The organism is Streptomyces malaysiense, assembly GCF_000980885.2.
In the GTDB taxonomy this organism is placed as follows: domain Bacteria; phylum Actinomycetota; class Actinomycetes; order Streptomycetales; family Streptomycetaceae; genus Streptomyces; species Streptomyces malaysiense.
The window spans coordinates 1-56,181 of the sequence record NZ_LBDA02000009.1 but is presented as its reverse complement, the minus strand read 5'-3'; the positions used below and the strand labels follow the sequence as shown (position 1 = coordinate 56,181).

The window sequence follows — 56,181 nt, the reverse complement described above, 5'->3', positions numbered from 1 at the left end:
TGGCCGAGGCGCGGTCCACGGCGGAGGTGCTGCGGGTCGCGGCGGGCCTGTCGATGCCGGGGTTCTCGCCGAACGGCCTGGTGGTGTTCGGGGTGGAGGGCGACCGGCTGACGATGATCGGCCACCACGGGCACCAGTCCGACGAGATGCACCCCTTCACCAGCATGCCGCTGGGGCTGGAGTATCCGGCGGCCGAGGTGGTGCGCACCGGGCGGGCGGTGTACCTCTCCTCGCCGGAGGAGTACCGGGACCGCTATCCGGTGACCTGGCCGCTGGCCCGGCCCTTCGGGCGCAGTTCGTGGGCGTTCCTGCCGCTGACCGTGGGCGGGCGCACGATGGGTGCCTGGATGGCGGGCTTCGCCTATCCGGTGGGCTTCTCCCCGGACGAGCGGGCGGTGCTGACGACGGTGGCCCGGATGCTGGCGCAGGCCCTGTCCCGGGCGGAGACCGCCGAGTCGGAGCGGGAGCTGACGGAGGGGCTCCAGCGCTCCATGCTGCCCTCGCTGGGCCCGGAGGTCCCGGGGGTGCGGATCGCCGCCCGGTACATCCCGACCGGCGGCGGACTCCAGGTGGGCGGCGACTGGTACGACATGATCCCGCTGCCCGCCGGCCGGTTCGCGCTGGTCATCGGCGATGTGCAGGGACACGATGTGCGGGCGGCCGGGCTGATGGGACAGCTGCGGATCGCGCTGCGCGCCTACGCCGCCGAGGGGCACCGCCCGGACGCCGTGCTCTCGCGCGCCTCCCGCTTCCTGCACGGGGTCACCCACGACGAGGAGATCTCCGACCCCCGGTTCGCGACCTGCCTGTACGTGGCGGTCGATCCGGTGGGCGGGCGGCTGGAGATCGCCCGCGCGGGCCATCCGGACCCGGTGATCCGGATGGCCGACGGCACGGTGATGCTGCGGCCGACGGCGGGTGGGCTGCCGCTGGGCATCGACCCGGACGCGGACTATCCGACGACCCGGTTCGCGCTCCAGCCCGGCGAGACGCTGATGCTGTGCACCGACGGGCTGATCGAGACCGGCGGGCACGACCTGGACAGCGGCTGGCTGCGGCTGCGCACGATCCTGGAGGGCCACGAGGGCGACCTGGAGGCGCTGGCCGACGCGCTGGTGCAGGGCGTGCACGGGCCGTCCTCGCACCACACGACGGGACCGCTGGCCGACCGGCGCGAGGACGACATCGCGCTGTTGCTGCTGTGCCGCCCCGGGCCGGGCGGACGCGACACCACGACGACGGCACGGCCCTGGGTGCGGCGCATGCTGCTGTCGGTGGGCCAGGACGAGCCCGAGCGGATCGCCGTGGCCCGCCGGAACGTGCGCGACCTGCTGCACGACTGGGCCTCCCGCGACCAGGTCGACTCGGCGGAGCTGCTGGTCTCCGAGATGGTCACCAACGTCCTGGTGCACACCGACGCGGACGCGCTGCTGCTGGTCGAGGTCGTCGAGGAGACCGGGCGGCGCCGGCTGCGGGTCGAGGTCTTCGACAGCGGCGACGACCTGCCGCACAAGCGCCGGCCCGGCGAACTGGCGTCCTCCGGGCGCGGACTGCTGCTGATCGGGATACTGGCGCAGGCATGGGGGGTGGATCCGCGGGGCGAGGGCAAGAGCATCTGGTTCGAGCTCTACGAGCGGTCGGGGGAGCCGGGTGACGGTGGGCCCGGCGGGGCCGTGCCCGACGGCGCGGGGGGCGCGTAGCGGGCGCGCAATTCCTGCACGACGCCGGAGGCGGCCGCGGTCAGCGGGACGGCCAGGAGCATGCCGAGGATGCCCGCCACGGAGGCGCCGGCCGTGATGGTGACCATGACCACCGCGGGGTGCATCTGCACGGTACGGCTCTGGATCACGGGCTGGAGCACATGCCCCTCCAGCACCTGCACGGCGAGCACCACCCCGAGCGCCCACAGCGCGATCACGAAGCCCCGGTCGGCGAGGGCGACGAGCACCGCGACCGCGCCGGAGATGAACGCGCCGAGATAGGGGATGTAGGCGCCGACGAAGACCAGCGCGCCGAGCCCGAGGGCGCCGGGCACCCGGAGGACGAGCAGGCCGACGGTGATGCACACGGCGTCGATCAGGGCGATCAGGGTGGTGCCGCGCATGAAGCCCTCGACGGCCCGGTAGGCGCGCCGGGCGACGGCTTCGAGGGTGTCGCCGGTGCCCCGGGGCGCGAGGGACCGCAGGGTGCCCGCCACGAGGTGGGAGTCGCGCAGGAAGAAGAAGACCAGGACGAGGGCGAGGACGGCCAGCGCGATGCTCTCGCCGACGACGCTCACCCCGCTGATGACGTTCGACGCGGCCGTGCCCCCGAAACGGCGCAGCAGTTCCCCGGAGTTGGTGGTGAGGTCCGCCAGGCCGGTTCCGGCGGCCCCGAAGTGCCGGGAGACGCTCTTGGCGGCGTTGCGCAGGGAGGCCATGATCTCGTCGCCGCTGTCGACGAGGGCGGCGACGACGATGTAGACGGCACCCCCGACGACGGCCACGACGGCGACGCAGGTCAGCCCGGCCGACAACGAGCGCTGCACGCCGGCCCGCACCAGGCGCCGGTGCAGCGGGGCGAGCAGGGCGGTGCCGAGGAGCGCGAGCAGGACCGCGGTGACGGCCGTACGCAGTTCCCCGCACAGCCGCACCGCGACCCACCCGACCCCGGCGACCAGCAGCAGCACGGCGCACCACGCGGCAAGCCGCCGAACGGGCTCGGGCAACAGATGCACGTCCCCCAGCGGATCACGCCGGCCACCGGGTGTCTCGCCCCGCGGGTCCGGGCGGGTGAGCCGCGCCCGGACCCGGCGGGCGCGCCGCCCGCCCCGGTGCCCGGCCGGCCGGAAGACCGCCCCTACGGGCTTGTTCCGCCGACGGGGCGCCCCTCCGGGCCTCGTCGGCCGGCGGAGCACCCCGTCCCCCGGAGGGCGTCGGACCGTCAGGCCCCCGGGCCCTCGTCCGTCATTCCGTGCACGGCCGGGACGGTGCCGAGGCGGCCCTTCTGGAAGTCCTCGAAGGCCTGCATCAGTTCGTCCTTGGTGTTCATCACGAAGGGGCCGTAGTGGGCCATCGGCTCCCGGATCGGCCGGCCGCCGAGGAGCACGACCTCCAGGTCCGGCGTGTTGCCGTCCTGCCGCTCGTCCGCGCGCACGGTCAGCGAGGACCCGGTGCCGAAGACGGCCGTCTGGCCCGTGTGCACGGGACGGCGCTCGGCGCCGACGCTGCCGCGGCCCGCCAGCACGTACGCCAGGCCGTTGAAGTCCTCCCGCCAGGGCAGCGTGATCTCCGCGCCGGGCGCGAGCGTCGCGTGGACCATGGTGATCGGGGTGTGCGTGATACCGGGACCCGTGTGGCCGTCCAGCTCACCGGCGATCACCCGGAGCAGCGCGCCGCCGTCCGGCGAGGTGAGCAGCTGGACGCTGCCGGCCCGGATGTCCTGGTAGCGCGGGGCCATCATCTTGTCCTCGGCGGGGAGGTTCACCCACAGCTGGAGCCCGTGGAAGAGCCCGCCCGAGACGACGAGGTGCTCCGGCGGCGCCTCGATGTGCAGCAGCCCGGCGCCCGCCGTCATCCACTGGGTGTCGCCGTCGGTGATGGTGCCGCCACCGCCCTGGCTGTCCTGGTGGTCAAAGATCCCGTCGATGATGTAGGTGACGGTCTCGAAGCCGCGGTGCGGGTGCCAGGGGGTGCCCTTGGGCTCGCCCGGCGCGTACTCCACCTCGCCCATCTGATCCATCATGATGAACGGGTCGAGATGGCGGTAATTGATCCCCGCGAACGCCCGGCGCACGGGGAAGCCCTCGCCCTCGTACCCGCTCGGCGCGGTGGTGACGGTGAGCACCTTGCGCGCCACGGCATCGGCGGGAGCGGTCACACGGGGCAGCGTCAACGGGTTCTCGACGGTCACTGCAGGCATGGTGGCTACCTCCTTCGTACGCTCACTTTAGTTGAGCGTTGAACTTCTTGCCACCCACAACAGAGCGGGCCCGGAGGGAATTCCCTCCGGGCCCGCGCGTCGACGAGTCCCGGCCGATCGGCCGGACGTCCGCTCAGCCGTACATCCGGCGCATCGCGAAATCGACCATCTGCTCGACGGCCTTCGCGTCGAACACCATCCGGTGCTCGCCCTCCATGTCCAGGACGAAGCCGTAGCCGGTCGGCAGCAGGTCGATCACCTCGGCACCGGTGATCACGAAGTACTTCGACTCCTTGCCCGCGTACCGCCGCAGCTCCTTGAGCGAGGTGAACATCGGGATCACCGGCTGCTGGGTGTTGTGCAGGGCGAGGAAGCCGGGGGTGTCACCGCGCGGGCAGTACACCTTCGACGTCGCGAAGGTCTGCTGGAAGTCCTCGGGGGACATCTGTCCGGTGGTGAACGCGCGCACCGCGTCCGCGAGCGAGGGCGGGGACGGCTCCGGATAGAGCGGCGGCTGCTGGCCGTACCCGCCGGCCCCGCCCGCCATCTGCTGCTGCCCCGACGTGTACTGCTGCTGCGCGGCGCCGCCGTCCATGGGCTGGCCGTATCCGTACATGGGCGCAAGCGTACCGAGATCCGGTCCGCCGCAGGGATGGACCCGGAAGGCCCACAGGAGTAGACCCTTCTCACACTTGGCCGGACTGGGGTTGCGTCTTATTACCGGCGGGTAGCATCATCGTAGCTACTTATTGGTACGTGAAACAGATGCGAGGAGTCAGTGCCTCGCCGATCCCTCAACGGAGCCGTCGCCATGGGGCACTACAAGTCGAATCTCCGCGACATCGAGTTCAACCTCTTCGAAGTACTCGGGCGCGACAAGGTGTACGGCACCGGCCCGTTCGAGGAGATGGACGTCGAGACCGCCAAGAGCATCCTGGAGGAGATGACCCGCCTCTCGGAGAACGAGCTGGCCGAGTCCTTCGCCGACGCCGACCGCAACCCGCCGGTCTTCGACCCGGAGACCAACACGGCGCCGGTCCCGGCCTCCTTCAAGAAGAGCTACCAGGCCTTCATGGACTCCGAGTACTGGCGTCTCGGCCTGCCCGAGGAGATCGGCGGCACCACCTCGCCGCGCTCCCTGATCTGGGCCTACGCCGAGCTGATCCTGGGCGCCAACCCGGCCGTGTGGATGTACTCCTCCGGCCCGGCGTTCGCCGGCATCCTCTTCGAGGAGGGCAACGAGGTCCAGAAGCACATCGCCTCGATCGCCGTGGAGAAGCAGTGGGGCTCCACGATGGTGCTCACCGAGCCCGACGCGGGTTCCGACGTGGGCGCCGGCCGCACCAAGGCGGTCCAGCAGGAGGACGGCTCCTGGCACATCGAGGGCGTGAAGCGCTTCATCACCTCGGGTGAGCACGACATGTCGGAGAACATCCTCCACTACGTGCTCGCGCGTCCCGAGGGCGCCGGCCCCGGCACCAAGGGTCTGTCCCTCTTCCTCGTGCCGAAGTACGAGTTCGACTTCGAGACCGGCGAGCTGGGCGAGCGCAACGGCGTCTACGCCACCAACGTCGAGCACAAGATGGGCCTGAAGGCCTCCAACACGTGCGAGATGACCTTCGGCGACCGCCACCCCGCCAAGGGCTGGCTGATCGGCGACAAGCACGACGGCATCCGCCAGATGTTCCGCATCATCGAGTTCGCCCGCATGATGGTCGGCACGAAGGCGATCTCCACGCTGTCCACCGGCTACCTGAACGCCCTGGAGTACGCCAAGGAGCGTGTCCAGGGTCCGGACCTGGCCAACTTCATGGACAAGGCCGCACCCAAGGTCACCGTCACCCACCACCCCGACGTGCGCCGCTCGCTGATGACGCAGAAGGCGTACGCCGAGGGCATGCGCGCCCTGGTGATGTACACCGCCTCGGTCCAGGACGCGATCCAGGTCAAGGAGGCGAACGGCGAGGACGCCTCCGCCGACCACGCCCTCAACGACCTGCTGCTGCCGGTCGTCAAGGGCTACGGCTCCGAGAAGGCCTACGAGCAGCTGGCCCAGTCGCTGCAGACCTTCGGCGGCTCCGGCTTCCTCCAGGAGTACCCGATCGAGCAGTACATCCGGGACTCCAAGATCGACACCCTCTACGAGGGCACCACCGCGATCCAGGGCCAGGACTTCTTCTTCCGCAAGATCGTCCGCAACCAGGGCGCCGCGCTGAACTCGCTCGCCGAGGACATCAAGAAGTTCCTGGCGCTCGGCACCGGCGGCGAGGAGCTGTCCGGCGCCCGCGAGCACCTGGCCAAGGCCGCCGTGGAGCTGGAGGCCATCGTCGGCCTGATGCTGACCGACCTCGCCGCCACCCAGGACGACGCCAAGAACATCTACAAGGTCGGCCTGAACTCCACCCGCCTGCTGCTCGCCTCCGGCGACGTCATCGTCGGCTACCTGCTGCTCAAGGGTGCCGCCGTCGCCGCCGAGAAGCTCGCCACGGCCTCCGCCAAGGACAAGGCGTTCTACACCGGCAAGATCGCCGCGGCGAAGTTCTTCGCCGCGAACGTCCTGCCGGGCGTCACCCTGGCCCGCAAGCTCTCCACGGGCATCGAGCTGGACCTGATGGAGCTGGACGAGGCCGCGTTCTAGCACACGGAACGGCGTCCGTCCGCGACGCCGGTTCCGGACGTTCCGGACGACCCCGTCGTTTCCGCGCACGGGCCCGCTCCCCTTACCGGGAGCGGGCCCGTGCCCGTCGTTAAGGTGAATCCCATGAGCGCACCATCCCGCCCGTCGCCCGCCGTCACCCCACCAGCGAGCGCTGCGCGCGCACCTCTCACCTTCGACCGCGGTCACACCGACGACCTGATGTCCTTCCTGGCGGCCAGCCCGTCGCCGTACCACGCGGTGGCGAACGTCGCCGAGCGACTGGAGAAGGCCGGCTTCAGGCAGGTCGCCGAGACGGACGCCTGGGACGGCACGAGCGGCGGCCGGTACGTGCTGCGCGGCGGCGCGATCATCGCCTGGTACGTCCCCGAGGGCGCCGAGCCGCACACGCCGTTCCACATCATCGGCGCGCACACCGACTCCCCCAACCTGCGGATCAAGCCACGCCCGGACAGCGGCGCGCACGGCTGGCGGCAGGTCGCCGTGGAGATCTACGGCGGCCCGCTGATGAACTCCTGGCTGGACCGCGACCTGGGCCTGGCCGGCCGGCTGACCCTGCGCGACGGCTCCACCGTCCTGGTCGACGTGGACCGGCCGCTGCTGCGGGTGCCGCAGCTCGCCATCCACCTGGACCGCTCGGTCAGCAGCGAGGGCCTCAAGCTGGACAAGCAGCGCCACCTCCAGCCGGTGTGGGGCCTCGGCGACGAGGTGCTCGACGGCGACCTGATCTCCTTCCTGGAGCAGGAGGCCGGCCTGGACGCGCACTCGGTGGCCGGCTGGGACCTGATGACGTACCCGGTGGAGGCACCGGCCTACCTCGGCCGGGACCGCGAACTGGTCGCCGGGCCGCGGATGGACAACCTGCTGTCCGTGCACGCGGGCGCCGCCGCGCTGGCCGCGGCCGCGACCTCGGGCGCCCCGCTCACCCGCATCCCGGTACTGGCCGCCTTCGACCACGAGGAGAACGGCTCGCAGTCCGACACCGGCGCGGACGGCCCGCTGCTCGGCTCCGTCCTGGAGCGCTCGGTGTTCGCCCGCGGCGGCACCTACGAGGACCGCGCCCGCGCCTTCGCCGGCACCGTGTGCCTCTCCTCCGACACCGGTCACGCCGTGCACCCCAACTACGCGGAGCGGCACGACCCGACGCACCACCCGCGCGTCAACGGCGGCCCGATCCTCAAGGTGAACGTCAACAACCGCTACGCCACGGACGGTTCCGGCCGCGCGGTGTTCGCCGCCGCCTGCGAGCGGGCCGGTGTCCCCTTCCAGTCGTTCGTCTCCAACAACTCCATGCCCTGCGGCACCACCATCGGCCCGATCACCGCGGCCCGGCACGGCATCCGCACGGTCGACATCGGCGTGGCGATCCTCTCCATGCACAGCGCCCGCGAACTGTGCGGCGCCGACGACCCGTTCCTCCTCGCCAACGCCCTGACGGCCTTCCTGGAGGGCTAGTCGGCGGCGGGTTCCTCCGAAGGGCCGCTCGCGAACGGCCCTTCGGAGGAAAGGTTTTCGGAAGACCGCCGCGCGCAGGGCTACCCGGGGCCGCGCCGGGTACCCGGACGGCACCGGAGATTCCGGAACCGAAAGGGGAGGCGAAGCCTCATGGGGCTCGGCGGATGCATCATCCTCATCGCCGTGGGGGCCATCCTCACGTTCGCGACCGACTGGCACATGCACGGCGTCAATCTCACGGTCGTCGGCCTGATCCTGATGGCCGTCGGGCTGATCGGCGTCGCCACGTTCAGCGGTATCGCCCGGCGCCGGCGGGTCGTCGTACCGCCGACGACGCCGATCGTGGAGGAGGAACCCCACCACCGTCACCACCACACCGGCGAGGGTTACACCGACGGCTACGGCGTCTGAGACCCGCTCTCCTGCTCGTCCGCGCCCGCGAGGACGAGCGGCAGACGGTCCGTCGCGCCCTCGGTGAGGCGGACCGGGACACCCCAGTCCCGCCGGTGGACGCGGCAGGCCGGATGCTGTTCCCCGGTCTTCGGCCGGGAGGTGTCCCCGGCCGGGTCCTCGTCGCAGGACGCGGCCATCGCGGATATGTGCAGCACCCCTTCCCGGACGGCCGCGTCGAGCTCCAGCTCGCGGCTCAGTCCGGTGCCCTCCCCCGCGCCGTCGAGCAGCAGCCCGGCCGGGGTCGAGGAGACCAGGAGGCGGGTGGAGGGGCCGTACCGGGTGTCCGGCTTCTGCCCCCGCGGAGCCTGGAAGACGACGTCCAGCCGCAGCCGGCCGGGGGCGACCTCGGTGGCCGCGCGCCGGACGCGGGAGGCCGACGACCCCACGCGCAGCACGTCATCCGGCAACCGCAGCCGGGTCAGCCGGTGCCGGGCCGACTCCACCACCAGGAGGTCCCCGCCGACGAGCACCGCGTCGCTGGGCTCACGCAGATCCGTGGCGAGCGTGGTCACCTCGCCGGTCGCCGGGTCGTAACGGCGCAGCGCGTGGTTGTAGGTGTCGGCGACCGCGATCGAGCCGTCCGGCAGCGCGGCGACGCCCAACGGGTGCTGGAAGAGCGCCTGCCCGGCCGGGCCGTCCCGGTGCCCGAAGTCGAAGAGGCCCGTGCCGGCCGCGGTGTGCACCACCCCCGCGGGGTCCACCCAGCGCAGGGCGCTGGTCTCGGAGTCGGCGAGCCACAGCCGGTCGGCGGTGGCCGCGAGCCCGGAGGGCTGGGCGAACCACGCCTCGGCGGCGGGACCGTCGACCAGGCCCTCGTCGGTGGTGCCGGCCGCGACGGCGACCGTGCCGACCTCGGGGTCGTACGTCCACAGCTGGTGGACACCCGTCATGGCGATCCACACCCTGCCCCGCCACCAGGCGACGTCCCAGGGCGAGGAGAGGTCGACCTCGCGGGCCGGACCCGAGGTGGCGGCCCCCCGCCTCCACTGGCGCCCGGTGCCCGCGAGGGTCGTGGTGCGGCCCGTCACGGGGTCGAAACGGCGCAGGGCGTGATTGACGGTGTCCGCCACCACCACGCCGCCGTCGGGCAGCAGGGCCACCCCCTGCGGTTCCTGGAACCGGGCGCGGCCCGCCGGGCCGTCGGTCATCCCCCGGCCGCCCTGGCCGATCCGCCGCACGACCGTCTCCCCGTCCGCCGCCAGCTCCACCAGCTGATGCCGGGTGGTGTCGCTGACCAGCAGGTTCCCGGACGGCAGTGGCAGGGCCTTGCCCGGGAAGCGCAGTGCCGTCGGCTCCGGCTCCGGTGGTACGTACGGACCGTCGCCGCGGCGGAGCGTGCCCGTCGCCCCGTGTTCGGCCTCCAGCTCCGTCACCAGCCGGTCGATGGCGTGCACATGCCCCTCGCCCGCGTGCTGGGCCACGACATACCCCTCCGGGTCGATCACCACGAGCGTCGGCCAGGCACGCACCGCGTACTGCTTCCAGGTGGCCAGCTCGGGGTCGTCCAGCACCGGGTGGGCCACGCCGTACCGCTCCACCGCGTCCACGACCGCGCCGTGCTCCGCCTCGTGCGCGAACTTGGGGGAGTGCACGCCGATCACCACCACCGTGTCAGGGTGCCGGTGCTCCAGCTCCCGCAGCTCGTCAAGGACGTGCAGGCAGTTGATGCAGCAGAAGGTCCAGAAGTCCAGGACGACGATGCGGCCGCGCAGGTCGGACAGGGTGTACTCGCGGCCGCCCGTGTTCAGCCAGCCGCCCTTGCCGACCAGCTTCGGGGCGCGGACGCGGAGGCGCCGGGGTGGTGCGGAATCGGTCATGGCTCCAGCGTGCCACCGGCCCCCGGCATCCCGCTCGGCCTGTGGACAACCCGGGCAACTCGCCCGCGCCGCCTGTGGAAGAGCGGTCCGCGCACGGCGAATCGCCCGGTCCCCGCCGTGATGAATCCGCCGAACCTGGGAATGGCTCAGGACATGAGATTCCTGGTACGCGACCGGCTCCTCGGCATCGGCGAAGACTATTGGATCGAGGACGAGCACGGCAGCAAGGTCTTCCTCGTCGACGGCAAGGCCATGCGGCTGCGGGACACCTTCGAGCTGAAGGACGCCCAGGGCCGGGTCCTGATCGACATCCACCAGAAGATGTTCGCGCTGCGCGACACGATGGTGATCGAACGGGACGGCGAGGGCCTGGCCACCATCAAGCGCAAACGGCTGTCGCTGCTGCGCAACCACTACCGCGTCGCGCTGGCCGACGGCTCCGAACTGGACGTCAGCGGCAAGATCCTCGACCGCGAGTTCGTGGTCGAGTACGACGGCGAGGTACTGGCCGTGATCTCCCGGCGCTGGCTGCGCCTGCGGGAGACCTACGGCGTGGACGTCGTACGCGAGGACGCGGAGCCGGCGCTGATCATCGCCGTCGCGGTGTGCGTGATCCACCTCGCGGAGAAGGAGCGGGACGACGACTGACAAGCCGTCGGCGGGGCCCCCGGTGCGCGGGCGGCCCCCGCTACCGCCGGGGCGGCGCCAGACCCAGGACACGGTCCTTCAGCGCGGGGAACTGCTCGCGCGTCGTGGCCACCTTCGCCGGGTCGAGGTCGACCGTGAGGATCTCCTCGCCGGCGCCGGCCTCGGCCAGCACCTCGCCCCAGGGGTCCACCACGATCGAGTGACCCGCCTGCGGAACTCCCGCGTGCGTCCCGGCCGTTCCACAGGCGAGCACGAACGCCTGGTTCTCCACCGCCCGCGCGCGGGCCAGCAGCGTCCAGTGCGCGCGTCGCCGCTCGGGCCAGCCCGCCGGGAGCACCAGCACCTCGGCGCCGGCGTCGACGAGCGCGCGGAAGAGTTCGGGGAAGCGCAGGTCGTAGCAGGTGCCGAGGCCGAGCGTGGTGCCGGGCAGCGGGACCGTCACCGGCTCCCGCCCCGCGCCCATCAGCACGGCCTCGCCCTGGTCGAAGCCGAAGCGGTGGATCTTGCGGTAGGCGGCGGCCAGTTCCCCGGAGGGGGAGAAGACGAGGGAGGTGTTGTAGAGGGTCCCGTCGTCCGGCCCGGAGCCGTCCGCGGACGCCGCGCGCTCGGGGATCGACCCGGCGTGCAGCCACACGCCCGCGTCGGCCGCGGCCCCGGCCATGGTCTCGTACGTCGGTCCGTGCAGCGGCTCGGCCTCGCGGCCGAAGTCCTCGTAGGCGAAGGCGCCGGTCGTCCACAGCTCGGGCAGCACCACCAGATCGGCCCCGGCCTGGTCCCGGACCAGGGCGGCCACGCGCTGTCTGCGCGAGGCGGGCGATTCGCCCTCGTCGACGGCGATCTGGATCAGAGAGGCGCGCACACTACCACCGTCCTGGCATTCGAGTACTCCATACGGGCCTACGATCGTCACGCGAAAGCACTGCCGGGGTGCCTGCCAGCAGCGTAACTTAGCTTCCCAGACACCCGCCGACGTGCAGCCGCCGCCCGCTGGCACCGCCGCCGCAACCTGCCCGTGTACCGACCGCCGAGGGGTCCCGTTCCGTGAGTCTGCATCCCACCCTCCAGTCCTACGCCGACGCCTGGACGCACTCCGTCGACGCGATATCAGAGATGGTGCAGCCACTGGCCGAGACCGAGTGGAACCGGCGGACACCGTGCCCGGGATGGTCGGTGCGCGATGTCGTCTCGCACGTCATCGGCCTGGACTGCGAACTGCTCGGCGACCCGCGGCCCATCCACTCCCTGCCGCGCGACCTCTTCCACGTCGGCAACGAGCACCAGCGCTACATGGAGATGCAGGTCGACGTCCGCCGCCACCACACGGCGCCGGAGATGACGTCCGAGCTGGAGTACACGGTCATCCGCCGCAATCGCCAGATGCGCAACGAGAACCGTGAGCCCGGCGCCACGGTGCGCGGCCCGCTGGGCACGGAGATCACCCTCGAACACGCCTACCGGATGCGCGCCTTCGACGTCTGGGTGCACGAACAGGATCTGCGCACGGCCCTCGGCCGTCCCGGCAACCTCGACTCGCCCGGCGCGCACGTCACCCGTGACTTCCTGCTGGACGCGCTGCCGAAGGTGGTGGCGAAGGGCGCGGACGCGCCGCGCAGTTCGGCCGTCGTCTTCGATGTGCACGGCCCCGTGGAGTTCCTGCGCACCGTACGCGTCGACATCCAGGGCCGCGGCACCCTGGAGACCGCCCCGGCGCTCGGCCCGGTGGCCTCTCTCACCCTCGACTGGGAGACCTATGTCCGGCTGGCCTGCGGCCGGGTGACGCCCGAGGCGGTGGCGGACCGCGTCAAGACGGACGGCGACCAGGAACTGGCGGAGGCCATCCTGCGGAACTTCGCCGTGACCCCGTGACGTCATGACCCCGCGACGCCGTGCCCCCGCGACGCCGTGCCCCCGCGACGCCGTGCCCCCGTGATGCGGTGACCCCGTGATGCGGTGACCGCCCCTTCCCCGCAGGGGAATTCAGGGCGCCTGCAATTCGGTGGCGGCGATCGGGGCGACCTCCTAGCGTCACCCGGTATGACCGTCGACCTGCCCCGGCTCGCCCGGCTCACCTTCCACGGCCCCCTCTCGGAGGCCCGCGCGACCGCCATGGTCCAGCGGCTCGCGGTCAACCACCCCCGCACCGTGCTGGACATCGGCTGCGGCTGGGCCGAGTTGCTGCTCCGGGTGCTGGACGCCGTACCGGAGGCCACCGGGACCGGCGTCGACCTGAACGCCGAGGATCTCGCCCGCGCCCGCAAGAACGCCGAGGAACGCGGGCTCGGCCACCGGGTGGAGCTCGCCGAGGAGTCCGCCGTGGGCACCGGGCGGGGCCCGGCCGACCTGGTGCTCTGTCTCGGCGCGACCCAGGCCCTCAGCGAGGCCGAGCCGCCGACCGCCGAGGCCCTGCGCGCGCTGCGGCGCCTGGTGACCGACCGGGGCCGGGTGCTGGTGGGCGAGGGTTTCTGGCAGCGGCCGCCCACCGGGGCCGAACTGGCCGGGATGTGGCCGGGCGCCACCGCGGAGGACCACTACGACCTCGGCGGACTGCTCGACCTCGCGGTCGAGGCCGGTTTCCGCCCGGAGTGGACCGAGACGGCGAGCCCCCAGGAGTGGGAGGAGTTCGAGTCGGGTTACCAGGCGGGCCTGGAGGTATGGCTCGCCCAGCACCCGGACCACCCGCTGGCGCCCGAGACCCGTGCCCGCCTGGACCGGCACCGCGGTCAGTGGATGAGCTACCGGGGCGTCCTCGGTATCGCGTACCTCACCCTCGTCCCCGACCTGCGCTGACCCGGGAGCCGGGTGGCCGGCTCACGCCGGGACGTGCACCGTCTCCACCCGGCTGGCCACCAGCCGCTCGCGCTCACGGCGGGCCGCACGGGCCCGCAGCCGCAGGATCTGGCTGAGGCCGACGGCCTGGAGGACGAACACCGCGCTGAACGCCACCTGGTAGTCGTCCCCCGTCGCGTCCAGCAGCACGCCGATGGCGAGCAGTGTGGTCATCGAGGCGATGAAACCGCCCATGTTGGTGATGCCGGACGCGGTGCCCTGGCGCTCGGGCGGGTTGGCCGGACGGGCGAAGTCGAACCCGATCATCGAGGCCGGACCGCAGGCGCCGAGCACCGTGCACAGGACGATCAGCAGCCACGTCGGCGCGTGCGGCGCGGGGTAGGCCAGCGTCGCCGCCCACAGCAGCGCGGTCGCGGCCACCGTGCACAGCGCGATCGGCAGCCGGGCGCTGTGGTGCCGGGCGATGACCTGGCCGTAGACCAGCCCCACCACCATGTTGGACAGCACGACGAGGGTCAGCAGCTCCCCCGCCGCGGGCCGGCTGAGCCCCTCCGCCTCGACCAGGAACGGCAGGCCCCACAGCAGCAGGAAGACCATCGCCGGGAACTGGGTGGTGAAGTGCACCCACATCCCGAGCCGGGTGCCCGGTTCCCGCCAGGCCTCGGCGATCTGCCGGCGGACGTAGGCGGAGCCCTGGTGCGGGGACGGCGCGGGCTCGTGCCCCTCGGGGTGGTCCCGGAGGAACAGCAGGGTCAGTACGAGGACGACCACGCCGGCCAGCGCGCTGCCGGCGAACGCCTGCGTCCAGCCGAGGCTGTGCAGCAGCCGGGCCAGGACCAGGGTGGAGATGAGGTTGCCCGCCATGCCGACCAGGGCCGCGAGCTGCGCGACGAGGGGACCGCGGCGGGCCGGGAACCAGCGGGTGCCCAGGCGCAGCACGCTGATGAACGTCATCGCGTCGCCGCAGCCCAGCAGCGCCCGGGAGGCGAGCGCGGTGCCGTACGACGGCGAGAAGGCGAAGCCCAGCTGCCCGATCGTGAACAGGACCGTGCCGAGCGCCAGGACCTTCTTGGTGCCGAGCCGGTCGACCATCAGGCCGACGGGTATCTGCATGCCGGCGTAGACCAGCAGCTGGAGTATGGAGAAGGTGGACAGCGCCGAGGCGTTCACATGGAAGCGGTCGGCCGCGTCGAGGCCCGCCACGCCCAGCGAGGTGCGGAAGATGACGGCGACGAAGTAGACCGCGACGCCGATGGACCACACACCGACGGCCCGCACGCCGCCCGGTGGGTCACCCGGACGCGTGAGCTTGTTCATCGGACCTCTCCCCGCGCGAGCAGCGACACCCGGCTCACGTGCCGGTGCACGACCCCGACGGCCGCCTCCGCGTCCCCGGCACGCAGCGCCTCCAGGATCTCCTCGTGCTCGGCGAGCGTCGTGGCCACCCGGTCGGGGTGGGAGTACATGACGGCGACGCCCATCCGCAGCTGGCGGTCGCGCAGCTGGTCGTAGAGGCGCGCCAGGATCTCGTTGCCCCCGCTGCGGACGATCTCGGCGTGGAAGCAGCGGTCGGTCACCGCGGCCTCGGCCAGCTCCCCGGCGGAGACCTGCGCCTTCTGCCGCTCCAGCAGCTCGGCCAGCCGCTCCACCAGGCCCGGCGGGGCGGGTACGGCCTTGCGCGCGGCGTGCTCCTCCACCAGCAGCCGGGTCTCCACCACGTCGGAGATCTCCTGCGCGGAGACGGGCAGCACCAGGGCGCCCTTCTTCGGGTAGAGCCGGATCAGGCCCTCGACCTCCAGCCGCAGCAGCGCCTCCCGCACGGGCGTGCGCGACACACCCACGGCCTCGGCCAGCTCGCCCTCGGTGAGGAGGGTTCCGCCTTCGTAGCTCCGGTCGAGGACGCCCTGTTTGACGTGCGCGTAGACACGGTCGGCGGCGGGTGGCTGCTTGGCGGGCGGGGCGGAGTGCGGGACGGCCGTCTTCATGCCCACATGATAGATACAACAGGTACGCAACACGCGCCGCCGTCCACGATGCGGACGCGAGCCCCCTCTCCCCCCGATTGCCGCACAACCTTCTGTGCTACCCACGTGTCAGACAGATGCGGCCCTTCTCTCTGAGCACCTCAACTCGGCCGCATCCAGGGGCATTCCAGACAATCGGGGTATTCACTTTGATTACCGGCATCAAGGGCATCCGCCTCCGCCGAGCGACCGCCGTCGCGATCACCTCCGGTGCGCTGATCGCCACCGGCGCCCTGACCGCGGCACCCGCACAGGCCGCCACCGCTCCCTCCATCGGGGCCAAGGGCGGCTATGTGATGAACAACGCGAGCGGTTCGACGCTCTACACCAAGGCCGCGGACACCAAGCGGTCCACCGGGTCCACGACCAAGATCATGACGGCCAAGGTCGTACTGGCGCAGAAGAACCTGAACCTCGGCGCCACGGTGACGATCCAGAAGGCGTACAGCGACTACGTCGTCAAGAACAACGCCTCCCAGGCCCACCTGATCGTCGGCGACAAGGTGACCGTCCGCCAGCTGCTGTACGGGCTGATGCTGCCGTCCGGCTGCGACGCCGCCTACGCCCTCGCGGACAAGTACGGCTCCGGCTCCACCCGCGCCGCCCGCGTGTCGAACTTCATCGGCAAGATGAACAGCGCCGCCAAGAGCCTCGGCCTGAAGAACACGCACTTCGATTCCTTCGACGGCATCGGCAACGGCAAGAACTACTCGACGCCGCGCGACCTGACGAAGATCGCCAGCAGCGCGATGAAGAGCTCCACGTTCCGCACCATCGTCAAGACCAAGTCGTACACGGCCAGGACGAAGACCAAGTCCGGCGGCACCCGCACGATGGGCACCTGGGTCAACACCAACGGTCTGCTCAAGAGCTACAGCGGCACCATCGGCGTGAAGACCGGCTCCGGCCCCGAGGCCGGCTACTGCCTGGTCTTCGCCGCCACCCGCCACGGCAAGACCGTCATCGGCACCGTCCTGTCCTCCACCTCCATCTCCAAGCGCGAGTCGGACGCCACGAAGCTCCTCAACTACGGCTTCGCCAGGCTCGGCTGACGACCGACGCCGGAACGCCGGCTCATCCGCTGCACCACCCGGGCCCGCCGCACCCAGCGGCGGGCCCGTCCTGCTGTCCGGGGCCGGGCGGCCACCGGAGCCGGGGGACCGGGCGGGGTGCCGCGATGAAGCGAATGGTGCTAGCTTTATTAGCACCATGCTGTTGCGTCTGGACACCACCGACACCCGCCCCCTGCACGAGCAGGTCGCGGCGGCGATCCGGCGGGCCATCGCCGAGGGCGAATGCCGGGCGGGCGAACGCCTGCCCTCCGCCCGCGACCTCTCCACGGCCCTGGACCTCAACGTCAACACCGTCCTGCGCGGTCTGCGCGAACTGCGCGACGAGGGCCTGCTGGAGTTCCGCCGGGGCCGGGGCATCACCGTCGCCGAGGGTGCCGCGGCCCCCCGCTCAGGGCTCCGGATCAAGGTGCGGGAGCTGGTGGCCGAGGCATCCCGGCTGGGGTACAGCCGGACCGATCTCATCGACATGATCCGGGAGTTGTCATGACGGACGGGCACGACGGGGGACACGGCCGGCGCCGGGCCGCGCGCTGCGCGCTGGCGGGCGGCACGGCGGCCGTCGCCGCGCTGGTCGCCGGGCTCCCCTGGCTCCAGCGGGACCGGCTGCCCCACCGGCTGGCCACCCACTGGAGCGGCGGCCCGGCGCCCGACGGCTCGATGCCCCTGTGGTCGGCCTCCCTGGTACCGGCCGCGGTCTGGCTGGTGCTCGCCCTCGCCCTGAGCGTGAGATGGCGCCGTTCCTGGGCCGGACCCCGCTCCTGGCTGCCGATCGCGCTGGTCCCCACCGGTGTCGTCCTCGTCGGCGCCCAGGTCTGCGTCGTACGGGCGAACCTCGACCGCGCCGACTGGCACCAGGCCCGCCAGCCGGTCTGGTCGATCGTCGTCACCCTGGCCCTCGCGGCGGCGGCCGGAGTGCTCGCCTGGCGGCTGACCGTCCGCGCCACCGCCACCGCGCCCCGGGCCGGGGCCCCGGAGCTGGACCTGGCCCGGGACGAGCGGCTGGTCTGGTTCTCCCGCACGGCCAACCCCTGGCTCCAGTCGCTGTCGGCGTCGGCCGGCCTGGTCGCCGTCGGCGCGGCCCTGGGTCTGATGGTGGGCCTGGCGCCAGCCGCGACGCTCTGGCCGGTGTGCGCCGCCTGCGGTGTCCTCGCCCTCGCGGGCGGTGTCTCCTCCTCGGTCCGGGCGAAGATCTCGGAGGCGGGCCTGGAGATCTCCTTCGGCCCCCTCGGCTGGCCCGTCCGGCGCTGGACCCCGGACGCCCTCGAATCCGCCCGCGCCGAGCGGCGCCTGCCCTCCCAGGTCGGCGGCTGGGGCTACCGGCTCAGCGGCCTCGGCACCACGGTCATGCTGCGCGCCGGCGACTGCCTGGTGGTACGCCCGCGAGGCCGGCGTTCCGACTTCGCGGTCAGCGTGGACGACGCGGAACGGGGAGCGGCCCTGCTGAACGCCCTCCGCGCGCGCCGGTCCGAACCCGGCCGGTGAGTCGTGTGCCGGCGCCCTGCCCCTTCTACCGCGCCGGTATTCGGGGGAGCCGGTCGTAGGTCCTGAAGGTGTACGACGCGTCGTACGTCATCAGGTTGCCCCCGTCCGCCGGCAGGCCGAGGCGGCGGTCGAGGTGCCGGGTGAGCGGTCCGCAGTGCTCGGCCGCCGGGGCGGTGAAGGTGTCGTCGTAGGCCGAGAACTCGATCAGCGGCGGGTCCTGGGAGATCCAGGTGGAGGGACCCGAGCGCTTCAGCCGGAAGTCGACCGGGGCGGTGGCGCCGATGGTGCAGCCCGGCGCCGGCAGGCGGCCCAGGAGCCGGAAGCGGAGGCTGAAGGTCCCGGTGTAGAAGTCGGACCGGCCCCCGTACTCGGGCTGTATCGCGAGCCCCCGGACGCCCGGCACGGCCGTCGGCGTGCTGTGCATCGCGCCCCACACCTGCCCGTCACCCCCGTCCGGCAGGGGACCTTCCGCGTGGGTCATGGTGATCGGGGCGAGCCGCACCGTCACCTTTCCGAATGCCAGCACCGGCGCGGCGGTGTGCACTTCGCATCTCCAGCGGGCCGGGTCGACCCCGTCGGGCAGGGGCGGGCAGTCACGGAAAACGGTCGCGGGGACGGCGGACGCGGCGGCCCGGTCCACGGCGACCGCGACGCCGGGCGCGCACACCGCCGCCGTACCGGCGAGAACGGCCGCACCCGCGAGGGCGGCGGCGCGGCGGGCGGACACGCGGCGCACGAAGGCGGAACGGCCGACAGGGCCCGAACCGGCCTCGGCGGCAGTGGATTTCGTCATGCCCCCAGCGTGCCGCCCTCCGCCGCGCCCTCACCATCCGTGACACCCCTGGCGAGACCCCGACTCGCCCCTGATGCCCCGTCAGGGAATCGGCCAGGAAATGAGCCAGGGGTCGGCTCCGTCTCTCTACGGCAGCCTCCGACCGAATCGCGGCAAGTACACCCTTTCCCATCCGGTCCACCGACGGACTCCCCGCCATATCCCGGACCGGTGTCGGGCGATGGTCATATCCGGTTCAAAAAAAGTCGGCGAACCGTACAACCGTTCGTTGGTGTCACGTGTCTTTCTTGCGAGCCAACAGGCTCACTACATCGTTCAGAGCCCGCATACCCCCCATGCATCGTGCGCGAGGCTCTCTCCACGTGGGGAACACAGATGCGTATTCGTGCCAGCCTGGCCGCCGCGACGGTGTCCGGCGCCGTGGCGCTCACCGCGCTGCTCGCTCCTGCCGCACAGGCGGCGGACAGCCCGAACATCCCGCAGGCTTTCACCTCGAAGCCGTCCGTCGGCCGCAACGCACCGGCCGACGAGACCCAGGGTGACATCCAGATCACCAAGGTCACCGACAACGCCAACAGGGATGTCGTCGTCGGCATCACCAAGAAGACCTTCAACATCTACGTCACGGCCACCGATCCGTCCGGGATCGCCACCGCCGACGCCGTCCTGTGGCACGGCAACGACCTCGCCAGCGGCGACATCGACGGCCTGCTCTACACGGACAACGCCGCCACTTGCGACAAGTGGAGCGCCACGTCAGCCACCTGCAAGATCACCATCACGGCCACGGCCGACACCGACCTCTACAGCAGTGCCCTGAACGGCAAGTGGAACGTCGCCGTCTACGCTGAGGCCAACAACGGCGACCACGTCGAGAAGGACATCTACAAGAACCGCTGGGTCAAGCGGGCGGCCAGCTTCAGCGGCTTCAACGCCGCTCCGGAGCCCGTCGCCAAGGGCCAGACCATCTCGGTCACCGGCACCCTGAAGCTCGCCAGCTGGTCTTACCTGAAGTACTACGGCTACAGCAACCAGTCCGTCGAGCTTCAGTTCAAGCCCTCGAACGGCAGCACCTACAGCACCGTGAAGACGATCAAGAGCTCGTCCACCGGCTACCTGAAGACCACCGTCACCGCTTCGGTGCCCGGCACCTGGCGCTTCCACTACGCCGGTAACGGCATCGCCTCCGTCGCGGACGCCTACGACTACGTCGACGTGCGCTGACCCTTCGCCGGAGACGGTGAGACGACCGAGGCCCTGTGGATCGATCCACAGGGCCTTCGGGTTGTGCGGAAGGGTCGGTCACGCCCAGGTGATCAGCCGCTTCGGCTGCTCCAGGATCGCGGCCAGGTCGGCCAGGACCTTGGAGCCGAGCTCGCCGTCGACCAGGCGGTGGTCGAAGCTCAGGGCGAGGGTGGTCACCTGGCGCGGCTTGACCTTGCCCTTGTGGACCCACGGCTGGAGCTTGATCGCGCCGACGGCGAGGATCGCCGACTCGCCCGGGTTGAGGATCGGCGTGCCGGTGTCGACGCCGAAGACGCCGACATTGGTGATCGTCACCGTGCCACCCTGCATGGCGGAGGGGGAGGTCTTGCCCTCGCGCGCCGTGGACACCAGCTCGCCGAGGGAGTCGGCCAGCTGGGGCAGCGTCTTGGCGTGCGCGTCCTTGATGTTCGGGACGATCAGGCCGCGCGGAGTGGCCGCCGCGATGCCCAGGTTGACGTAGTGCTTGACCACGATCTCCTGGTTGGCCTCGTCCCAGGCCGCGTTGACGTCCGGGTTGCGCTTGATGGCGACCAGCAGGGCCTTGGCGACCAGCAGCAGCGGGTTGACCCGCCTGCCCTGCATCTCCTTGTCCTGCTTCAGCTCCTCGACCAGCTTCATCGTGCGGGTCACGTCCACCGTCACGAACTCCGTGACATGCGGGGCCGTGAACGCCGAGCCGACCATCGCCGCAGCGGTCGCCTTGCGCACGCCCTTGACGGGGACGCGGGTCTCCCGGGCACCGTCGTACGAGGCCGCGGTGGCGGGTGCGGCCGGGGCGGCCGCCGGCACCGGCGCGGGCGCGGCCGCCGGCGCGGCCGCCGCGTGCACGTCCTCGCGCGTGATGATCCCGTCCGGGCCGGACGGGACGACCGCGCTCAGGTCGACGCCCAGGTCCTTGGCCAGCTTGCGCACCGGGGGCTTGGCCAGCGGGCGGGGGCTGTCCGCCGCCGGGGCGTGGCCGTTCAGCTCGGGCTGGGCGGCCGGCGCCGGGACGGTGGCCTCGGGGCCCTTGCGCGGGCGGCGCCTGGTCGCGGAGGTCGACACGCCGTAGCCCACCAGCACCGGCTGGCGAGCCGCGGGCTTGGCCTCCTCGGCCGGGGCCGGAGCAGCCGGGGCCGGGGCCGCGGGCGCCGCCGCCTCAGGCTGTGCGGGCACCGGAGCCGGGGCCCCGCCCGCCACCTGCACCGTGATGATCGCCGTACCCACGTCGACCGTGGTCCCCTCGGGGAAACGCAGCTCGCTGACCACGCCGTCGTAGGGGATGGGCAGTTCGACGGCAGCCTTGGCGGTCTCGACCTCGCACACCACCTGGCCGTCGGTGACCGTGTCGCCCGGCTGGACGTACCACTTGAGGATCTCGGCCTCGGTCAGGCCCTCGCCCACGTCGGGCATCTTGAACTCGCGTACGGACGCGTCCGTCATCGTCGTCACGACCCTCTCCTCAGTACGCCAGCGAGCGGTCGACGGCGTCGAGCACGCGGTCCAGGTCCGGCAGGTACTCCTCCTCCAGGCGGGCCGGCGGGTACGGGGCGTGGTAGCCGCCGACCCGGAGCACCGGGGCCTCCAGATGGTAGAAGCAGCGCTCGGTGATCCGGGCGGCGATCTCGCCACCGGAGCCGAAGAACACCGGCGCCTCGTGGACCACGACCAGGCGGCGGGTCTTCTCCACGGAGGCCTGGATGGCGTCGAAGTCGAGGGGGGAGACCGAGCGCAGGTCCAGGACCTCCAGGCTCTTGCCCTCCTCGGCGGCCGCGGCGGCGACCTCCTGGCACAGCTTCACCATCGGGCCGTAGGCCGCGAGGGTCAGGTCGGTGCCCTCGCGGATTACCTGGGCCTTGTGCAGCGGGGCGGGGATCGCCTCGACGTCCACCTCGGCCTTGTCCCAGTAGCGGCGCTTGGGCTCGAAGTAGATCACCGGGTCGTCGCTCTGGATGGCCTGCTGCATCATCCAGTAGGCGTCCGACGCGTTCGACGGGCTGACGACCTTCAGGCCGGCGACGTGCGCGAACAGCGCCTCGGGGGACTCGGAGTGGTGCTCGACCGCGCCGATGCCGCCGCCGTAGGGGATGCGCACGACGACGGGCATCTTGACCTTGCCGAGCGAACGCGCGTGCATCTTGGCGAGCTGGGTGACGATCTGGTCGTAGGCCGGGAAGACGAAGCCGTCGAACTGGATCTCCACCACCGGGCGGTAGCCGCGCAGGGCCAGGCCGATCGCGGTGCCGACGATGCCGGACTCGGCGAGCGGGGTGTCGATGACCCGGCTGTCGCCGAAGTCCTTCTGGAGGCCGTCCGTGACACGGAAGACGCCACCGAGCTTGCCGACGTCCTCGCCCATGACCAGGACCTTGGGGTCGGCCTCCAGGGCGCGGCGCAGCGACTCGTTGATGGCCTTGGCCATCGCCATCTTCTCGGCCATCTCAGTGACCCCCTTCTGCGTCCGCGAACGACGCCTGGTAGGCGGCGAACTGGGCCCGTTCCTCGTCGACGAGCGCGTGCCCGTCCGCGTACACGTTCTCGAAGATGGCGAAGTGGTCCGGGTCGGGCATGGCGCGGACCGCTTCGCGCACTCGCTTGCCCAACGCCTCGGACTCGGCTTCGAGTTCCTCGAAGAATCCCTCGTCCGCGTGGTTCGACGCCTCCAGATAGCGGCGCAGGCGCAGGATCGGGTCCTTGGCCTCCCATGCCTGCCGCTCCTCGTCGCCCCGGTAGCGGCTGGGGTCGTCGGAGGTGGTGTGGGCGCCCATGCGGTAGGTGAACGCCTCGACCAGGGTCGGGCCCTCGCCGTTGCGGGCGCGCTCCAGGGCCCACCTGGTGACCGCGAGACAGGCCAGCACGTCGTTGCCGTCCACACGCACGCCCGGGAAGCCGTAGCCCTGGGCGCGCTGGTAGAGCGGCACCCGGGTCTGCTTCTCGGTCGGCTCGGAGATCGCCCACTGGTTGTTCTGGCAGAAGAACACCACGGGCGCGTTGTAGACCGCGGAGAAGGTGAACGACTCGGCCACGTCGCCCTGGCTGGAGGCGCCGTCGCCGAAGTAGGCGATGACCGCCGAGTCCGCGCCGTCCTTGGCCACGCCCATCGCGTAGCCGGTGGCGTGCAGCGTCTGGGAGCCGATGACGATCGTGTACAGGTGGAAGTTGTTGCTGTTGGGGTCCCAGCCGCCGTTGTTCACACCGCGGAACATGCCGAGCAGGTTGGTCGGGTCCACATCGCGGCACCAGGCGACGCCGTGCTCGCGGTAGGTCGGGAAGACGTAGTCGTCCTCGCGGGTGGCCCGGCCGGAGCCGATCTGGGCGGCCTCCTGGCCCAGCAGGGAGGCCCACAGGCCCAGCTCGCCCTGGCGCTGGAGGGCGGTGGCCTCGGCGTCGAAGCGACGGGTGAGCACCATGTCGCGGTAGAGGCCGCGCAGGTCTTCGGGGGTGATGCCGGCGACGTAGGAGTCGTACTCGGCGTTCTTGACCCGCTTGCCCTCCGGCGTCAGAAGCTGCACGAGCTGGGGCTCGGTGCTCTTCTTCGCGCCGGCTCGCGGGGCCCGGGTCGTGCTGGTGGTGCGCTTGGCGCCGGCGGCTCCGGACTTGGTACCGGCCGAGCCGGTCTTGCTGCCGGTGGTGCCGGCTTTGCCTGCGGCGCTGCGCTTACGCGCGGCACTGCTGTCCACGGTCACGTGTGCTCCTCCGTCGTTCCGGCCCCCGGGGTTGCCGGTAGGCCAGTGCGGCTCACCTGTTTCGACCACCGGGCACGGGGTGGGTGCCACTCGGCCGGGAACAGGCGTGACAGGTGCCCCGGCGAGCGCCCTGCGACCATTACGTTACCCAGTGCTTCACATTTCTGTGAAACCCCGCTTGACCTGCGATTTTGCTTGGATTTCCAAGTAAATCGAGGAGATGCGGAAGCGTGCTGGTCACAGCCTTGCGGCAAGGCCGGAGCAAGCGAACGTTATCCCGGTCACCCAGGTGACGGGAAGAGTTCTCCGGCGAAGACCGGCCCCGCGCTTTGCGGGAGGAAAACTCCGAAACCTTGAAAAGGCTTCAAGACCTGCGCGAACACGGCGGGCATTCACCGTTCGACCGGGTCCACCCTGTGACCAATTGCGACCACCGACGACTGACTGTGAAAGGCCCAGCTCAAAGGGCCTTTTTCGTGCCTTAGCATCTGCGGCGTGCCGCGCCCTTGTGTACCACCCCCCATGCCTCACGCGCCCCCTCTGGGCGCCCTGCTCCGCCTGTACGACGCCGCCGGGACGCCCCTGGCCTGCGAACCGGTCGACCAGGGGCTGCTCAACCGCGGCTACCGGCTGTGCACCACCCGTGGCCGGTACTTCCTCAAGCACCACTTCGACCCCGACACCGCCGACCCGGCCGCCATCGAACGCCGGCACCGGGCCACGCAGCGCCTGGCCGCCCTCGGCGTGCCGCTCGCCGTGCCGCTCGCGCACCGTGAGGGACGTACCGTCGCCGTCGTCGGCGGCCACGCCTACGCCCTGCACCCCTGGATCGACGGCGGGCACCGCCACGGCGGCCAGCTCACCCGCTCGGAGAGCGCGCGCCTGGGAGCGCTGCTGGGCGCCGTGCACGCCTGCCTGGAGCGCGTGATGCCGCCCAAGGGACGCACCCGCCCGGCCACCAGCCCGCACCCCGTGGAGAGCGCCGACCCGGCCGACACGTTCACGCTCATCGACCAGCTGCTCGCCCGGGTGCGCCGGCACCGCCCGGCCGACGCCTTCGACGCGCTGGCCCGGCACCGCCTGCGGGAGCGGCGGGAGCTGCTGGAGCGGCACGCGGACCGGCGCCCGCCGCCCGGCGGCCCGGTGGGCTGGGTGCACGGCGACTTCCACCCGTTCAACCTGCTCTACCGGGACGGGGCCCCGGCGGCCATCGTCGACTGGGACCGGCTCGGCGTGCAGCCCCGCGCCGAGGAGGCCGTACGTGCCGCCGCGATCTTCTTCGTGCGCCCCGCGGGCGCCCTGGACCTGCCGAAAGTGCGGGCGTACGCCCGCGCGTACCGGCGCGCGGCCGATGCCACGCCCGCTGAGCTGGGGGCGGCCGTACGCCGGGTGTGGTGGGAACGCCTGAACGACTTCTGGATGCTGCGCTGGCACTACGAACGCGGCGACACCCGCGCCGACTGCCAGTTCCCGGCCGCCTCGGCGCTCGTGGTGTGGTGGACCCGGGAGTACGACGCGGTGATCGACGCGTTCACCGGGTGAGCGGGGGTCAGGCCCTTCTCGTCGGCCCGGGAGCGGTCCCGTGCCGCCGGTGAACGAACGAACCGGGGCCCGGTCTCCCGGGCCCCGTAAACGCGCTCCCGGCGGGCATGCCCGCCGATGTCCCTCCGGCGGGCGGCCCCGCCGGTGTTCAGCCGGTGGGCACTCCCGCCGCCCCGCCTGCCGCCGCGTTGCCGTCGGTGGTACTGCCGCCGCCGCCCGTGGTGCCCGTGTCCGTGCCGCCGGTGGCACCGCCGGTGTCGGTACCACCGGTGTCGGTACCACCGCCCGCGTTGCCCCCGGTCGTCGGGTCCGTGGGCTGCGTCGACGGGGACTGGGACTTCGTCGGCTGGTCGGTGGGACCGGTGGTCTCCGGGTCGGTCGGGGTGTACGACGGCGTGTACGAAGGCGACCAGCCCGACCCGGAACCGATGCCCGACCCGTCGTCGGTAGCGGTGTCCGTGGGCTGCCCGGTGTTGTCGTCGGTCGGGCTGGAGGTGGCCGAATCGTCCTGGGTGCTCTTGGTGTGCGTCGCCGGCGGCTTGGTGTCCGTGCCGGCACCACCGCCGCCACCCGCACCCTGCAACGCCAGCGCCACGCCGGCCGCGATGGCGATGACCGCGAGCACGGCGAGGATCCACAGCTTGCCGCGGCCGCTGCCCTTGTTGCCCTGTCCCTCGAAGCCGCCGTCGTCGCCGTGGCCGTAGCCCTGTGGCAGCAGCGGCTGCGGGATCTGCGTGGTGCCGGCGCCGGCCATCGGGTGCAACATGGCGGTGGTGCTCGCGAAGCCGCCCGCCGGGGTGTGCCGGCCGTCCTGCACCGCCACCGGGCCGGTGTTCCAGGTGCCGGTGTGGCCGCCCTGGTCGTAGAGCATCTGGAGGCCGTACTGGACCAGGCCGCGCATCTCCTCCGCCGTCTGGAACCGGTCGTCCGGCTCCTTGGCGAGCGAGCGCATGACCAGGCCGTCCAGCTCCGGCGGGCAGGCCTGGAGGACCTGCGACGGCGCGATGGGCGTGTCCTGGACGTGCTGATAGACCACGGACAGCGGGGTCTCACCGGTGAACGGGGGCCGCAGCGCGAGCAGTTCGTACAGCAGGCAGCCGGTCGCGTACAGGTCGGAGCGGTGGTCGACGGCCTTGCCGAGCGCCTGCTCCGGGGAGAGGTACTGGGGGGTGCCCATGACCATGCCGGTCTGGGTCATCGTGGACTGCGCGCCGTGCAGGGCGCGGGCGATGCCGAAGTCCATCACCTTGACGGCGCCACTGTCGGTGATGATCACGTTCGCCGGCTTGATGTCGCGGTGCACGATTCCGTGCTGGTGCGAGTAGGCGAGCGCCTCCAAGACACCGGAGACGATGATCAGCGCCTGCTCGGGGCCGGGAGCCTCCGCGTTGATCAGCAGATCGCGGATGGTGCGGCCCTCGACCAGCTCCATCACGATGTACGGCACCGACTGACCGCCCACGACGTCCTCGCCGGAGTCGTACACGGCGACGATCGCGTGGTGGTTGAGCCCGGCGACCGACTGTGCCTCACGTGTGAACCGCGCCTTGGAGACGGGATCCTCGGCCAGGTCCGCGCGGAGCAGCTTGACCGCGACCGTACGGCCCAGACGGACGTCCTCGGCCGCGAAGACCTCGGCCATGCCGCCCCGGCCCAGGCGGTGCGTGAGCCGGTACCGGCCGTCGCCGACCAGCCCTGCGTTGCCCCAGTTCTCCGGCCCGTCCGACATACCGCCGCCGCCAGACGCCTCCGGGTCGGACGGGCCCTGGGCGCGCTGCGTCTGTGCCATCAGTCCTCGCCGTCGTTTCTGCCCGCGGTGCGCGCGGTGTTGTCACGGTCTCCGTCGGCCACGCTACAGCCTCCGTGGGGGCCACCGGTTCGGAACCGGAACCGGGACCGACTCTGCGACGGACCGGCCATGAAACCCTCAGCACAGGTCGTCGTGCAAATTCTGTGTGCCGGTCGCATGCCCCCTGTAACGCTTGCGCGACGCTTCCTGCCCGTACGGTCACGGAACGGGCACCGAGCTTGACGTGTCGGTGCCCTGGGGCAGACTTGGCCGGGAATGACACATTCGATCAAGGCCTGTGCGACGAGCCGAAGTGCCGGACGGCCGATGGGGGACGCGGAGAGATGAGCCAGGACGGCACACACGGCCGGTACGCGGGGCAGGCTCTGGCCGGCGGCCGGTACCAGCTGCGCGACTTGCTCGGCGAGGGCGGGATGGCCTCGGTGCACCTCGCGTACGACTCCGTGCTGGACCGCCAGGTAGCGATCAAGACGCTGCACACCGAGCTGGGCCGGGAGCAGGCCTTCCGCGAGCGCTTCCGCCGCGAGGCCCAGGCCGTGGCCAAGCTCACGCACACCAACATCGTCTCCGTCTTCGACACGGGCGAGGACGACCTGGGCGGCCTGGCGACCCCGTACATCGTCATGGAGTACGTCGAGGGCCGCCCGCTGGGCTCGGTCCTGGAGGAGGACATACGGCGGTGCGGCGCCATGCCCGCCGACCAGGCCCTGAAGGTCACCGCGGACGTGCTCGCGGCCCTGGACATCAGCCACGAGATGGGGCTGGTCCACCGCGACATCAAGCCCGGCAACGTGATGGTGACCAAGCGCGGTGTGGTCAAGGTCATGGACTTCGGCATCGCGCGCGCCATGCAGTCCGGCGTGACCTCGATGACGCAGACCGGCATGGTCGTCGGCACCCCGCAGTACCTCTCGCCCGAGCAGGCCCTCGGCCGCGGCGTGGACGCCCGTTCCGACCTGTACTCGGTCGGCATCATGCTCTTCCAGCTGGTGACCGGGCGGCTGCCGTTCGACGCGGACTCCCCGCTGGCGATCGCGTACGCGCACGTGCAGGAGGAGCCGGTCGCCCCGTCCTCCGTCAACCGCTCGCTGCCCCCGGCGGTGGACGCGCTGGTCGCCCGCGCCCTGCGGAAGAACCCGAACGAGCGCTTCCCGACCGCCGACGCCATGCGCGAGGAGTGCCTGCGGGTCGCCGCCTCCCTCCAGGGGGCCGCGCCGAGCATCGTGCCGGGCGCCGGTCCGCAGCAGAGCGGCTCGGGCGTCGGCTCCGCGGTGTTCCCGCCGGTCGACCAGAGCCTGCGGACGCCGCCCGGACCGGTGCAGACGCCGTACCAGCCGGGTCCGTACGGCCCCGGGATCCCGGCACCGGCCACGCCCGCGCCGTCCTACGGCTATCCGCAGCAGTCCGGCTACCAGACGCCTCCGGTGGGCTACGGGCCCGGCACCCCGCCGCCGTACGCGCAGGCGCCGCAGACGGCTCCGCAGGGGCCCGGACCGAACGGCGGCAAGAGCGGCAAGGCCGTGATCATCGGCGCGGTCGGGGTGTCGCTCGTCGCGGTCGTCGGCCTCGTCGTCGCGCTGACCATGAACAGCGGCGGCGGTGGCGGCACGGGCGGGCACGGTCGGGCCAGTTCCTCGTCGTCCCCCACCCACCAGGCGGGCTACCGGGGCCCGGACACCACCCGGGTGATCGACAAGACCAAGTGCACGGAGCCGGACGAGTCCTACGACGACCCCGACAAGATCCGGCTGCCCGATTTCCGCTACAAGGACATCAACTCCGTGAAGTCCTGCTTCCAGGCCGCGGGCTGGACGCTGCACGTCAAGAAGGTGGACGACAACACCTGGGGCGACGGCACCGTCCTGGACCAGTTCCCGTCCGAGGGCACGGACGTGAACGCCAAGGACCCGGGCACCATCGAGCTGAGCGTGTCGACGGGCAATCCGCCGCAGTAGTGACCCCTGTGCGAGAGGGGGCCCGGCGCTCTTGCGCCGGGCCCCCTCTCGCGTGCTGGGGCGCGAAACCTCATGTCCGGGGGCGTGAGTCCTCGCGGGACTCGCACCGGGGGCCTACAGGTACGGGCCGCCCGAGTGCCCGCCCAGGTGCTGGTCGTCGCCCTCGGGGCCCGACACGCCAGGCGGGAGCGCCCGGCGCATCTGCTCCAGCTGGGCCCGCGCGGCCATCTGCTGGGCGAACAGCGTGGTCTGGATCCCGTGGAAGAGTCCCTCCAGCCAGCCCACCAGCTGTGCCTGCGCGATGCGCAGCTCGGCGTCGCTCGGGGTGACGTCGTCGGTGAACGGCAGCGACAGCCGCTCCAGCTCCTCGACCAGCTCCGGCGCCAGGCCGTCCTCCAGCTCCTTCACCGAGCTGGCGTGGATGTCCTTCAGCCGGACCCGGCTGGCCTCGTCGAGGGGAGCGGCGCGCACCTCCTCCAGGAGCTGCTTGATCATGCTGCCGATCCGCATGACCTTGGCGGGCTGCTCGACCTGCTCGGTGACCGGAATCTCGCGGGAATCGTCGTCCCCGCCACCTCCGCCGAGTGCCATCCCGTCCTGGCCCACGACGAGGATCTGGGGATTCTCCGGCGACCGTTCGTTCCTCGGCATCTCCATGCCGTCATTCTCTCGCACCCGCCCACCTCACCACCGTGGCGCCCCCCGGTGGAGCGGATCGGCCGGTTAGACCCGTCGGCCCAATCCGGAATGCCCCAGGAGTCCGGCGATGTGAGGCTGGTCCCGTCGGTTCATCATCGATCACGCGCTCACGCCAGCTGGGCTCCGGGAGGTCACCGACGTGACTCCATGGCTGCGACTCACCCATCCCTGTCTGCGGCTGCTGCTCGTCCTCACGGCGGCCCTGCCCGCCTACGGCACCGCCGCCGCGTACGCCGCCGAGGCCGGCCCCCCGCACTCCCCCACCGCGGGCCACCCCGCCGCCACGCCCTCGGTCTCGCCCTCCGGCCACCCGGGCGGCGCGGGCGGTGCTGGTGCCGGAGGGTCCTCCGCGGCCGGGAACGCCGCCGGTTCCGGTCACTCCGGACACGGTCACCAGGACCGTCCGGGACACGGCGGCGCCGGGCCCCAGCACCCGGCCCCGCCGTCCGAGCACCCGGCCCCGCCGTCCGGCTCCGCCTCCGCCACGTACAGCGCGCCGTCCGGCGAGCCGTCCCGGGCGGGGAGCGGAGCCGGTGAGGGGAAGCTGCGTCCGGGGCGGCAGGACGGGCCCTGGGCCCAGGTGGAGGGCGACGAGGACTCCGTCCCGGAGTCCGCCGCGGCGCGGCCCGCGGAGCCGGAGACCGCGGAGACCCCGACCGCCTCACGGCCGACCCAGGAGGCGGGCCTCGACCCCACACCGGGGCAGTCGGCCGACGAGAACGCCGCCCGACAGAGCGAGAACGCGAGCGAGCCGACCCTGCGGATCCTGCCGCTCGGCAGCGGACTCGTCCTCATCGGCCTGGGCCTCGGCCTCGCCTTCCTGGGGCTCCGGCTGCGCAGGAGCTGATCCCCGGCCCCCGGAGGGTCCGCTACGGGGCCACGAGCAGCACCTTGCCGATGTGGCCGCTCTCCTCCACGACCCGGTGCGCCTCGGCGGCCCGCGGCATCGGCAGCTCACGGTCCACCACCGGGCGCACACGCCCCCCGGCGATCAGCGGCCAGACGTGTTCGCGCACCGCGGCGACGATGGCCGACTTCTCCTCCGCCGGCCGCGCCCGCAGCGAGGTGGCGGTGACGGCCGCCCGCTTCTGCAGCAGCGTGCCGATGTTCAGCTCACCCTTGACACCGCCCTGCATCCCGATGATCGCCAGGCGCCCGTTGACCGCCAGGGCGCGCACATTGCGGTCGAGGTACTTGGCGCCCATGTTGTCGAGGACGACGTCGGCGCCGGCGCCGGCGGTGGCCTCCTCCACCTCGGCGACGAAGTCCTGCTCCCGGTAGTTGATCAGGATGTCGGCGCCCAGCTCGGCGCAACGCTCCAGCTTCTCCTTGGTCCCGGCGGTCACCGCGACCCTGGCGCCGACCGCCTTGGCCAGCTGGATCGCCATGGTGCCGATGCCGCTGGAGCCGCCGTGCACCAGCAGGGTCTCGCCCGGTCGCAGATGGGAGATCATGAACACGTTGGACCAGACCGTGCAGGCCACCTCGGGCAGCGCGGCGGCCCGTACGAGGTCGACGCCCGCCGGCACCGGCAGCAGCTGCCCGGCCGGTACGACGACCTTCTGGGCGTAGCCGCCGCCCGCGAGCAGCGCGCACACCTCGTCGCCGACGGCCCAGCCGGACACCCCGGGGCCGACCGCGGCGATCCGGCCGGAGCACTCCAGGCCGGGGTAGGGGGAGGCGCCGGGCGGCGGGTTGTAGAAGCCCTGCCGTTGCAGGACGTCGGCACGGTTGACGGCGCTGGCCGTCACGTCGACCAGCACCTCGCCCTCGCCGGCCACCGGATCGGGGACCTCGTCCCACACCAGCGCCTCGGGACCACCAGGTTCGAAAATCGTGATCGCATGCATGTCCGCGACGCTACTCCCCCTGCCGCGCCGGGCGGCCGCGGCGCCCGACGCCCCGCCTCAGTCCCCGGGCAGGGGGCGCGGGTGCGGGGTGATCCGGGTGGCGGGGCTGGCGCGCACGATGGTGATGAGCCGGTCGGTCAGCTGGAGGGCACCGATGGACCGGTCGTCGTAACCGAGCACCCGGTGACCGCGTACGACGCTCACCACGAGGTCGTCGATCTCGCGGGGCGCCTTGCCCGCCTCGGCGCGCACCACCGGACGCTCCACGAGGTCCAGGCCGCTGCCCTGCTGGATGAGGTCCTCTATGACCATGCCGGCGGCGGGGCTGAGGACGGACAGGCCGAGCAGCCGTCCGGCCGCGCTGGCGCTGGTGATGACGGCGTCGGCACCGGACTGCCGCAGCAGCGGGGCGTTCTCCTCCTCGCGCACCGCGGCCACGATCTTCGCGCCGCGGTTGAGCTGACGGGCGGTCAGCGTGACCAGCACGGCGGTGTCGTCGCGCTGCGGGGCCACGATGATCTGCCGGGCCCTGTGCACCTCGGCCCGCTTGAGGACGTCACTGCGGGTGGCGTCGCCCATGACCCCGGCGTAGCCGTCGGCGGTCGCCGCGTCGATCACCTTGGCGCTGGGGTCGACCACGACCACCTGCTCCTTCTTCAGCCCGGTCGCGCAGACGGTCTGCACGGCCGAACGTCCCTTGGTGCCGAAGCCGACGACGACGGTGTGCTCGCGCAAGGCGGACCTCCAGCGTTTCAGGCGCCATTCCTCCCGGGTGCGCTCGGTGAGGACCTCCAGCGTGGTGCCGACCAGGATGATCAGGAACAGCACACGCAGGGGCGTGATGACGAAGATGTTGGTCAGCCGAGCACTGTCGCTGACCGGGGTGATGTCGCCGTATCCCGTGGTGGAGAGGGTGACGGTGGCGTAGTAGAACGAGTCGAGCAGGTCCACGGAGTCGTCGGCGCTGTCGTGGTAGCCGGCGCGGTCGGCGTAGACCACGAGCGCGGTGACGACCAGCACCAGCAGCGCCATCAGCAGCCGTTTGGCGACCTGGCGGAGCGGCCGTTCCACCACCTTCACCGGCAGCTCCACCCGGTGGGCGACCGGGCGTTCGTCCGCGGTGAGGCTGTCGCCCCGCGGCACCCCGGTGGTGCCGGGGGTGTCGTCATCCGCACGTTTCACGTGAAACATACCCCGATCCCCGCGGTCGTCCAGGGCAGGTCCAGCAGCTCCGTCTCCGCGCCCTGCCGGGCCCCGCCCGGGGGTACGACGGCCAGCGCGTCGGCGGCGGCGATCCCGCGCAGCATGGCCGGGCCGTTGTAGTGCAGCGGTACGGCTCGGTCGCCGCGCAGCACCACGGGGACGAGCCGGGTGTCGTACGGATGCCCGTGCACCGGCTCCGTCAGCGGCAGCGTGTAGGGCTCGGGGGCGGGGCGGGCGGCGAGGGTCCGCAGCAGCGGCTCGGCGAGCGTGACGAGGCCGGAGACGGCAGCGAGGGGGTTGCCGGGCAGGCCGACGAGGTGCTGGCCGTCCTTGGTGCGGGCCAGCAGCATGGGGTGCCCCGGGCGCACCTTCACCCCGTCGACGAGGAGTTCGGCGCCGATGCGTTCCAGGGTGGGGTGGACATGGTCGAGGGGCCCGGCGGCGGTGCCCCCGGTGGTGACGACCAGGTCGGCCGTGGAGTCGGTGATCGCCCTGTGCAGCTCGTCGGCGTCGTCGCGGACCCGGCGCACCGCCACGACCTCGGCGCCGAGCGCCCGCAGCCAGGGCGGCAGCATGGGGCCGAGCGCGTCCCGGATCAGCCCCTCGCGCGGCAGCCCCTCGGTCAGCAGCTCGTCTCCGAGGACGAGGACGTCGGCGTGGGGCCGGGGGACGACGGTGACGGTGTCGTACCCCGCGGCGGCGGCCAGACCGAGGACGGCCGGGGTGATCTGGGTGCCGACGGGCAGCAACTGGTCGCCGCTGCGGCACTCCTGGCCGCGCGGACGGATGTCCTGGCCGTGCGCCGTCTCCCGGGTGGCGTGCAGCCGGCCCTGGGCGTCCGTACGGCCGTGCTCGGTGCGCAGGACGGCGGTGGTGTCGGCGGGGACACGGGCACCGGTCGCGATACGGACCGCCTCGCCGTCGGTGAGCGGCGCGGGCTGCGCGTGCCCGGCGAGCACACCCGCCTCGCGCACCGTCCAGGGCCCGGGGCCGGCGACCGCCCAGCCGTCCATCGCGGAGGTGTCGAACGAGGGCAGGTCGCCGAGCGCGTCGAGGGGCGCGGCGAGGACGAGGCCGAGGGCATCTGCGAGGGGGACGGAGACGGGGGCGCGGCGGGGGACGGGACCGCCCGCGGCGGTGGTGCCGGCGGGCCGGCCCGAGCGGGTGCTCCGGGCGGTCCGGGCGGCGATCTCGCGGGCCTCGGGCCAGGGGGTGGCCCGGTGCCGTTCCGCCGGCGCATGCCGGTTCGGCTCGGCGGGCCGCGCGTCCCGGGCCGGGCCGGTGCCGTCGTCCTTGGCTTCCCTCACGAGGGCCAGTGCCTCCTCGACGTCGAGGTCGTCGCTGTCCTCCACGGGTGCCCCGTCACGCAGGCCGGGCGCGGTCACCCGGCGTCCGGGGCGCTCGGGCCCCCGCTTTCCCCGGTGCCCGACGCCTCTTCCTCCCAGCGCAGAGCCAGCGCGGCGGCCTTGCGGGCGGCCTCGGCGACGGCCTCGGGGCCGCCCTTGCCCTGGGCGGCGGCGTAGCCGACGAGGAAGGTGGTCAGCGGGGCGGCGGGCCGGGCCACACCGTGCGCGGCGTCCCGGGCGAGGTCGAGCAGGACGTTCGTGTCGACGTCCAGGTCGATGCCCAGCTCGTCCTTGACTGCGGAGATCCATTCATCCAACACGTGCCCATGCTCCCTGATCCGTGCCCTGGCGTTGACGATGTCGTCCCAGGTGTCGCAGTCGAAGGACGCGTGCGGGTCCGGGACCCGGCTGAGGCGGAGGGCGCCGGTGAGCCGGCGCAGCGGCAGCCCGGTGAGGCCGCCGTGCGCGGTGGCGAGCGCGGCCAGTTCGCGGCGCAGGGCAGCGGTGCGGTACGCGGCGACCAGGGGCTGGTCGCGGCCGTCCGCGTCGGTGAGCAGCGCGCCGTCGGCGCCGCTCTCGCCCAGGGCGGTCAACAGCCGCCGCAGCGTGTCCGCCCGCAGGAAGGGCAGGTCGGCGGAGAGGACGACGGCGTGTTCGGCCGTGACGTGCCGCAACCCGGCCGCCAGCGCGGCGACCGGTCCCGCGCCGGGTGGCTCCTCGCGCGCCCAGCACACCGGGCGGACGGTGCTCCGGGGCGCGGCCACGACGACGGTCGTACGGGCGCCCGCGCAGGCCGTGAGCACCCGGTCCAGCAGCGCCCGGCCGCCGACCCGGACGCCGGGCTTGTCGGCCCCGCCGAGCCGCCGCGCGGCACCTCCGGCCAGTACGACGGCGTCGTACGGCGAGGGTGCCGCGTGGGCTCCGAGGACGGCCGAGGTGGCCGCCTGCCCGGCGGTGGCGTTGTCGGTCACTCCCCGAGTATGCGGGCCGCGCCGATCACAGGGAACCGACGGAGGACGGGAACCCGGCGGGTCACAGGCTGCGCAGCAGCACCGCCGGCTGTTCCACGCAGTCCGCGACATACCGCAGGAAGCCGCCCGCCGTACCGCCGTCGCACACCCGGTGGTCGAAGGTGAGCGAGAGCTGGACGACCTGGCGCACGGCCAGCTCGCCCTCGTGCACCCACGGCTTGGGGACGATCCGGCCGACGCCGAGCATGGCCGCCTCGGGGTGGTTGACGATCGGCGTGGAGCCGTCGACGCCGAAGACCCCGTAGTTGTTCAGCGTGAAGGTGCCGCCGGTGAGTTCTCCCGGGGTCAGCGTCCCGGCGCGGGCCGCCTCGGTGAGCCGGGCGAACTCGGTGGTCAGCGACTCCGCGTCGCGGGCATGGGCGTCCCGGACGACCGGCACGACCAGGCCGCGCTCGGTCTGCGCCGCGAACCCGAGGTGCACATGGGGGTGCTGGACGATCTCGCGGGCCTCGGTGTCGACCGAGGAGTTCAGCTCGGGGAACCGCGCGAGGGCAGCGGCGCAGATACGGGCGAGCAGCGCGACGAGCGAGATCTTCGTGCCTCCCGCCGCGTTCATCGCGGCCCGAGCGCGCATCAGTTCGGTGGCGTCGGCGTCCACCCAGCAGGTCGCGTCCGGGATCTCCCGGCGGCTGCGGGACAGCTTGTCGGCGACGGCACCGCGGATGCCCTTGAGCGGAACACGCACCTCGCCCGCGACCGGGGCGGACGCCATGGCCTGGACGGGCACCGCCGCGACAGGGGGCTCGGCCGTACGACCGCTCTCCGGACCCGCACCGGCCCGCAGGGCACGCTCCACGTCGGCGCGCAGGATCAGCCCGTTCGGGCCGGAGCCCGCCAGCTGACGCAGATCCAGTCCGCCCTCTCGGGCGAGCCTGCGCACCAGCGGGGAGATCACCGGCACGGGACCGCCGGACAGCAGCGCCGTGCCGGGCAGGCCCGGAGCCGGTGCCGCGGCAGTGCCGTTCACACCGGAACTCGCGGCGTCGGCGCCCCGCACCGCGGCACGCACGCCGTTGGCGCCGTTCCCGCCGGCGCCACCACCGGTCAGGGCCACCGGCCGCACCCTCCGGCGCCGGCCGGGCGCCTCGGACGTGCCGTACCCGACCAGGACATTGCCCGAGCCCGCCGTGGACTCCGCGTCCGGTTCGCCGACCGCGACCGTCAGGAGCGGGGCGCCGACCGGGAGTTCGGTGCCCTCGTCGCCGTAGCGGGCGGTGACCACGCCGCCGTAGGGGCAGGGGACCTCCACCGATGCCTTGGCCGTCTCGACCTCGACCACCGGCTGGTCGACGGCGACCACGTCACCGACCTGGACCAGCCAGCGCACGATCTCCGCCTCGGTCAGTCCCTCGCCGAGATCGGGCAGCTTGAACTCCAGCACCTGTGCCATCAGCCCTCGGCCTCCCACTGGAGCCGGGCCACGGCGTCCAGGACGCGGTCGACTCCGGGCAGATGGTGCCGCTCCAGCATGGGCGGCGGGTAGGGGAGGTCGAACCCGGCCACGCGCAGCACGGGGGCCTCCAGGTGGTGGAAGCAGCGCTCGGTGACACGGGCCGCGATCTCGCCGCCCGGACCGCCGAACCCGGTGGACTCGTGCACCACGACCGCGCGTCCGGTGCGCCGCACGGAGGCGCAGACCGTCTCGTCGTCGAACGGCACCAGGGAGCGCAGGTCGACCACCTCCAGGTCCCAGCCCTCGGCCCGCGCGGCCTCGGCGGCCTCCAGGCAGACGGGCACGGAGGGGCCGTAGGTGATGAGCGTGGCGCTGCGGCCGGTGCGCCGGACCACCGCGCGCCCGATCGGCTCGACCTCGGTCGGCTCCTCCGGGTTCCAGGTGTCCTTGGACCAGTAGAGCCGCTTTGGCTCCAGGAAGACGACCGGGTCGTCGGAGGCGATGGCCTGCCGCAGCAGGCCGTAGGCGTCGGCGACGGTCGCGGGTGTGACCACGTGCAGGCCGGGGGTGGCCATGTAGTACGCCTCGGAGGAGTCGCTGTGGTGCTCGACGCCGCCGATACCGCCGCCGTAGGGGATGCGGACGGTGATCGGCAGGGGCATCCGGCCGCGGGTGCGGTTGCGCATCCGGGAGACATGGCTGACCAGTTGCTCGAACGCCGGGTAGGCGAAGGCATCGAACTGCATCTCCACCACCGGGCGCAGACCGTACATGGCCATGCCGACGGCGGCGCCGAGGATGCCCGCCTCCGCGAGCGGGGTGTCGGTGCAGCGGTCCTCGCCGAACTCCTTGGCGAGCCCGTCGGTGACGCGGAAGACACCGCCGAGGGTGCCGACGTCCTCACCGAGCACGTGCACGGTCGGGTCGGCGGCCATCGCGTCGCGCATCGCGCGGGTGAGGGCCTGGGCCATGGTGGCGGGCTTGACGGCCACGGTGGTCATCGGCGGTCGCCTTCCTGCTGGTCGGGCCCGTCCTGCTCGGCCGCCAGCTCGGCCCGCAGCAGGTCCCGCTGTTCGCGCAGTTGGGCGGTGGTCTCGGCATAGACGTGGTCGAAGAGGTCCATCGGGTTGAGCTCGGGATCCTGGTTCATCCGTTCGCGCAGGTCGGCGGCCATCGCCTCGGCGTCCTCCCGTACGGACTCCAGGCCGGCCGCGTCGATCAGGCCGCGCTCGGTCAGCTCCGTCTCCAGCAGACGCACCGGGTCGTGCGCGCGCCAGGCCTCGACCTCGGCGTCGCCCCGGTAGCGGGTGGCGTCGTCGGCGTTGGTGTGGGCGTCGATGCGGTAGGTGACCGCCTCGATCAGCGTCGGTCCACCGCCCGCGCGGGCGTGTCGTACGGCGTCGGTGAGCACCTCGTGCACCGCCGCCGCGTCGTTGCCGTCGACCAGGCGGCCGGGCATGCCGTAGCCGACGGCCTTGTGGGCCAGGGAGGGGGCGGCGGTCTGCTTGGCGAGCGGGACGGAGATGGCGAAGCCGTTGTTCTGCACCAGGAAGACGACGGGTGCCTGCCAGACGGCGGCGAAGTTCAGCGCCTCGTGGAAGTCGCCCTCGCTGGTGCCGCCGTCGCCGATCATGGCGAGCGCGACCACGTCGTCGCCCTTGAGGCGGGCGGCGTGGGCGAGGCCGACGGCGTGCGGCAACTGGGTGGCCAGCGGGGTGGAGAGGGGGGCCACCCGGTGCGCGTACGGGTCGTAGCCGGTGTGCCAGTCGCCGCGCAACAGGGTGAGGGCCTCGACCGGGTCCACACCGCGGGCGACGACGGCCAGGGTGTCGCGGTAGCTGGGGAAGAGCCAGTCGCGCTCTTCGAGCGCCAGGGCGGCGGCGACCTCGCACGCCTCCTGGCCGGTGCTGGAGGGGTAGACGGCGAGGCGGCCCTGCTTGGTGAGCGCGGTGGCCTGCGTGTTGTAGCGGCGGCCGCGCACCAGCTGGGCGTGCAGCCTGCGGAGCAGACCAGGATCGGCCTTGGCGGCCGCCTCGGTGCCGAGGACGCGGTACGGCTCGGCGTCGGGCAGCAGCGGCGCGGGGTCCATACGGGGCTGCCAGGCGGGCGGCGGCGATGGCCGGTACGCGCCCCGCTGCTCCAGAACCGTCATGACGGCACCTCCTCGTGGGAGCGGCTACGGGAGACGTGTCGGCTGTGACCCGCCTCACCTACCGATTGTTCGGTCGTCGGCACATTTTGGCTACAGGCACCTCCAGGCTGTGGACAAACGGTTCTCCACAGCCTGCAATGAACGCAGGACGTCCACGGCGATGAAGCGGGGGGACATGGCACCTGAACAAATGGCCGAGACGGCGCAGGACGCGCTGCCGCCGGCGGCGCGGCCGCTGGACGCCATCGATCAGGACATCCTGCGCATCCTCCAGGCGGACGGCCGCGCCTCGATACGGTCGGTCGCCGAACGCGTCCATGTCTCGCGGGCCAACGCCTACGCGCGCATCAACCGGCTGGTCGAGGACGGGGTGATCCGGGGTTTCGGCGCCCGCGTGGACCATGAGCGGGCCGGGCACAGCACGTCGGCGTACATCACACTGAAGATCGTCCAGAACACCTGGCGCACGGTCCGCGAGCAGCTGCGCCGGCTGCCCGGTGCCTCGCACATCGCCCTGGTGGGCGGCGACTTCGACGTCCTGCTGCTGGTGCACACGCCCGACAACCGGGCGCTGCGCGAGGTGGTGCTCACCCGGCTCCAGGCGATCCCGGAGGTGCTGAGCACCCGCACGCTGCTGGTGTTCGAGGAGGAGGACCTGGAACCGGACGCCTGATCACGCCCGGTCCCGCCTTCACGGCCGTCCAGGCCGGCTTTCCCGGATGATCACAGATCACCACGGATCATCACGGGAGCGGACCCGGTGCGGTCGGGAGCCGGGCCCTGCCCGCCGCCGGGCGTCACGCCCTGCGCAGTCCGGAGAAGACCAGCTGGACCACCGCGTCGGCCACCTCGCGGCCCGAGGCCCCGCGGGCTTCCGGCCGGTACCACTCCACGATGGAGTTGATCATGCCGAAGACCAGCCGGGTGGCCAGCCGCACCTCCACGTCGGGGCGTACGTCCCCGTCGGCGGCGGCCGCCTTGAGCAGCTCGGCGACCCGGTGGTCGAAGTCGCGGCGGCGCTCCAGCGCCCAGCGCTCGGTGGCCGTGTTGCCGCGCACCCGCAGCAGCAGCGTCACGTAGGGCAACTCGGCTATGAGCACCTCGACCATGCGCCGCACGACGTGCTCCAGGCGCCGCACGGCCTGCCCCTCGCGCGCCGCCGGCTCCTCCAGGATGGCGAAAAGGGCGTCCAGGGCACGGCTGACGGCCCGCTTGAGCAGCTCCTCCTTGCCGCTGACATGGTGGTAGATCGACGACTTGGAGATGCCGGCCGCCCTGGACAGGTGCTCCATGGAGGTGCCGTCGTAGCCGCGCTGGTTGAAGACCTGGACGGCGACGGAGAGCAGCGACTCGGGGGTGTACGTGTCGCGCCGGGGCGTGGTCATGAGGTGCCCTCCCGCTTGTCGTCGGCGTAGGCGTGCCGGTAGAGCGCGAGGGAGGGCGCGTAACGTCCGCCGGGGTCGCGCTCGTGCATCGCGTCCAGGACGTCGTAGGCGAACTCGTCGCCCAGCCTGCGGTCCCATTCGAAGGGGCCGAGCGGGTAGTTGACGCCCAGCCGCATCGCGGTGTCGACGTCCTCCTCGGTGGCGACGCCCTTGGCGACCGCGTCATGGGCGAGGTCGATGATCCGGGCCACCGTGCGCGCCACGATCATGCCGGGGACGTCGCCGATGACGCTGACGTCCTTGCCGAGCGCCTGGAACAGGCCGACGGCCTCGGCGAGGGTCGCCTTCGAGGTGTCCTGGGAGGCGGACAGGGCGATGCGGGTGGCCTTGCGGTAGTCGAGGGCGAGGTCGAAGTAGACGACGTCGCGGAACTCCACCGAGGTCTGGCCGTCCGCGAGGACCAGCTGGCCGCCGCCGGGCAGCTCCAGGTGGCCGTCCTCGTCGCCGTCCTCGGTGCGGACCTGGATGCCCGCCTCGCGGATGAGCGCGAGCAGCTCGGCGGCGGGTCCGAGGTCGCCCTCGGCGAGGACGTAGGCCGGCGGCTGCTCCTTGTCGGCGGTGTGCGGCTCGGGCTTCTCGGCACCCTCCCCGTGGTCGTACCAGCCGTGACCGGCCTTGCGGCCCAGCCGGCCGGACTCCACCAGGCGTCGCTGGGCCAGCGAGGGCGTGAACCGCACGTCCTGGAAGAAGGACTGCCACACCGAGTGCGTCACCGCCTCGTTGACGTCCTGGCCGATCAGGTCGGTGAGTTCGAACGCGCCCATGCGGAAGCCGCCCGACTCGCGCAGGATCGCGTCGATGGTGGCCGGGTCGGCGCCCTGGGCCTCGTAGACGGCGAACGCCTCGGCGTAGAAGGGCCGGGCGATCCGGTTGACGATGAACCCGGGAGTGTCCGCGCAGGCCACCGGGGTCTTGCCCCAGGCTCGGGCGGTCTCGTACGCGCGGGTGGCCGAGGTGACGTCGGTGGCGAAGCCCGAGACGACCTCGACCAGCGGCAGCAGCGGCGCGGGGTTGAAGAAGTGCAGGCCGAGGAAGCGGCCCGGATGGCGCAGGGCGCCGCCGACCGCCGTCACCGAGAGCGAGGAGGTGTTGGTGGCCAGCAGGCAGTCCTCGCCGACGACGTCCTCCAGTTCGCCGAAGAGTCGCTGCTTGACGTCCAGCCGCTCCAGCACGGCCTCCACGACGAGGCCGCAGTCGGCAAGCTCCGCGAGCGCCTGCGCGGGCTCCAGACGGGCACGGGCCGCGTCCCGGGCGGCGGCGTCGAGCCGGCCCTTCTCCACCAGCCGGTCCAGGCGCGCGCCGATCGCCGCGGCCGCCTCCAGGGCCCGCCCGGGTGCGGTGTCGTAGAGCCGCACGGGGTGGCCGGCGACCAGTGCGACCTGGGCGATGCCCTGGCCCATGGTGCCGGTGCCGACGACGGCCACAGGGCTGCTGAGGTCGAGTGCTGTCATGTGCGCGATCCTCCCGCACGGGGTTTTCCACAGATGCGGCGGACCCCCTTGAACCGACCGATCGTTCGGTTACTCTAGCCCTGACCGTCCCATCCCGCTGCTCTTTCCGCCAGGTCCCGAACTCGAAGGCGAGTTCTCCAGACGAGGAGTTGGTCCCGCATGGCCGCCGAACTGACCGCCCCCGAGCTGATCGCGAAGCACCGGCCCACTCTCGACCAGGCCCTGGAAGCGATCCGCACACGCGCGTACTGGTCCCCGCACCCCGAGCACCCCAAGGCCTACGGCGAACACGGCAGCCTGGACGCGGCCGCGGGCAAGGCCGCCTTCGACGCCGTGCTCGGCACCCGCCTCGACCTCGGCCAGGCGGGCACGGACGACTGGGTGGGCGGGGAGACCTCTCCGTACGGCATCGAGCTGGGCGTGAGCTACCCGCACGCGGACCTGGACGTGCTGCTGCCCGCGATGAAGGCCGGGCAGCCGGCCTGGCGGGACGCGGGCGCCGAGGTGCGTGCCGTGGTCTGCCTGGAGATCCTCAAGCGCATCAGCGACCGGACGCACGAGTTCGCGCACGCCGTCATGCACACCAGCGGCCAGGCCTTCCTGATGGCGTTCCAGGCGGGCGGCCCGCACGCCCAGGACCGCGGCCTGGAGGCGGTGGCGTACGCGTACGCGGAGCAGGTCCGCACCCCCGGGACCGCCGAGTGGTCCAAGCCGCAGGGCAAGCGCGACCCGCTGGTGCTCACCAAGAACTTCACGCCCGTGCCGCGCGGCATCGGCCTGGTGATCGGCTGCAACACCTTCCCGACGTGGAACGGCTACCCGGGCCTGTTCGCCTCCCTGGCGACCGGCAACGCGGTCCTGGTCAAGCCGCACCCGCGCGCGGTGCTCCCGCTCGCGCTGACCGTGCGGATCGCCCGTGAGGTGCTCACCGAGGCGGGCTTCGCCGCCGACCTGGTCGCGCTGGCCGCCGAGCGCCCCGGCGAGGGCATCGCCAAGGCCCTCGCGACCCGCCCGGAGATCCGGATCATCGACTACACCGGCTCGACGTCCTTCGGCGACTGGCTGGAGGCCAACGCCCGCCAGGCCCAGGTCTACACGGAGAAGGCCGGCGTCAACACGGTGGTCGTGCACTCCACGGACGACTACAAGGGGATGCTGTCCAACCTGGCGTTCTCGCTGTCCCTGTACAGCGGCCAGATGTGCACCACCCCGCAGAACCTGCTGATCCCGCGCGAGGGCATCCTCACCGACCAGGGCCCGAAGACCTTCGACGAGGTCACCGCCGACCTCGCCCGCGCGGTCGACGGTCTGCTCGGCGACGACGCGCGGGCCAACGCGCTGCTGGGCGCGATCGTCAACCCGGACGTCAAGGCCCGCCTGGAGGCCGCGGCCGGCCTAGGGGAGGTCGCCCTCGCCTCGCGGGAGATCAGCAACCCGGAGTTCCCGGGCGCGGTCGTGCGCACCCCGGTGATCGTCAAGCTGGACGGCGCCAAGCCGGACGCCGAGGCCGCCTACATGAGCGAGTGCTTCGGCCCCGTCTCCTTCGCCGTCGCCCTCGACTCGGTGAGCGACGCATTGGAGCTGCTGCGGCGCACGGTCCGCGAGAAGGGCGCGATGACGGTCGGCGCCTACACCACCGACGGCGAGGTGCAGCGGGCCGTCGAGGAGGTGTGCCTGGAGGAGGCCGCGCAGCTGTCCTTCAACCTCACGGGCGGGGTGTTCGTGAACCAGACGGCCGCCTTCTCCGACTTCCACGGCTCGGGCGGCAATCCGGCGGCGAACGCGGCCCTGTGCGACGGCGCCTTCGTGGCGAACCGCTTCCGGGTGGTCGAGGTGCGCCACCAGGGCTAGCAGACAGGGGCCGTCGGGAGGGAGCGCCGCTTCACCCTCCTGACGGCCGCGTGCCTAGGCGGCCGGTGCGCCCGCGGTGGCGCTCCAGTGGTACAGCGTCATCGCCACGCTGGTGGCGAGGTTGTAGCTGGAGACCTGGGGGCGCATCGGCAGCCGCAGCAGATGCCCGGCACGCGCGCGTACGTCCGCCGAGAGACCGGTGCGCTCCGAACCGAACGCGAGGACGGCGTCGTCGGGCAGCTCGGTGCCCCGGATGTCCTCGCCCTCCGGATCCAGGGCGAACAGCGGACCGGGCGGCAACTCGTCGACGCCGAGGCGCTCCACGGCGGTCGCGAAGTGCAGCCCCGCGCCCCCGCGCACCACCGTGGGATGCCAGGGGTCGAGCGTGCCCGTGGTGACCACGCCGGTCGCACCGAACCCGGCGGCCAGCCGGATCACGGCACCCGCGTTGCCGAGGTTGCGGGGGTTGTCGAGGACCACCACGGGGGCGGTGCGCGGCGTCCTGGCGAGGACCTCCAGATTGGCCTCGCGCGAGGGCCGTACGGCGAGCGCGGCGACCCCCGTCGGATGCGGACGGGCCACGAGCGCGGCGTACGCCTGTTCCGGCACCTCGACGAGCAGCCCCTCCAGGGTCTGGCGTACGTCCCCGGCCAGTTCCTCGGCCAGGGCGAGCGCGGCCCGCCGGTCGGTGGTGACCGCCACCGGCACCTCGGCCCCGAAGCGCAGCGCGTGCTTGAGGGCGTGGAAGCCGTCGAGCAGCACGGCACGGGCGGCGTACTCGCGCCAGCGGAGCAACGGATCGGTCATGCCGTGAACCCTACGTGGGTGGGCGTGCTGTCCTCCGGGGCGCGGGGCGCGGGCACCGCGGCCTCCTCGCCGCCGTCCTTGACGAACCGTCCCCGCGCGCGGGCGGCGAAGACGCCGACCCGGCGCAGGAAGGACGTCGGCAGGAAGACCGCGTCGGCGGTGATCATCGCCAGCGAGAAGAACGGCAGGCCGAGCACGATCGCGATCACGGAGTGCTCCAGCATCAACAGCACCAGCAGCACGTTCTTCACCCGCCGGTCGAGCAGGGTGAACGGGAAGGCGACCTGCACCATGACGGTGCCGTACGCCACGACCATCAGGATGGTGCCGCTGGTGGACATCAGATCGGCGAGACCGGGCCAGGGCGAGAAGTAGTCCAGGTGCAGCGGGTAGTAGACGGCGGTGCCGTCCTGCCAGCGCGAGCCCTGGATCTTGTACCAGCCGGCCGTGGCGTAGATCAGGCACGCCTCGGCCATGATCACCACGAGGGCGCCGTTGTGCAGGACGTCGGCGATCACGTCCAGCAGGATCCGCGGCTCGGCCGAGCGCACCAGGCGCTGGACCAGCCACCACAGCGCGAGACCCACCCACGCCGTCCACAGCAGGGCGGGGATCAGCCAGGAGTTGTCGAAGAGCCGGCCCGCCGCGGTCGCCGTGACCAGTACGGACCCGAGCACCGTCCACAGGACGAGGCCGGTCCAGTCGGTGGGGATCCGCGGTTCGCGAGCCCGGCGCCGCGCGTCGAGGGACCACACCTGCCCGCAGCGCGTGAACACGAGGTAGATGGCCATCAGGTGCAGCACGTTGTCGCCGCCGTCGCCGACGAAGACGGTGCGGTTCTGAAGGGACAGGACGCCCACCATGAACAGCACGGACGCCGTACGGGTGCGCCAGCCGAGCAGCAGCGCGGCACTGGCGAGGATCGCGAACACGTAGAAGCACTCGAACCACAGCTGCCCGCTCGACCACGTGAGGGCCGTGAAGGCGTGATTGTCCGAGGTCAGCTGACGGCCCATGTTCCAGTCCCAGGGACCGTCGGGGCCGTAGAGCTCCTGGCGGTGGGGGAACTCGCGCAGCAGGAAGGACAGCCAGGTACCGGCGAAGCCGATCCGGATCACCGCGCTCTGGTACGGCCCGAGCGCGGCCCCAGTGACACGGGCGAGCCCGCGCGACAAGACCTGAGAGGGCTGGTTCACCGCACACCTCCGGCGGCCTCGGCGGCACTCACCGTCCACCAGGGGAGGGTCCGGTAGACGGGTTTGTCGGGCACCCGCTCACCGCTCCAGGAGGGGGGCTGCACATTGATGGTGCGGGAACGGACCTGGACCCGCTGGATGACGCCGATCCGGCGGGTCGGGTCGGTGCGGTACAGGCGCATCACGGCGATCCGGCGCAGGTACTCCTCGGACAGCGAGCCGCGCATGCCGACGGGGCGGTTGTCCGCGGTGTGCGTCGCGGTGACGAAGTCCCAGGCGCGACGCAGCTCGTTCTGCTGGGTGTGGCTGGGCGCCGGGTTGCCCTTGATGGCGGCGCCGTCCTGGGCGGAGAGGTCGGTCCAGCCGGTGGTGCTCACGCTGCCGTCCTTCATCCGCACGTCGGCACGCACCTGCACGGCGATGTTCTGTTGGAGTGGATTGGGGGCGAACAGCTTCCAGTTCTGTTCGAACTCCGGGAACACCCATGCCTCGACGGCCTTGCCGTGCTCTTTCGACACCGTGTTCTGCGGCGCGAGGCTGAGGAACACCATCAGCAGGTGTACCCCGACGCCGACGCCGATGACGGCGACCGCCAGCGCGGCGACGGCCTGGTAGCGGGGGGAGAGGGCGGCGAGACCTCGGCGGGCAGGGGTGGGGAGCTGGTGGCTCGGGGACTCGTGGCCGGTCGGCTCGTGGCCGGTCGGCCCGCTCAGCTCGTGGCCGCCCTGCCCGGTCGGCTCGTGGCCGTCCGGCTGCTCGCCCACCGGCTCATGGCCCGGTTCCTGGCCCAGCGGTGACCGGCCCGGCTCCCCCTCGGCGGATTCCCCGTCGCTCTCCCCTTTCGGCTCCCCCTCCGGAAGGCGCCCGGGAGTGTCCTCGGAGGTCCTCAGCGGCTCCGGACGCCCCGGGCCCCCAGCGGTCTCCGAGCGCTCAACGGTCTCCGGGGCCCCAGCGGTCTCCGGGCCCGCAACGGACTCCGGGCTCCCAGGAGCCCTCTGATCCCCCGGGACCCCTGGCTTCTCCGGGGGACGCGCCCCGGCCGGCCCGTCCGGGCCACGCGCGGCCCCCGGGTCCTCGTCGTACGCGTCCATTCCGCCCCGTCCCCCAATTCCGGCTCAGTCGTGGGTCGGCCACCGGGCCGGCCCACGGGGGCCGACCCATCCGATACGGCCGCCCGGCCCGGCGCCGCACGGTGCGCGAGCGCCCCGTCGCGGCACATGCACGGAACGGTACTCAGCCGCGGCCACCGAGCGCAGCCCCGGGGGCCGGACCCCGCCGTCCCCGCACGCTTCGTCCACAGTCACCGCCGCCCGGATTCGTCTCGTCCCTGATTCTTCTCGGCCCCGGGATTCCTCTCGGCCCCCGGTTTTCCCTCGGCCCCCGGCTTCCCTCGGCGCCGGATTCCGCTCGTCCACAGGTTCCGCGCGGAGTTTTCCACAGCGGTTGACACTGTCCGGCGGCCCAGCACACCATTGATACGCACGAACCGAACGATCGGTCGGGAGAATCCCGCCGCAGAGCCCGAGGTCAGGGGGATCGCATGGTCACAGCAGCCGCGCAGGGCACAGCCCGCCCGGAGGCGGACGGCGCCCGGAACACCGCCGGGGACGACTCGGAACACCAGCACGCCTTCGACGCGGCGGTGGCCGCCGACGAGCGCATCGAACCGCGCGACTGGATGCCCGACGCCTACCGCGCGACGCTGGTCCGGCAGATCGCCCAGCACGCGCATTCCGAGATCATCGGGATGCAGCCGGAGGCCAACTGGATCACCCGCGCGCCGTCCCTGCGCCGCAAGGCGATCCTGATGGCCAAGGTCCAGGACGAGGCGGGACACGGCCTGTACCTGTACAGCGCGGCGGAAACCCTCGGCACCGGCCGGGACGAACTGCTCGACAAGCTGCACAGCGGCCGCCAGAAGTACTCCTCGATCTTCAACTACCCCACCCTGACCTGGGCCGACGTCGGCGCGATCGGCTGGCTGGTGGACGGCGCCGCGATCACCAACCAGGTGCCGCTGTGCCGCTGCTCCTACGGCCCCTACGCGCGCGCCATGGTGCGGATCTGCAAGGAGGAGTCCTTCCACCAGCGCCAGGGCTACGAACTGCTGCTGGCCCTGAGCCGGGGCACCCCGGAACAGCACGCGATGGCGCAGGACGCGGTGGACCGCTGGTGGTGGCCCTCACTGATGATGTTCGGCCCGCCCGACGACGAGTCCCAGCACTCCGCCCAGTCCATGGCCTGGAAGATCAAGCGCCATTCGAACGACGAGCTGCGCCAGCGCTTCGTCGACATCTGCGTCCCCCAGGCCGAGTCCCTCGGCCTTACCCTCCCCGACCCGGACCTCAAGTGGAACGAGGAGCGGGGGCACCACGACTTCGGCCGGATCGACTGGACGGAGTTCTGGGAGGTCCTCAAGGGCAACGGACCCTGCAACGAACAGCGCCTGACCCAGCGCAGAAGCGCCCACGACGAGGGCGCGTGGGTACGGGAAGCGGCCGCCGCCCACGCGGCCAGGCACAGCGGCGGCACCGAGGCCGCCCGACACCGGACGACGGGAGCGGAGCGAGCATGAGCACCACCGACTGGCCCCTGTGGGAGGTCTTCGTGCGCTCGCGGCGCGGCCTCTCCCACACCCACGCCGGCAGCCTGCACGCGCCCGACGCCGAACTGGCGCTGCGCAATGCCCGCGATCTGTACACCCGCCGCGGCGAGGGCGTCTCCATCTGGGTCGTCCCGGCCACCGCGATCACCGCGTCGTCGCCGGACGAGAAGGACCCCTTCTTCGAGCCGGCCGCCGACAAGCCGTACCGGCACCCGACCTTCTACGAGATCCCGGACGGGGTGAAGCACCTGTGACCGCCGCCGGCCCCGCCACCGTTCCGGTGACCGCCGCGCTCGCGCTCGGCGACGACGCCCTGGTGCTCTCCCACCGCCTGGGGGAGTGGGCCGGGCACGCCCCCGTCCTGGAGGAGGAGGTGGCCCTCGCCAACATCGCCCTCGACCTGCTCGGCCAGGCCCGGGTGCTGCTGTCCCTGGCCGGGGACGAGGACGAGCTGGCCTTCCTCCGCGAGGAGCGCTCCTTCCGCAACCTCCAACTGGTCGAGCAGCCGAACGGCGACTTCGCCCACACCATCGCCCGCCAGCTGTACTTCTCCACCTACCAGCACCTGTTGCACGCCGAACTCGCCGCGGGCGACGGACCGTTCGCACCACTGGCCGCGAAGGCGGTCAAGGAGGTCGCCTACCACCGCGACCACGCCGAACAGTGGACCCTCCGCCTCGGCGACGGCACCGAGACCAGCCATGAGCGGATGCGGCGCGCCTGTGACGCGCTGTGGCGGTTCACCGGTGAGCTGTTCCAGCCCGTGGAGGGACTGGACGTCGACTGGGCGGACCTGGAGTCCCGCTGGGTCGAGTCGGTCACGCGCGTGCTCGGCCGGGCCACCCTGACCGTTCCCGAGGGGCCCCGCACCGGAGCCTGGTCGGCGGGCGCCGGGCGTCAGGGCGTCCACACCGAGTCCTTCGGCCGGATGCTCGCCGAGATGCAGCATCTGCACCGCAGCCATCCGGGGGCGTCATGGTGACCGCCACCGCCCTGGAGGCGGAGCTGCTGGAGCTGGCGGGCTCGGTCCCCGACCCCGAGCTTCCGGTGCTCACGCTCCATGAGCTGGGCGTGGTGCGCGCGCTGCGCCTGCACGGCAGCGGCGCCGCCGAGGTCGATCTGACCCCCACCTACACCGGCTGCCCGGCCATCGAGGCGATGTCCCTCGACATCGAACGGGTCCTGCGGGAGCACGGTCTGCGCGAGGTCTCGGTGCGCACGGTGCTCTCACCCGCCTGGTCGACCGACGACATCACCCCCGAAGGCCGACGAAAACTGCGGGAGTTCGGTATAGCTCCCCCGAGGACGCGCGCGACCTCCGGTCCGATACCGCTGGCCCTCGGCCCGACCCGCACCGACGCCACCGACACCACGGGGGCCATCGGCACCACGGGGGCCGCCGGCACCGTCGAGACCGAGCCGGTCCGCTGCCCGCACTGCGGTTCGGCCGACACCGAGCTGTTGAGCAGGTTCTCCTCCACCGCGTGCAAGGCGCTGCGCCGCTGTCTGTCCTGCCGCGAACCGTTCGACCACTTCAAGGAGTTGTGATGGCGCGCTTCCACCCGCTCCAGGTGGCCGCGGTCGACCGGCTCACCGACGACTCCGTCGCCCTGACCCTCACCGTCCCGGCCGGGCTGCGCGGGGAGTACCGGCACGCCCCCGGTCAGCACCTCGCGCTGCGCCGCCGGGTGGACGGCACGGAGGTGCGGCGGACCTACTCGATCTGCTCCCCCGCCCCCGCCCCGGACAGCGAGGGCCCGAGCAGCCTGCGCGTGGGGGTGCGGCTGGTGGAGGGCGGCGCCTTCTCCAGCTACGCGCTGAAGGAGATCAACGTGGGGGACGAGCTGGAGGTCATGACCCCGGCCGGCCGCTTCACCCTGGAACCGGCGCCGGGGCGGTACGCCGCGATCGTCGGCGGCAGCGGCATCACCCCGGTGCTGTCCATCGTCTCCACCCTGCTGGCGCGGGAGCCGGAGGCCCGGTTCTGCCTGATCCGAGGCGACCGCACGGCCGCGTCCACGATGTTCCTGGAGGAGGTCGCCGACCTGAAGGACCGCTACCCCGAGCGGCTTCAGCTGGTGACCGTGCTCTCCCGGGAGGAGCAGCAGGCGGGGCTGCCGTCCGGCCGGCTCGACCAGGGGCGCCTCACCGAACTGCTGCCCGCGCTGCTGCCGTTGGAGCGGGTGGCCGGATGGTTCCTGTGCGGACCCTACGGGCTGGTGCAGGGTGCCGAGGGGGCGCTGCGCGAGCTGGGCGTGGACCGCGCGCGGATCCACCAGGAGATCTTCCATGTGGACTCGGGTCCGACCACGGCGGGCGCCGTGCCGGGGGCCGCGCACAGCACGGTCACCGCCCGGCTCGACGGACGCGGCGGCACGTGGCCGGTGCGGGAGGGCGAGTCCCTGCTGGAGACCGTGCTGCGCAACCGCCCCGACGCGCCCTACGCCTGCAAGGGCGGTGTCTGCGGCACCTGCCGGGCCTTCCTGGTCTCCGGTGAGGTCCGCATGGACCGCAACTTCGCCCTGGAAGATGAGGAGACGGACGCCGGGTACGTACTGGCCTGCCAGTCCCATCCGCTGACCGAGCAGGTGGAGCTGGACTTCGACCGCTGAGGGAGTGCCGCGGAACGCACCACGGGAGGGAGCCGTCGAGGTTCCCTTCTCCTAGAACCTGTTCTATCTTGACGGATCGTCAGATGACGCGACGCACCGTCGGAGGGACAGGCCGTGGACTTCACCTTCACCGAGGAGCAGCGGGCGGCGGCCGAGGCGGCGCGCGGGGTGTTCGCCGGTGTCGTGCCGGACGCGGTGCCCAGTCCGGCACTGACCCCGGGCGCCGTGGCCGAGGGCCTCGACCGTGAGCTGTGGTCCCGGCTGGCCGGCGCGGATCTGCTGAGCCTGCTGCTCGGCGAGGCGTACGGCGGCGCGGGCCTGGACGCGATCGCCCTGTGCCTGGTGCTGCGGGAGTCGGCGAAGGTGCTCGCGCGGGTGCCGTTGCTGGAGCACAGCGCGGCCGCGGCGGTCGTAGGGGCCTACGGGAGCAAGGAGTCGGGGGAGCGTCTGCTGGAGCGGGCCGGGCGCGGGGAGCTGGTGCTGACCGTCGCCGCGAGCGGACGCAGCGGCCATGAACCCGCAGAACTCGCCGTCACCGCACGGCGGCAGGGCCCGGGGTGGGTGCTGGACGGGGTGCAGACGGCGGTGCCGTGGGCGTACGACGCGGACCTCGTCGTCGTACCGGCGCACGTCGAGGGCACGGCGGCCGGGAGCAGCGTGCTCGCACTGCTGCCCCAGGGGCTGGACGGGGTGACGCTCGTCGAGCAGGTGTCCACCAGCGGGGAGCGGCTGGCCGAACTGCGGCTGGCCGGAGTGCGGCTGGAGGCGGGCGAGGTCATCGAGGCCGAAGGCGCCTGGGAGTGGCTGCACGCGCTGCTCGCCACCGGCACCTGCGCGCTGGCGCTCGGGCTGGGTGAACGGGTGCTGGAGATGACCGGCGAATACACCGGCAGGCGCGAGCAGTTCGGGCATCCGATCGCGACCTTCCAGGCGGTGGCCGTGCAGGCCGCCGACCGGTACATCGATCTGCGGGCCATGGCGGCCACCCTGTGGCAGGCCGCGTGGCGGATCGCCTCCGGGGCGCCGGGCGCGCTGCCCGCCGCCGGGGATGTCGCGGTGGCGAAGATCTGGGCGGCGGAGGGCGTGCGTCGGGTGGTGCAGACGGCGCAGCATCTGCACGGCGGCTTCGGCGCGGACACCGACTACCCCCTGCACCGCTACCACGCCTGGGCCAAGCACCTGGAACTGGCGCTCGGCCCGGCGGCGGCGTACGAGGAGAGGCTCGGCGACCTGCTGGCGGCGCACCCGCTCGGCTGAGCGCGGGCGGCCGGAGGGGTCGCTAGATCACGTGGCCCGGCCGGCCGTCGCCGGTGGTCACCGGGCGGCCCGCGGCGGCCCAGGACTGCATGCCGCCGTCGACGTTCACCGCGTCGACGCCCTGCTGCACCAGATACATGGTGACCTGGGCGGACCGGCCGCCGGAACGGCAGATCACATGGACGCGGCCGTCCTGCGGGGCGGCCTCGGTCAGCTCGCCGTAACGGGCCGCGAACTCACTGGTCGGGATGTGCAGCGCTCCCTCGGCGTGGCCCGCCTGCCACTCGTCGTCCTCGCGGACGTCCAGCAGGAAGTCGTCGTCCTTGAGGTCCGAGACACCGACGGTGGGCACACCAGCTCCGAAATTCATGGTTCCGACGCTACCCGACGGCGGGCCCGGTTCAATCCCGCGCCAGCAGGGCCGCGAGTTCCTCCTCACGCCGGGTGATGTCGGCGCGGAGCTTGCCGGCGATCTCTTCCAGCAGCGCGTCCGGGTCGTCGGGGGCGAGGCGGAGCATGCCGGCGATGGCGCCGTCCTCCAGTTCGCGGGCGACCAGGTTGAGCAGTTCCTTGCGCTGGGAGAGCCATTCGAGACGGGCGTACAGCTCCTCGGCGGGGCTCGGGCGCCGCTCGGGCGGCACCGGTCCCGCGGCCCATTCCTCGGCCAGTTCCGTCAGCAGGGCCTCGTCACCGCGGGCGTAGGCGGCGTTGACGCGAGTGAGGAACTCCTCGCGCCGGGTGCGCTCGTCCTCCTCCTGTGCCAGGTCGGGGTGGGCCTTGCGGGCGAGGTCGCGGTAGAGCTTGCGGGCCTCCTCGCTGGGCCGTACCCGCTCCGGGGGGCGCACCGCCTGGTCGGTGAGCATGGCGGCGGCCTCGGGATGGAGGCCGTGGCCGTCCATCCAGCCGTGCATCAGCTCCTCGACGCCGGGGATCGGCAGGACGTTGGCGCGGGCCTCCTCGGCGCGGCGCACGTCCTCCGGGTCTCCGGTGCGGGCGGCCGTCGCCTCGGCGATCTCGGCGTCCAGCTCCTCCAGGCGCAGGTAGAGCGGGCCGAGCCGCTGTTCGTGCAGCCGGGAGAAGTTCTCGACCTCGACGCGGAAGGTCTCCACGGCGATCTCGTACTCGATCAACGCCTGCTCGGCGGCCCGTACGGCCTGTTCGAGCCGCGCCTCGGGGCGGGGGGCGTGGGGCTGTTCGGCTTCCGGGGTGGTCACCCGCCCCAGCGTAGTCGCTGTGCCCGGCTCGGCACGGGGGCGGAGGGCGGGACCGATCGGTACCGATCGTCGTGGGGCGTGGGGGTTCACCGGCGGGTGCGGGTACGCGGTGGCCGGTCGCGCGGTTCCTCGCGCCCCACGGGGGGCCTCCTGGGGGGCGCCTCCCAGGAGGCCCCCCGTCCCGAAGAACCTCCCGCTTACACGCCCGGCTCCGCCGGTATGCGACCCGTGCGTATCGCCGTGACCAGGGCGGCGTGGTCGGACTCCGTGAGGTCCGCGTAGGCCAGGGCGAAGGCGGCGACGGCGTTGTCCAGGCTCTCGTTCCTGCCGCAGTAGCCGGCGATCAGGCGGGGGTCGGCGCTGTGGGAGTGGGCGCGGGCCAGGAGGGCGCCGGTCATGCGGGCGTAGTCGTCGACCTGGTCGGCGGCGAGGGCGGCGGGGTCGACGCTGCCCTTGCGGTTGCGGAACTGCCGTACCTGGAAAGGCCGCCCGTCGACCGTGGTCCAGCCCAGCAGGGTGTCACTGACCACCTGCATCCGCTGCTGCCCGAGCACGACCCGGCGGCCCTCGTGCGCCACCGGCGGGTTCCCGAAGCCGGCGGCGGCCAGGTGCGGGAGCAGCGCGGAGGGGCGGGCCTCCTTCACCTGGAGGACCAGTGGATGCCCGCGGTGGTCGAGGAGCAGGACCACGTACGAGCGGGTGCCGACGCTACCGGTGCCGACCACGCGGAAGGCCACGTCGTGCACCGAGTGCCGGGCGAGCAGGGGACGGCGGTCCTCGGAGAGGGTCGTGAGGTACTCCTGCAGGGACACGGCGACCGCGGCTGCCTCGCCGTCCGGTATCCGGCGCAGCACGGGCGAGGCGTCGACGAAGCTCCGCCCGCCGTCCGGATGCGGCTCGGTCGACTTCGCCGCGAACCGGCCGCTGGTGTTGACCCTCGCCTTCTCCGAGACCCGTCGCAGGGTGCCGAGCAGGTCGTGGGCGTCGGCGTGGGAGACCAACTCCTCGTCCGCGATGGCGTTCCACGCGTCCAGCGCCGGGAGCTTCGCCAGCAGCCGCATGGTGCGGCGGTAGGCGCCGGCCGCGTCCCGCGCCGCGGCACGGCAGGTGTCCTCGTCGGCGCCGGCCTCGCGGCCGGCCAGCACCAGCGAGGTGGCGAGCCGCTTCAGGTCCCACTCCCAGGGGCCGTGCACGGTCTCGTCGAAGTCGTTGAGGTCGATGACGAGGCCACCGCGGGCGTCGCCGTACAGCCCGAAGTTGGCGGCGTGGGCGTCGCCGCAGAGCTGCGCGCCTATTCCGGTCACGGGGGTGCGCGCCAGGTCGTACGCCATGAGTCCGGCGGAGCCCCGCAGGAAGGCGAAGGGGGTGGCCGCCATCCGGCCCACGCGGATCGGGGTCAGTTCGGGTATCCGGCCGGCGTTGGACTGGACGACGGCGCTCACCGCGTCCGGGCGGGCGGTGTCCGGTTCGAGGAAGCCGTGGTCGCGGCGCGGCACGCCCGTCCGCAGGGCCTTGCCCTCCTCCTTCGGGGAACCCCGCCGGGGCCACTCGGCGAACCCGCGCACCCGGGGCAGCCTGCGCGCCCCGCCCTCGGGCCGCTCCCCCCGCTCCCGCTGCTCACCCATCACGCCCGCACCGCTCCCGGCCACCGCGACCGCCTCCCCCGTCGTACGCGTCGAGACGAACATCGACTCGGCAAGACCGTACAACCGCCTCGGGAAACCGCGTCAGCCCTGTGGACAACCCGGCGGCTGTGGAAAGCCCGCTCGCCGGCCCACACCCCGACACCGGCGAGTCCGGCTCCCCGGCCGCCGGCTCACCGCTCGGACGTGGCGTCCCCCGCCTCCCCGCCCAGGTTCTCCGCGAGCCGGAACAAGGCGGGCAGGGCGTTCCCGATGGCCTCGCGGGCGTCGTCGTCCAGCGCGCCGAGCGCGGCGTCGATGCGGCGTTCGTGCGCCGTGGTCCAGGCCGCGAGCTTCTCGCGGCCCGCGTCGGTGAGGGTGACGACGGAGGCCCGGCGGTCGGCGGCGTCGACGTCCCTCGCGACCAGTCCCGCACTGATCATCTGACCGATCAGCCCGCTGACCGTGCTCGGTGCCAGGCGCCGGCGCGCGGCGAGATCGCTGATCCGCGCGGGAGAGTGCTCGCCGAGCACCTGGAGCAGCTCGACCTGCGCCATGGGGAGCGTCTCCCACGGATAGTCGGTACGGATCGAGGAGCGCAGCGCGCGGCGCAGCCGGGTGACGGCCTCGGTCAGCAGACGGGCCTCGGGCGCCTGACCGCCGGGGGCGGACTCTGCCCACCCGGCGGAACCGGGCGCGGAGACGTCGGGGCGTGGCTGCGCGGACATGCGGAAAGCGTAGCCGGGCGGCATCCGGAAAAGGCCGGGCCGTCCAGGGGTCGGACAGCTCCCGGAGCCGGGCTCGGCCACCCCGGGGAGCCTCCCACGAGAGGCCCCGAAGGCCCCGGGATCCGGCCCCGCAGCGCCCCGGCCCCTTCCGCGAACCTCCGCGTACGGCCCCCCGCGAGCCGCGAGCCCTCACCCCCCGCCGCCCCCTCCGCCCCCTCTCACGCCCCCTCCTGAGCCCCTTCCCGCGCTCCTCCCCTCGGCCCGAACCAAGCCGCCGCCACCGCGACGACCGAGGCCGCCATCAGCACCACCGCGGCCGCCCCGCTCCCGCTCCGGCCGACGCCCCCGCCGCCGCCCACCTGCAAGGCGAGCGTGACCAGCGCGACGCCGAGC

At 72.7% G+C, this 56,181-nt stretch carries 51 protein-coding genes (1 of these 51 only partly in view); 22 read left to right on the top strand and 29 right to left on the bottom strand.

The window, feature by feature from the left end; genetic code table 11:
• Window positions 1-1,700 carry the 3' portion of a SpoIIE family protein phosphatase gene (locus VT52_RS05315; RefSeq protein WP_046418355.1) on the top strand. Its footprint begins 463 nt before the window's first position, so 1,700 of the gene's 2,163 nt are visible here — the last part of the coding sequence; its start codon lies beyond the left edge, outside the window; the stop codon is at window positions 1,698-1,700.
• On the opposite strand, the gene VT52_RS05310 is transcribed toward VT52_RS05315, so the two are convergent.
• The 3 genes from VT52_RS05310 to VT52_RS05300 form a co-directional block, all read right to left on the bottom strand.
• Entirely contained in the window at window positions 1,628-2,716 is a 1,089-nt protein-coding gene (locus VT52_RS05310) for an AI-2E family transporter (RefSeq protein WP_046418353.1), read from the bottom strand. The genes VT52_RS05315 and VT52_RS05310 overlap by 73 nt on opposite strands.
• A 206-nt stretch (window positions 2,717-2,922) precedes the next feature.
• Window positions 2,923-3,900, bottom strand: a complete 978-nt coding sequence (locus VT52_RS05305; RefSeq protein WP_046418352.1) for a pirin family protein — start codon at window positions 3,898-3,900, stop codon at window positions 2,923-2,925.
• Between the two features lie 133 nt (window positions 3,901-4,033).
• On the bottom strand, window positions 4,034-4,516 hold the full coding sequence (locus tag VT52_RS05300) for an SseB family protein (protein WP_046418351.1): 483 nt from the start codon (window positions 4,514-4,516) through the stop codon (window positions 4,034-4,036).
• Between the two features lie 195 nt (window positions 4,517-4,711).
• On the opposite strand from VT52_RS05300, the gene VT52_RS05295 reads away from it, so the two are divergent.
• The 3 genes from VT52_RS05295 to VT52_RS05285 all read left to right on the top strand — a co-directional run bounded on the left by VT52_RS05295 (window position 4,712) and on the right by VT52_RS05285 (window position 8,422).
• A complete protein-coding gene (locus VT52_RS05295; RefSeq protein ID WP_046418349.1) occupies window positions 4,712-6,538 on the top strand; it encodes an acyl-CoA dehydrogenase in 1,827 nt (608 codons plus the stop codon).
• Window positions 6,539-6,661: 123 nt separating this feature from the next.
• Entirely contained in the window at window positions 6,662-8,011 is a 1,350-nt protein-coding gene (locus VT52_RS05290; RefSeq protein ID WP_079174852.1) for a M18 family aminopeptidase, read from the top strand.
• 150 nt (window positions 8,012-8,161) lie between these two features.
• On the top strand, window positions 8,162-8,422 hold the full coding sequence (locus tag VT52_RS05285; protein WP_046418347.1) for a DUF6458 family protein: 261 nt from the start codon (window positions 8,162-8,164) through the stop codon (window positions 8,420-8,422).
• Here the strand turns inward: VT52_RS05285 and VT52_RS05280 are convergent.
• Window positions 8,410-10,281 carry an NHL domain-containing thioredoxin family protein gene (locus tag VT52_RS05280; protein WP_046418345.1) on the bottom strand — a complete coding sequence of 624 codons (1,872 nt, stop codon included), beginning with the start codon at window positions 10,279-10,281 and terminating at the stop codon, window positions 8,410-8,412. The genes VT52_RS05285 and VT52_RS05280 overlap by 13 nt on opposite strands.
• Window positions 10,282-10,434: 153 nt before the next feature.
• Between VT52_RS05280 and VT52_RS05275 the strand changes: the two genes are divergently transcribed.
• Window positions 10,435-10,929 carry an LURP-one-related/scramblase family protein gene (locus tag VT52_RS05275; RefSeq protein WP_046418344.1) on the top strand — a complete coding sequence of 165 codons (495 nt, stop codon included), beginning with the start codon at window positions 10,435-10,437 and terminating at the stop codon, window positions 10,927-10,929.
• Window positions 10,930-10,969: 40 nt separating this feature from the next.
• Here VT52_RS05275 and VT52_RS05270 read toward each other — a convergent pair whose 3' ends face one another.
• The gene (locus VT52_RS05270; RefSeq protein ID WP_046418343.1) at window positions 10,970-11,788 is read right to left on the bottom strand and encodes a carbon-nitrogen family hydrolase; all 819 of its coding nucleotides are present in this window, start codon (window positions 11,786-11,788) and stop codon (window positions 10,970-10,972) included.
• 182 nt (window positions 11,789-11,970) lie between these two features.
• On the opposite strand from VT52_RS05270, the gene VT52_RS05265 reads away from it, so the two are divergent.
• Window positions 11,971-12,795: a maleylpyruvate isomerase family mycothiol-dependent enzyme gene (locus VT52_RS05265; RefSeq protein WP_046418341.1), complete on the top strand. Its 825-nt coding sequence runs from the start codon at window positions 11,971-11,973 to the stop codon at window positions 12,793-12,795.
• A gap of 168 nt (window positions 12,796-12,963) precedes the next feature.
• A complete protein-coding gene (locus VT52_RS05260; RefSeq protein WP_046418340.1) occupies window positions 12,964-13,716 on the top strand; it encodes an SAM-dependent methyltransferase in 753 nt (250 codons plus the stop codon).
• 21 nt (window positions 13,717-13,737) lie between these two features.
• Here the strand turns inward: VT52_RS05260 and VT52_RS05255 are convergent, their stop codons facing one another.
• Together VT52_RS05255 and VT52_RS05250 are read right to left on the bottom strand one after the other, a co-directional pair.
• A complete protein-coding gene (locus VT52_RS05255) occupies window positions 13,738-15,033 on the bottom strand; it encodes an MFS transporter (RefSeq protein ID WP_046418339.1) in 1,296 nt (431 codons plus the stop codon).
• On the bottom strand, window positions 15,030-15,701 hold the full coding sequence (locus VT52_RS05250; RefSeq protein WP_046418338.1) for a GntR family transcriptional regulator: 672 nt from the start codon (window positions 15,699-15,701) through the stop codon (window positions 15,030-15,032). Before VT52_RS05250 ends, VT52_RS05255 begins: the two co-directional genes overlap by 4 nt.
• A 188-nt stretch (window positions 15,702-15,889) precedes the next feature.
• Here VT52_RS05250 and VT52_RS05245 point away from each other — a divergent pair, with 188 nt between their 5' ends.
• The 3 genes from VT52_RS05245 to VT52_RS05235 all read left to right on the top strand — a co-directional run bounded on the left by VT52_RS05245 (window position 15,890) and on the right by VT52_RS05235 (window position 18,295).
• A complete protein-coding gene (locus tag VT52_RS05245; protein WP_046418337.1) occupies window positions 15,890-16,792 on the top strand; it encodes a D-alanyl-D-alanine carboxypeptidase family protein in 903 nt (300 codons plus the stop codon).
• A gap of 157 nt (window positions 16,793-16,949) precedes the next feature.
• Window positions 16,950-17,300, top strand: a complete 351-nt coding sequence (locus VT52_RS05240) for a GntR family transcriptional regulator (RefSeq protein ID WP_046418336.1) — start codon at window positions 16,950-16,952, stop codon at window positions 17,298-17,300.
• Window positions 17,297-18,295 (top strand): DUF1648 domain-containing protein, encoded by a 999-nt coding sequence (locus tag VT52_RS05235; RefSeq protein ID WP_240509641.1) that lies wholly within the window; start codon window positions 17,297-17,299, stop codon window positions 18,293-18,295. Before VT52_RS05240 ends, VT52_RS05235 begins: the two co-directional genes overlap by 4 nt.
• A gap of 25 nt (window positions 18,296-18,320) precedes the next feature.
• On the opposite strand, the gene VT52_RS05230 is transcribed toward VT52_RS05235, so the two are convergent.
• Entirely contained in the window at window positions 18,321-19,088 is a 768-nt protein-coding gene (locus VT52_RS05230) for a hypothetical protein (protein ID WP_240509640.1), read from the bottom strand.
• Window positions 19,089-19,463: 375 nt separating this feature from the next.
• Here VT52_RS05230 and VT52_RS05225 point away from each other — a divergent pair, with 375 nt between their 5' ends.
• Complete coding sequence (locus tag VT52_RS05225) at window positions 19,464-20,312, top strand: hypothetical protein (RefSeq protein WP_046418334.1); 849 nt, start codon at window positions 19,464-19,466, stop codon at window positions 20,310-20,312.
• Between the two features lie 78 nt (window positions 20,313-20,390).
• Here the strand turns inward: VT52_RS05225 and VT52_RS05220 are convergent, their stop codons facing one another.
• Genes VT52_RS05220 through pdhA (VT52_RS05210) form a run of 3 tightly spaced genes read right to left on the bottom strand, consistent with a single transcriptional unit; the run spans window position 20,391 to window position 24,019 of the window.
• Complete coding sequence (locus VT52_RS05220) at window positions 20,391-21,785, bottom strand: dihydrolipoamide acetyltransferase family protein (RefSeq protein ID WP_046418333.1); 1,395 nt, start codon at window positions 21,783-21,785, stop codon at window positions 20,391-20,393.
• A gap of 10 nt (window positions 21,786-21,795) precedes the next feature.
• Entirely contained in the window at window positions 21,796-22,773 is a 978-nt protein-coding gene (locus VT52_RS05215) for an alpha-ketoacid dehydrogenase subunit beta (protein WP_046418331.1), read from the bottom strand.
• A 1-nt stretch (window position 22,774) separates the two neighbouring features.
• On the bottom strand, window positions 22,775-24,019 hold the full coding sequence (gene pdhA, locus VT52_RS05210; RefSeq protein WP_046418330.1) for a pyruvate dehydrogenase (acetyl-transferring) E1 component subunit alpha: 1,245 nt from the start codon (window positions 24,017-24,019) through the stop codon (window positions 22,775-22,777).
• A 522-nt stretch (window positions 24,020-24,541) separates the two neighbouring features.
• On the opposite strand from pdhA (VT52_RS05210), the gene VT52_RS05205 reads away from it, so the two are divergent.
• Entirely contained in the window at window positions 24,542-25,561 is a 1,020-nt protein-coding gene (locus VT52_RS05205; protein ID WP_206306436.1) for a phosphotransferase, read from the top strand.
• Window positions 25,562-25,709: 148 nt separating this feature from the next.
• On the opposite strand, the gene VT52_RS05200 is transcribed toward VT52_RS05205, so the two are convergent.
• Complete coding sequence (locus tag VT52_RS05200) at window positions 25,710-27,350, bottom strand: protein kinase domain-containing protein (protein WP_079174851.1); 1,641 nt, start codon at window positions 27,348-27,350, stop codon at window positions 25,710-25,712.
• Between the two features lie 344 nt (window positions 27,351-27,694).
• Between VT52_RS05200 and VT52_RS05195 the strand changes: the two genes are divergently transcribed.
• Entirely contained in the window at window positions 27,695-29,326 is a 1,632-nt protein-coding gene (locus tag VT52_RS05195) for a Stk1 family PASTA domain-containing Ser/Thr kinase (RefSeq protein ID WP_046418328.1), read from the top strand.
• A 114-nt stretch (window positions 29,327-29,440) separates the two neighbouring features.
• On the opposite strand, the gene VT52_RS05190 is transcribed toward VT52_RS05195, so the two are convergent.
• Window positions 29,441-29,983, bottom strand: a complete 543-nt coding sequence (locus tag VT52_RS05190) for a bacterial proteasome activator family protein (RefSeq protein WP_046418326.1) — start codon at window positions 29,981-29,983, stop codon at window positions 29,441-29,443.
• Window positions 29,984-30,164: 181 nt separating this feature from the next.
• Between VT52_RS05190 and VT52_RS05185 the strand changes: the two genes are divergently transcribed.
• Entirely contained in the window at window positions 30,165-30,872 is a 708-nt protein-coding gene (locus VT52_RS05185; protein ID WP_046418325.1) for a hypothetical protein, read from the top strand.
• Window positions 30,873-30,894: 22 nt separating this feature from the next.
• Here VT52_RS05185 and VT52_RS05180 read toward each other — a convergent pair whose 3' ends face one another.
• The 7 genes from VT52_RS05180 to pdhA (VT52_RS05150) form a co-directional block, all read right to left on the bottom strand.
• The gene (locus VT52_RS05180; RefSeq protein WP_046418324.1) at window positions 30,895-31,875 is read right to left on the bottom strand and encodes an NAD(P)H-quinone oxidoreductase; all 981 of its coding nucleotides are present in this window, start codon (window positions 31,873-31,875) and stop codon (window positions 30,895-30,897) included.
• A gap of 57 nt (window positions 31,876-31,932) precedes the next feature.
• On the bottom strand, window positions 31,933-33,066 hold the full coding sequence (locus tag VT52_RS05175) for a potassium channel family protein (RefSeq protein WP_079174850.1): 1,134 nt from the start codon (window positions 33,064-33,066) through the stop codon (window positions 31,933-31,935).
• Complete coding sequence (locus VT52_RS05170) at window positions 33,054-34,463, bottom strand: molybdopterin molybdotransferase MoeA (protein WP_046418322.1); 1,410 nt, start codon at window positions 34,461-34,463, stop codon at window positions 33,054-33,056. Before VT52_RS05170 ends, VT52_RS05175 begins: the two co-directional genes overlap by 13 nt.
• Window positions 34,460-35,395, bottom strand: coding sequence for an NTP transferase domain-containing protein (locus tag VT52_RS05165; protein WP_046418321.1), 936 nt, complete (start codon window positions 35,393-35,395; stop codon window positions 34,460-34,462). Before VT52_RS05165 ends, VT52_RS05170 begins: the two co-directional genes overlap by 4 nt.
• 61 nt (window positions 35,396-35,456) lie before the next feature.
• Entirely contained in the window at window positions 35,457-36,845 is a 1,389-nt protein-coding gene (locus VT52_RS05160) for a dihydrolipoamide acetyltransferase family protein (protein ID WP_046418320.1), read from the bottom strand.
• Complete coding sequence (locus tag VT52_RS05155) at window positions 36,845-37,849, bottom strand: alpha-ketoacid dehydrogenase subunit beta (protein WP_046418318.1); 1,005 nt, start codon at window positions 37,847-37,849, stop codon at window positions 36,845-36,847. Before VT52_RS05155 ends, VT52_RS05160 begins: the two co-directional genes overlap by 1 nt.
• A complete protein-coding gene (pdhA, locus tag VT52_RS05150) occupies window positions 37,846-39,000 on the bottom strand; it encodes a pyruvate dehydrogenase (acetyl-transferring) E1 component subunit alpha (RefSeq protein ID WP_046418316.1) in 1,155 nt (384 codons plus the stop codon). Before pdhA (VT52_RS05150) ends, VT52_RS05155 begins: the two co-directional genes overlap by 4 nt.
• Before the next feature lie 175 nt (window positions 39,001-39,175).
• Here pdhA (VT52_RS05150) and VT52_RS05145 point away from each other — a divergent pair, with 175 nt between their 5' ends.
• Window positions 39,176-39,673, top strand: coding sequence for an Lrp/AsnC family transcriptional regulator (locus VT52_RS05145; protein WP_206306435.1), 498 nt, complete (start codon window positions 39,176-39,178; stop codon window positions 39,671-39,673).
• Window positions 39,674-39,797: 124 nt separating this feature from the next.
• On the opposite strand, the gene VT52_RS05140 is transcribed toward VT52_RS05145, so the two are convergent.
• Window positions 39,798-40,385, bottom strand: a complete 588-nt coding sequence (locus VT52_RS05140) for a TetR/AcrR family transcriptional regulator (RefSeq protein WP_046418311.1) — start codon at window positions 40,383-40,385, stop codon at window positions 39,798-39,800.
• Window positions 40,382-41,896: a 3-hydroxyacyl-CoA dehydrogenase gene (locus VT52_RS05135; RefSeq protein ID WP_046418308.1), complete on the bottom strand. Its 1,515-nt coding sequence runs from the start codon at window positions 41,894-41,896 to the stop codon at window positions 40,382-40,384. The genes VT52_RS05140 and VT52_RS05135 overlap by 4 nt, the downstream gene beginning before the upstream one ends.
• 159 nt (window positions 41,897-42,055) lie before the next feature.
• Between VT52_RS05135 and paaN the strand changes: the two genes are divergently transcribed.
• Window positions 42,056-43,747: a phenylacetic acid degradation protein PaaN gene (gene paaN / locus VT52_RS05130; protein ID WP_046418306.1), complete on the top strand. Its 1,692-nt coding sequence runs from the start codon at window positions 42,056-42,058 to the stop codon at window positions 43,745-43,747.
• 54 nt (window positions 43,748-43,801) lie between these two features.
• Here the strand turns inward: paaN and VT52_RS05125 are convergent, their stop codons facing one another.
• From VT52_RS05125 to VT52_RS05115, 3 genes are read right to left on the bottom strand one after another with little or no spacing between them, the layout of a single operon-like run.
• The gene (locus tag VT52_RS05125; RefSeq protein WP_046418304.1) at window positions 43,802-44,554 is read right to left on the bottom strand and encodes a TrmH family RNA methyltransferase; all 753 of its coding nucleotides are present in this window, start codon (window positions 44,552-44,554) and stop codon (window positions 43,802-43,804) included.
• Window positions 44,551-45,750, bottom strand: a complete 1,200-nt coding sequence (locus VT52_RS05120; RefSeq protein ID WP_046418302.1) for an HTTM domain-containing protein — start codon at window positions 45,748-45,750, stop codon at window positions 44,551-44,553. The genes VT52_RS05125 and VT52_RS05120 overlap by 4 nt, the downstream gene beginning before the upstream one ends.
• Entirely contained in the window at window positions 45,747-46,514 is a 768-nt protein-coding gene (locus VT52_RS05115) for a DUF5819 family protein (RefSeq protein WP_420856259.1), read from the bottom strand. Before VT52_RS05115 ends, VT52_RS05120 begins: the two co-directional genes overlap by 4 nt.
• A gap of 776 nt (window positions 46,515-47,290) precedes the next feature.
• On the opposite strand from VT52_RS05115, the gene paaA reads away from it, so the two are divergent.
• From paaA to VT52_RS05085, 6 genes are all read left to right on the top strand, one after another.
• The gene (gene paaA / locus VT52_RS05110; protein ID WP_046418299.1) at window positions 47,291-48,325 is read left to right on the top strand and encodes a 1,2-phenylacetyl-CoA epoxidase subunit PaaA; all 1,035 of its coding nucleotides are present in this window, start codon (window positions 47,291-47,293) and stop codon (window positions 48,323-48,325) included.
• Entirely contained in the window at window positions 48,322-48,609 is a 288-nt protein-coding gene (gene paaB, locus VT52_RS05105) for a 1,2-phenylacetyl-CoA epoxidase subunit PaaB (protein WP_046418297.1), read from the top strand. Before paaA ends, paaB begins: the two co-directional genes overlap by 4 nt.
• A 26-nt stretch (window positions 48,610-48,635) precedes the next feature.
• Entirely contained in the window at window positions 48,636-49,337 is a 702-nt protein-coding gene (paaC, locus tag VT52_RS05100) for a 1,2-phenylacetyl-CoA epoxidase subunit PaaC (protein ID WP_046418362.1), read from the top strand.
• Window positions 49,331-49,903: a 1,2-phenylacetyl-CoA epoxidase subunit PaaD gene (paaD, locus tag VT52_RS05095; RefSeq protein WP_046418296.1), complete on the top strand. Its 573-nt coding sequence runs from the start codon at window positions 49,331-49,333 to the stop codon at window positions 49,901-49,903. The genes paaC and paaD overlap by 7 nt, the downstream gene beginning before the upstream one ends.
• Complete coding sequence (locus VT52_RS05090) at window positions 49,903-50,967, top strand: 2Fe-2S iron-sulfur cluster-binding protein (protein ID WP_046418294.1); 1,065 nt, start codon at window positions 49,903-49,905, stop codon at window positions 50,965-50,967. The genes paaD and VT52_RS05090 overlap by 1 nt, the downstream gene beginning before the upstream one ends.
• Window positions 50,968-51,081: 114 nt before the next feature.
• Complete coding sequence (locus VT52_RS05085) at window positions 51,082-52,224, top strand: acyl-CoA dehydrogenase family protein (RefSeq protein WP_046418293.1); 1,143 nt, start codon at window positions 51,082-51,084, stop codon at window positions 52,222-52,224.
• 22 nt (window positions 52,225-52,246) lie between these two features.
• On the opposite strand, the gene VT52_RS05080 is transcribed toward VT52_RS05085, so the two are convergent.
• From VT52_RS05080 to VT52_RS05065, 4 genes are all read right to left on the bottom strand, one after another.
• Window positions 52,247-52,576 carry a rhodanese-like domain-containing protein gene (locus VT52_RS05080; RefSeq protein ID WP_046418291.1) on the bottom strand — a complete coding sequence of 110 codons (330 nt, stop codon included), beginning with the start codon at window positions 52,574-52,576 and terminating at the stop codon, window positions 52,247-52,249.
• A gap of 49 nt (window positions 52,577-52,625) precedes the next feature.
• The gene (locus VT52_RS05075) at window positions 52,626-53,438 is read right to left on the bottom strand and encodes a hypothetical protein (RefSeq protein WP_046418289.1); all 813 of its coding nucleotides are present in this window, start codon (window positions 53,436-53,438) and stop codon (window positions 52,626-52,628) included.
• A gap of 197 nt (window positions 53,439-53,635) precedes the next feature.
• Entirely contained in the window at window positions 53,636-55,063 is a 1,428-nt protein-coding gene (locus VT52_RS05070) for a DUF2252 domain-containing protein (RefSeq protein WP_046418361.1), read from the bottom strand.
• Window positions 55,064-55,254: 191 nt separating this feature from the next.
• Window positions 55,255-55,788, bottom strand: a complete 534-nt coding sequence (locus VT52_RS05065) for a MarR family winged helix-turn-helix transcriptional regulator (protein ID WP_046418360.1) — start codon at window positions 55,786-55,788, stop codon at window positions 55,255-55,257.
• Between the last annotated feature and the right edge of the window lie 393 nt (window positions 55,789-56,181).

Coding starts and splice junctions, on each gene's coding strand:
- VT52_RS05305 (WP_046418352.1), bottom strand. CDS start 3,900: ATGCCTGCAGTGACCGTCGAGAACCCGTTGACGCTGCCCCGTGTGACC.
- VT52_RS05300 (WP_046418351.1), bottom strand. CDS start 4,516: ATGTACGGATACGGCCAGCCCATGGACGGCGGCGCCGCGCAGCAGCAG.
- VT52_RS05295 (WP_046418349.1), top strand. CDS start 4,712: ATGGGGCACTACAAGTCGAATCTCCGCGACATCGAGTTCAACCTCTTC.
- VT52_RS05290 (WP_079174852.1), top strand. CDS start 6,662: ATGAGCGCACCATCCCGCCCGTCGCCCGCCGTCACCCCACCAGCGAGC.
- VT52_RS05285 (WP_046418347.1), top strand. CDS start 8,162: ATGGGGCTCGGCGGATGCATCATCCTCATCGCCGTGGGGGCCATCCTC.
- VT52_RS05280 (WP_046418345.1), bottom strand. CDS start 10,281: ATGACCGATTCCGCACCACCCCGGCGCCTCCGCGTCCGCGCCCCGAAG.
- VT52_RS05275 (WP_046418344.1), top strand. CDS start 10,435: ATGAGATTCCTGGTACGCGACCGGCTCCTCGGCATCGGCGAAGACTAT.
- VT52_RS05260 (WP_046418340.1), top strand. CDS start 12,964: ATGACCGTCGACCTGCCCCGGCTCGCCCGGCTCACCTTCCACGGCCCC.
- VT52_RS05255 (WP_046418339.1), bottom strand. CDS start 15,033: ATGAACAAGCTCACGCGTCCGGGTGACCCACCGGGCGGCGTGCGGGCC.
- VT52_RS05250 (WP_046418338.1), bottom strand. CDS start 15,701: ATGAAGACGGCCGTCCCGCACTCCGCCCCGCCCGCCAAGCAGCCACCC.
- VT52_RS05240 (WP_046418336.1), top strand. CDS start 16,950: ATGCTGTTGCGTCTGGACACCACCGACACCCGCCCCCTGCACGAGCAG.
- VT52_RS05235 (WP_240509641.1), top strand. CDS start 17,297: ATGACGGACGGGCACGACGGGGGACACGGCCGGCGCCGGGCCGCGCGC.
- VT52_RS05230 (WP_240509640.1), bottom strand. CDS start 19,088: ATGACGAAATCCACTGCCGCCGAGGCCGGTTCGGGCCCTGTCGGCCGT.
- VT52_RS05225 (WP_046418334.1), top strand. CDS start 19,464: ATGCGTATTCGTGCCAGCCTGGCCGCCGCGACGGTGTCCGGCGCCGTG.
- VT52_RS05215 (WP_046418331.1), bottom strand. CDS start 22,773: ATGGCCGAGAAGATGGCGATGGCCAAGGCCATCAACGAGTCGCTGCGC.
- VT52_RS05205 (WP_206306436.1), top strand. CDS start 24,542: ATGCCTCACGCGCCCCCTCTGGGCGCCCTGCTCCGCCTGTACGACGCC.
- VT52_RS05200 (WP_079174851.1), bottom strand. CDS start 27,350: ATGGCACAGACGCAGCGCGCCCAGGGCCCGTCCGACCCGGAGGCGTCT.
- VT52_RS05195 (WP_046418328.1), top strand. CDS start 27,695: ATGAGCCAGGACGGCACACACGGCCGGTACGCGGGGCAGGCTCTGGCC.
- VT52_RS05190 (WP_046418326.1), bottom strand. CDS start 29,983: ATGGAGATGCCGAGGAACGAACGGTCGCCGGAGAATCCCCAGATCCTC.
- VT52_RS05180 (WP_046418324.1), bottom strand. CDS start 31,875: ATGCATGCGATCACGATTTTCGAACCTGGTGGTCCCGAGGCGCTGGTG.
- VT52_RS05175 (WP_079174850.1), bottom strand. CDS start 33,066: ATGTTTCACGTGAAACGTGCGGATGACGACACCCCCGGCACCACCGGG.
- VT52_RS05160 (WP_046418320.1), bottom strand. CDS start 36,845: ATGGCACAGGTGCTGGAGTTCAAGCTGCCCGATCTCGGCGAGGGACTG.
- VT52_RS05155 (WP_046418318.1), bottom strand. CDS start 37,849: ATGACCACCGTGGCCGTCAAGCCCGCCACCATGGCCCAGGCCCTCACC.
- pdhA (WP_046418316.1), bottom strand. CDS start 39,000: ATGACGGTTCTGGAGCAGCGGGGCGCGTACCGGCCATCGCCGCCGCCC.
- VT52_RS05145 (WP_206306435.1), top strand. CDS start 39,176: ATGGCACCTGAACAAATGGCCGAGACGGCGCAGGACGCGCTGCCGCCG.
- VT52_RS05140 (WP_046418311.1), bottom strand. CDS start 40,385: ATGACCACGCCCCGGCGCGACACGTACACCCCCGAGTCGCTGCTCTCC.
- VT52_RS05135 (WP_046418308.1), bottom strand. CDS start 41,896: ATGACAGCACTCGACCTCAGCAGCCCTGTGGCCGTCGTCGGCACCGGC.
- paaN (WP_046418306.1), top strand. CDS start 42,056: ATGGCCGCCGAACTGACCGCCCCCGAGCTGATCGCGAAGCACCGGCCC.
- VT52_RS05125 (WP_046418304.1), bottom strand. CDS start 44,554: ATGACCGATCCGTTGCTCCGCTGGCGCGAGTACGCCGCCCGTGCCGTG.
- paaA (WP_046418299.1), top strand. CDS start 47,291: ATGGTCACAGCAGCCGCGCAGGGCACAGCCCGCCCGGAGGCGGACGGC.
- paaB (WP_046418297.1), top strand. CDS start 48,322: ATGAGCACCACCGACTGGCCCCTGTGGGAGGTCTTCGTGCGCTCGCGG.
- paaD (WP_046418296.1), top strand. CDS start 49,331: ATGGTGACCGCCACCGCCCTGGAGGCGGAGCTGCTGGAGCTGGCGGGC.
- VT52_RS05090 (WP_046418294.1), top strand. CDS start 49,903: ATGGCGCGCTTCCACCCGCTCCAGGTGGCCGCGGTCGACCGGCTCACC.
- VT52_RS05070 (WP_046418361.1), bottom strand. CDS start 55,063: ATGGGTGAGCAGCGGGAGCGGGGGGAGCGGCCCGAGGGCGGGGCGCGC.
- VT52_RS05065 (WP_046418360.1), bottom strand. CDS start 55,788: ATGTCCGCGCAGCCACGCCCCGACGTCTCCGCGCCCGGTTCCGCCGGG.